At 59.9% G+C, this 55,516-nt stretch carries 56 protein-coding genes (2 of these 56 running past the window's edge); 33 read left to right on the forward strand and 23 right to left on the reverse strand.

Annotation, left to right across the window (positions count from 1 at the left end; all coding sequences use genetic code 11):
- Both kynU and kynA read left to right on the forward strand, forming a co-directional pair.
- Positions 1–901, forward strand: the 3' portion of a protein-coding gene (kynU, locus tag AC07RZ_RS13685; protein WP_494668303.1) for a kynureninase. Its footprint begins 356 nt before the window's first position; 901 of the gene's 1,257 nt are visible here — the last part of the coding sequence; its start codon lies beyond the left edge, outside the window; the stop codon is at positions 899–901.
- A 15-nt stretch (positions 902–916) separates the two neighbouring features.
- Complete coding sequence (gene kynA, locus AC07RZ_RS13690) at positions 917–1,759, forward strand: tryptophan 2,3-dioxygenase (protein ID WP_494668304.1); 843 nt, start codon at positions 917–919, stop codon at positions 1,757–1,759.
- A gap of 6 nt (positions 1,760–1,765) precedes the next feature.
- On the opposite strand, the gene AC07RZ_RS13695 is transcribed toward kynA, so the two are convergent.
- From AC07RZ_RS13695 to AC07RZ_RS13715, 5 genes are all read right to left on the reverse strand, one after another.
- Positions 1,766–2,332: a hypothetical protein gene (locus AC07RZ_RS13695; protein ID WP_342830476.1), complete on the reverse strand. Its 567-nt coding sequence runs from the start codon at positions 2,330–2,332 to the stop codon at positions 1,766–1,768.
- Positions 2,333–2,350: 18 nt separating this feature from the next.
- Entirely contained in the window at positions 2,351–2,596 is a 246-nt protein-coding gene (locus tag AC07RZ_RS13700; protein ID WP_494668305.1) for a hypothetical protein, read from the reverse strand.
- Positions 2,589–3,503 carry a DNA/RNA non-specific endonuclease gene (locus AC07RZ_RS13705; RefSeq protein ID WP_144739235.1) on the reverse strand — a complete coding sequence of 305 codons (915 nt, stop codon included), beginning with the start codon at positions 3,501–3,503 and terminating at the stop codon, positions 2,589–2,591. Before AC07RZ_RS13705 ends, AC07RZ_RS13700 begins: the two co-directional genes overlap by 8 nt.
- A gap of 84 nt (positions 3,504–3,587) precedes the next feature.
- Positions 3,588–4,112, reverse strand: coding sequence for a hypothetical protein (locus AC07RZ_RS13710; RefSeq protein ID WP_494668306.1), 525 nt, complete (start codon positions 4,110–4,112; stop codon positions 3,588–3,590).
- A gap of 75 nt (positions 4,113–4,187) precedes the next feature.
- Positions 4,188–5,138, reverse strand: a complete 951-nt coding sequence (locus tag AC07RZ_RS13715; RefSeq protein WP_494668369.1) for a GlxA family transcriptional regulator — start codon at positions 5,136–5,138, stop codon at positions 4,188–4,190.
- 211 nt (positions 5,139–5,349) lie between these two features.
- Between AC07RZ_RS13715 and AC07RZ_RS13720 the strand changes: the two genes are divergently transcribed.
- Together AC07RZ_RS13720 and lepB are read left to right on the forward strand one after the other, a co-directional pair.
- Positions 5,350–5,961 (forward strand): cysteine hydrolase family protein, encoded by a 612-nt coding sequence (locus tag AC07RZ_RS13720; protein WP_494668307.1) that lies wholly within the window; start codon positions 5,350–5,352, stop codon positions 5,959–5,961.
- A gap of 193 nt (positions 5,962–6,154) precedes the next feature.
- Positions 6,155–6,823, forward strand: a complete 669-nt coding sequence (gene lepB, locus AC07RZ_RS13725; RefSeq protein ID WP_494668308.1) for a signal peptidase I — start codon at positions 6,155–6,157, stop codon at positions 6,821–6,823.
- Here the strand turns inward: lepB and AC07RZ_RS13730 are convergent.
- Positions 6,820–7,743: a LysR family transcriptional regulator gene (locus AC07RZ_RS13730; protein ID WP_144739239.1), complete on the reverse strand. Its 924-nt coding sequence runs from the start codon at positions 7,741–7,743 to the stop codon at positions 6,820–6,822. The genes lepB and AC07RZ_RS13730 overlap by 4 nt on opposite strands.
- A gap of 157 nt (positions 7,744–7,900) precedes the next feature.
- Here AC07RZ_RS13730 and AC07RZ_RS13735 point away from each other — a divergent pair, with 157 nt between their 5' ends.
- The 8 genes from AC07RZ_RS13735 (at position 7,901) to AC07RZ_RS13770 (ending at position 15,496) form a co-directional block, all read left to right on the forward strand.
- Positions 7,901–9,199: a CitMHS family transporter gene (locus tag AC07RZ_RS13735; protein WP_494668309.1), complete on the forward strand. Its 1,299-nt coding sequence runs from the start codon at positions 7,901–7,903 to the stop codon at positions 9,197–9,199.
- A gap of 28 nt (positions 9,200–9,227) precedes the next feature.
- Entirely contained in the window at positions 9,228–10,556 is a 1,329-nt protein-coding gene (locus tag AC07RZ_RS13740) for an acyclic terpene utilization AtuA family protein (protein ID WP_494668310.1), read from the forward strand.
- A gap of 8 nt (positions 10,557–10,564) precedes the next feature.
- Entirely contained in the window at positions 10,565–10,885 is a 321-nt protein-coding gene (locus AC07RZ_RS13745) for an AtuA-related protein (RefSeq protein ID WP_494668311.1), read from the forward strand.
- Positions 10,886–10,914: 29 nt separating this feature from the next.
- Positions 10,915–12,333: a M20/M25/M40 family metallo-hydrolase gene (locus AC07RZ_RS13750; protein ID WP_494668312.1), complete on the forward strand. Its 1,419-nt coding sequence runs from the start codon at positions 10,915–10,917 to the stop codon at positions 12,331–12,333.
- A 150-nt stretch (positions 12,334–12,483) separates the two neighbouring features.
- Positions 12,484–13,377: a DMT family transporter gene (locus tag AC07RZ_RS13755; protein ID WP_494668313.1), complete on the forward strand. Its 894-nt coding sequence runs from the start codon at positions 12,484–12,486 to the stop codon at positions 13,375–13,377.
- Positions 13,378–13,557: 180 nt separating this feature from the next.
- Positions 13,558–14,166, forward strand: a complete 609-nt coding sequence (locus AC07RZ_RS13760; RefSeq protein WP_494668314.1) for a hypothetical protein — start codon at positions 13,558–13,560, stop codon at positions 14,164–14,166.
- Between the two features lie 161 nt (positions 14,167–14,327).
- Positions 14,328–14,789 (forward strand): YccF domain-containing protein, encoded by a 462-nt coding sequence (locus AC07RZ_RS13765; RefSeq protein ID WP_494668315.1) that lies wholly within the window; start codon positions 14,328–14,330, stop codon positions 14,787–14,789.
- Positions 14,790–14,800: 11 nt separating this feature from the next.
- A complete protein-coding gene (locus tag AC07RZ_RS13770) occupies positions 14,801–15,496 on the forward strand; it encodes an alpha/beta fold hydrolase (RefSeq protein WP_494668316.1) in 696 nt (231 codons plus the stop codon).
- A gap of 4 nt (positions 15,497–15,500) precedes the next feature.
- Here the strand turns inward: AC07RZ_RS13770 and pbpC are convergent, their stop codons facing one another.
- The 4 genes from pbpC to AC07RZ_RS13790 form a co-directional block, all read right to left on the reverse strand.
- Positions 15,501–17,753, reverse strand: coding sequence for a penicillin-binding protein 1C (pbpC, locus tag AC07RZ_RS13775; RefSeq protein WP_494668317.1), 2,253 nt, complete (start codon positions 17,751–17,753; stop codon positions 15,501–15,503).
- The gene (locus AC07RZ_RS13780) at positions 17,738–23,620 is read right to left on the reverse strand and encodes an alpha-2-macroglobulin family protein (RefSeq protein ID WP_494668318.1); all 5,883 of its coding nucleotides are present in this window, start codon (positions 23,618–23,620) and stop codon (positions 17,738–17,740) included. Before AC07RZ_RS13780 ends, pbpC begins: the two co-directional genes overlap by 16 nt.
- A 133-nt stretch (positions 23,621–23,753) precedes the next feature.
- Entirely contained in the window at positions 23,754–25,148 is a 1,395-nt protein-coding gene (locus AC07RZ_RS13785) for a sensor histidine kinase (RefSeq protein ID WP_494668319.1), read from the reverse strand.
- On the reverse strand, positions 25,145–25,828 hold the full coding sequence (locus tag AC07RZ_RS13790) for a response regulator (RefSeq protein ID WP_494668320.1): 684 nt from the start codon (positions 25,826–25,828) through the stop codon (positions 25,145–25,147). Before AC07RZ_RS13790 ends, AC07RZ_RS13785 begins: the two co-directional genes overlap by 4 nt.
- Before the next feature lie 183 nt (positions 25,829–26,011).
- On the opposite strand from AC07RZ_RS13790, the gene AC07RZ_RS13795 reads away from it, so the two are divergent.
- From AC07RZ_RS13795 to AC07RZ_RS13820, 6 genes are all read left to right on the forward strand, one after another.
- Positions 26,012–26,848 carry a MipA/OmpV family protein gene (locus AC07RZ_RS13795; RefSeq protein ID WP_494668321.1) on the forward strand — a complete coding sequence of 279 codons (837 nt, stop codon included), beginning with the start codon at positions 26,012–26,014 and terminating at the stop codon, positions 26,846–26,848.
- A gap of 1 nt (position 26,849) precedes the next feature.
- Positions 26,850–27,977, forward strand: coding sequence for an SDR family oxidoreductase (locus AC07RZ_RS13800; RefSeq protein ID WP_494668322.1), 1,128 nt, complete (start codon positions 26,850–26,852; stop codon positions 27,975–27,977).
- A 501-nt stretch (positions 27,978–28,478) separates the two neighbouring features.
- Entirely contained in the window at positions 28,479–28,931 is a 453-nt protein-coding gene (locus tag AC07RZ_RS13805) for a transposase (protein ID WP_494668323.1), read from the forward strand.
- Between the two features lie 127 nt (positions 28,932–29,058).
- Positions 29,059–29,937 carry a hypothetical protein gene (locus tag AC07RZ_RS13810; RefSeq protein WP_494668324.1) on the forward strand — a complete coding sequence of 293 codons (879 nt, stop codon included), beginning with the start codon at positions 29,059–29,061 and terminating at the stop codon, positions 29,935–29,937.
- A gap of 338 nt (positions 29,938–30,275) precedes the next feature.
- Positions 30,276–31,121, forward strand: a complete 846-nt coding sequence (locus AC07RZ_RS13815; protein WP_494668325.1) for a winged helix-turn-helix domain-containing protein — start codon at positions 30,276–30,278, stop codon at positions 31,119–31,121.
- A 137-nt stretch (positions 31,122–31,258) separates the two neighbouring features.
- Positions 31,259–31,630: a hypothetical protein gene (locus AC07RZ_RS13820; protein WP_144739254.1), complete on the forward strand. Its 372-nt coding sequence runs from the start codon at positions 31,259–31,261 to the stop codon at positions 31,628–31,630.
- 72 nt (positions 31,631–31,702) lie between these two features.
- Here the strand turns inward: AC07RZ_RS13820 and AC07RZ_RS13825 are convergent, their stop codons facing one another.
- From AC07RZ_RS13825 to AC07RZ_RS13845, 5 genes are all read right to left on the reverse strand, one after another.
- Entirely contained in the window at positions 31,703–34,084 is a 2,382-nt protein-coding gene (locus tag AC07RZ_RS13825) for an ATP-binding protein (protein WP_494668326.1), read from the reverse strand.
- A complete protein-coding gene (locus tag AC07RZ_RS13830; RefSeq protein WP_494668327.1) occupies positions 34,081–34,776 on the reverse strand; it encodes a response regulator in 696 nt (231 codons plus the stop codon). The genes AC07RZ_RS13825 and AC07RZ_RS13830 overlap by 4 nt, the downstream gene beginning before the upstream one ends.
- 50 nt (positions 34,777–34,826) lie before the next feature.
- Positions 34,827–35,534, reverse strand: coding sequence for a response regulator (locus AC07RZ_RS13835; RefSeq protein ID WP_494668328.1), 708 nt, complete (start codon positions 35,532–35,534; stop codon positions 34,827–34,829).
- A 180-nt stretch (positions 35,535–35,714) separates the two neighbouring features.
- Positions 35,715–36,116 (reverse strand): VOC family protein, encoded by a 402-nt coding sequence (locus AC07RZ_RS13840; RefSeq protein ID WP_494668329.1) that lies wholly within the window; start codon positions 36,114–36,116, stop codon positions 35,715–35,717.
- Between the two features lie 272 nt (positions 36,117–36,388).
- Positions 36,389–37,063 carry a TetR/AcrR family transcriptional regulator gene (locus AC07RZ_RS13845; protein ID WP_494668330.1) on the reverse strand — a complete coding sequence of 225 codons (675 nt, stop codon included), beginning with the start codon at positions 37,061–37,063 and terminating at the stop codon, positions 36,389–36,391.
- A 223-nt stretch (positions 37,064–37,286) separates the two neighbouring features.
- Between AC07RZ_RS13845 and AC07RZ_RS13850 the strand changes: the two genes are divergently transcribed.
- The 5 genes from AC07RZ_RS13850 (at position 37,287) to AC07RZ_RS13870 (ending at position 41,245) form a co-directional block, all read left to right on the forward strand.
- Positions 37,287–37,790, forward strand: a complete 504-nt coding sequence (locus AC07RZ_RS13850) for a hypothetical protein (protein ID WP_494668331.1) — start codon at positions 37,287–37,289, stop codon at positions 37,788–37,790.
- Between the two features lie 338 nt (positions 37,791–38,128).
- Positions 38,129–38,611 (forward strand): Rv1443c family protein, encoded by a 483-nt coding sequence (locus tag AC07RZ_RS13855; protein ID WP_494668332.1) that lies wholly within the window; start codon positions 38,129–38,131, stop codon positions 38,609–38,611.
- A gap of 111 nt (positions 38,612–38,722) precedes the next feature.
- On the forward strand, positions 38,723–39,664 hold the full coding sequence (locus AC07RZ_RS13860; protein ID WP_494668333.1) for a cupin-like domain-containing protein: 942 nt from the start codon (positions 38,723–38,725) through the stop codon (positions 39,662–39,664).
- Between the two features lie 141 nt (positions 39,665–39,805).
- Complete coding sequence (locus tag AC07RZ_RS13865) at positions 39,806–40,363, forward strand: carboxymuconolactone decarboxylase family protein (protein ID WP_144739263.1); 558 nt, start codon at positions 39,806–39,808, stop codon at positions 40,361–40,363.
- A 36-nt stretch (positions 40,364–40,399) separates the two neighbouring features.
- Positions 40,400–41,245, forward strand: a complete 846-nt coding sequence (locus AC07RZ_RS13870) for a helix-turn-helix domain-containing protein (RefSeq protein WP_494668334.1) — start codon at positions 40,400–40,402, stop codon at positions 41,243–41,245.
- A 52-nt stretch (positions 41,246–41,297) separates the two neighbouring features.
- On the opposite strand, the gene AC07RZ_RS13875 is transcribed toward AC07RZ_RS13870, so the two are convergent.
- Positions 41,298–41,999: a fused MFS/spermidine synthase gene (locus AC07RZ_RS13875; RefSeq protein WP_494668370.1), complete on the reverse strand. Its 702-nt coding sequence runs from the start codon at positions 41,997–41,999 to the stop codon at positions 41,298–41,300.
- Here AC07RZ_RS13875 and AC07RZ_RS13880 point away from each other — a divergent pair.
- The gene (locus AC07RZ_RS13880; RefSeq protein WP_494668373.1) at positions 41,985–42,146 is read left to right on the forward strand and encodes a hypothetical protein; all 162 of its coding nucleotides are present in this window, start codon (positions 41,985–41,987) and stop codon (positions 42,144–42,146) included. The genes AC07RZ_RS13875 and AC07RZ_RS13880 overlap by 15 nt on opposite strands.
- A gap of 45 nt (positions 42,147–42,191) precedes the next feature.
- Here AC07RZ_RS13880 and AC07RZ_RS13885 read toward each other — a convergent pair whose 3' ends face one another.
- Positions 42,192–43,004: a fused MFS/spermidine synthase gene (locus tag AC07RZ_RS13885; RefSeq protein ID WP_494668335.1), complete on the reverse strand. Its 813-nt coding sequence runs from the start codon at positions 43,002–43,004 to the stop codon at positions 42,192–42,194.
- A 36-nt stretch (positions 43,005–43,040) separates the two neighbouring features.
- A complete protein-coding gene (locus tag AC07RZ_RS13890) occupies positions 43,041–43,394 on the reverse strand; it encodes a YkgJ family cysteine cluster protein (protein ID WP_144739266.1) in 354 nt (117 codons plus the stop codon).
- Positions 43,395–43,591: 197 nt separating this feature from the next.
- On the opposite strand from AC07RZ_RS13890, the gene AC07RZ_RS13895 reads away from it, so the two are divergent.
- Entirely contained in the window at positions 43,592–45,340 is a 1,749-nt protein-coding gene (locus AC07RZ_RS13895; RefSeq protein WP_494668336.1) for a SulP family inorganic anion transporter, read from the forward strand.
- Positions 45,341–45,377: 37 nt separating this feature from the next.
- On the opposite strand, the gene AC07RZ_RS13900 is transcribed toward AC07RZ_RS13895, so the two are convergent.
- Positions 45,378–45,572 carry a ribbon-helix-helix protein, CopG family gene (locus tag AC07RZ_RS13900; protein WP_092401058.1) on the reverse strand — a complete coding sequence of 65 codons (195 nt, stop codon included), beginning with the start codon at positions 45,570–45,572 and terminating at the stop codon, positions 45,378–45,380.
- Positions 45,573–45,717: 145 nt separating this feature from the next.
- Between AC07RZ_RS13900 and AC07RZ_RS13905 the strand changes: the two genes are divergently transcribed.
- Positions 45,718–46,155, forward strand: coding sequence for a universal stress protein (locus AC07RZ_RS13905; RefSeq protein ID WP_092400966.1), 438 nt, complete (start codon positions 45,718–45,720; stop codon positions 46,153–46,155).
- 160 nt (positions 46,156–46,315) lie between these two features.
- On the forward strand, positions 46,316–47,134 hold the full coding sequence (locus AC07RZ_RS13910) for a class I SAM-dependent methyltransferase (protein WP_494668337.1): 819 nt from the start codon (positions 46,316–46,318) through the stop codon (positions 47,132–47,134).
- A 131-nt stretch (positions 47,135–47,265) separates the two neighbouring features.
- On the opposite strand, the gene AC07RZ_RS13915 is transcribed toward AC07RZ_RS13910, so the two are convergent.
- On the reverse strand, positions 47,266–47,721 hold the full coding sequence (locus AC07RZ_RS13915) for a hypothetical protein (RefSeq protein WP_494668338.1): 456 nt from the start codon (positions 47,719–47,721) through the stop codon (positions 47,266–47,268).
- Between the two features lie 404 nt (positions 47,722–48,125).
- Here AC07RZ_RS13915 and AC07RZ_RS13920 point away from each other — a divergent pair, with 404 nt between their 5' ends.
- On the forward strand, positions 48,126–49,154 hold the full coding sequence (locus tag AC07RZ_RS13920; protein ID WP_494668339.1) for a hypothetical protein: 1,029 nt from the start codon (positions 48,126–48,128) through the stop codon (positions 49,152–49,154).
- A 194-nt stretch (positions 49,155–49,348) separates the two neighbouring features.
- Here AC07RZ_RS13920 and AC07RZ_RS13925 read toward each other — a convergent pair whose 3' ends face one another.
- The gene (locus AC07RZ_RS13925; protein ID WP_494668340.1) at positions 49,349–49,549 is read right to left on the reverse strand and encodes a hypothetical protein; all 201 of its coding nucleotides are present in this window, start codon (positions 49,547–49,549) and stop codon (positions 49,349–49,351) included.
- Positions 49,550–49,927: 378 nt separating this feature from the next.
- On the opposite strand from AC07RZ_RS13925, the gene AC07RZ_RS13930 reads away from it, so the two are divergent.
- Positions 49,928–50,494: a phasin family protein gene (locus AC07RZ_RS13930; RefSeq protein ID WP_144739272.1), complete on the forward strand. Its 567-nt coding sequence runs from the start codon at positions 49,928–49,930 to the stop codon at positions 50,492–50,494.
- Positions 50,495–50,660: 166 nt separating this feature from the next.
- On the opposite strand, the gene AC07RZ_RS13935 is transcribed toward AC07RZ_RS13930, so the two are convergent.
- Both AC07RZ_RS13935 and AC07RZ_RS13940 read right to left on the reverse strand, forming a co-directional pair.
- Complete coding sequence (locus AC07RZ_RS13935) at positions 50,661–51,803, reverse strand: nickel/cobalt efflux transporter (RefSeq protein WP_494668341.1); 1,143 nt, start codon at positions 51,801–51,803, stop codon at positions 50,661–50,663.
- A gap of 10 nt (positions 51,804–51,813) precedes the next feature.
- A complete protein-coding gene (locus tag AC07RZ_RS13940; RefSeq protein WP_092400984.1) occupies positions 51,814–52,089 on the reverse strand; it encodes a metal-sensing transcriptional repressor in 276 nt (91 codons plus the stop codon).
- Positions 52,090–52,184: 95 nt separating this feature from the next.
- On the opposite strand from AC07RZ_RS13940, the gene AC07RZ_RS13945 reads away from it, so the two are divergent.
- The 4 genes from AC07RZ_RS13945 to AC07RZ_RS13960 form a co-directional block, all read left to right on the forward strand.
- A complete protein-coding gene (locus AC07RZ_RS13945) occupies positions 52,185–53,144 on the forward strand; it encodes a chromate resistance protein ChrB domain-containing protein (protein ID WP_494668371.1) in 960 nt (319 codons plus the stop codon).
- A 2-nt stretch (positions 53,145–53,146) separates the two neighbouring features.
- Positions 53,147–54,310 (forward strand): chromate transporter, encoded by a 1,164-nt coding sequence (locus AC07RZ_RS13950; protein ID WP_494668342.1) that lies wholly within the window; start codon positions 53,147–53,149, stop codon positions 54,308–54,310.
- Positions 54,311–54,477: 167 nt separating this feature from the next.
- Positions 54,478–54,930, forward strand: a complete 453-nt coding sequence (locus AC07RZ_RS13955; RefSeq protein WP_494668343.1) for a chromate resistance protein ChrB domain-containing protein — start codon at positions 54,478–54,480, stop codon at positions 54,928–54,930.
- Between the two features lie 406 nt (positions 54,931–55,336).
- Positions 55,337–55,516 carry the beginning of a GFA family protein gene (locus AC07RZ_RS13960; protein WP_494668344.1) on the forward strand. 225 nt of this gene lie beyond the right edge of the window, so 180 of the gene's 405 nt are visible here — the first part of the coding sequence; it begins with the start codon at positions 55,337–55,339; the stop codon falls past the right edge of the window.

The raw sequence follows: 55,516 nt of genomic DNA on the forward strand, positions 1-55,516 counted from the left end.
CGGCGCCAGCCGCAAGGTGATCGTCACCGAACGCGGCAATTTCCCCACCGATATCTACATGGCGCAAGGACTGACCGAATGGCTCGACCGCGGCTACCGCATCCACCTGGTCGACTCGCCGCAAGAACTCGCTACGGCTGTGAACGCGAAAACCGCGGTCCTGATGCTGACCCATGTCAACTACCGCAGCGGCCACCTGCATGACATGCAAGCCGTCACCAAGGCTGCACAAAAGCAAGGCGCGCTGGTGCTGTGGGACCTGGCGCATTCGGCCGGCGCCGTGCCGGTCGACCTGCATGCGGCGAACGCCGACTTTGCCGTCGGCTGCACCTATAAGTACCTCAACGGCGGCCCCGGTGCGCCGGCCTTCGCCTGGATCGCACCGCGCCACCACGCGCAGTTCAGGCAACCGCTGAGCGGCTGGTGGAGCCACCAGGCGCCGTTCACCATGCAGCCCGCATTTGCGCCCGGCGACGGCATACGGCGTGCATTGTGCGGCACCCAGCCGGTGGTGTCGCTGGCGCTGGTCGAGTGCGGCCTCGACATTTTCGCCCAGACCGACATGCAAGCCTTGCGCCGCAAATCGCTGGCGCTGACCGACCTGTTCATCGCGCTGGTCGAAAGCCGCTGCGCCGGCCTCGGCCTGACGCTGGTCACCCCGCGCCAGCATGAACAGCGCGGCAGCCACGTCAGTTTCGCCCACGCCCACGGCTATGCCGTCATGCGCGAACTGATCGCGCGCGGCGTCATCGGCGACTACCGCGAACCGCACGTGATGCGCTTCGGCTTCACGCCGCTGTATACGCAATTCACCGATGTCTGGGACGCAGTCAGCACCTTGCGCCGGATCCTGGCCGACAAGGATTACGAAATCGATGCGCAGCAGGAAGCGGTCACTTAATTCGGGAGTCACGCAATGGAATGCCCTTACAAGCCCGGCGAATCGTGGCATGGCGCCAAGATGGAATTCGGCGAAACCATGAGCTACGGCGATTACCTGGCGCTGGACCAGATCCTGTCGGCGCAGCAGCCGCGTTCGCCCAACCACAATGAAATGCTGTTCATCATCCAGCACCAGACCAGCGAACTGTGGATGAAATTGATGCTGCACGAGCTGCACGCAGTGCGCGCGCAGATGCGCAGCAACGACTTGTCGCCGGCGTTCAAGATGATGGCCAGGGTGGCGCGCATCATGGACCAGCTGGTGCACGCCTGGGACGTGCTGGCGACCATGACGCCGCCGGAATACACTGCGATCCGCCCTTACCTTGGCCAGTCGTCAGGTTTCCAGTCGTTCCAGTACCGCGAGATCGAATTCCTGCTGGGGAACAAGAACGCCGCGTTGTTGCAGGTGCACCAGCATTCGCCGGAATCGTATGCGCGGCTGCAGGACGCCTTGCGGCAGCCGTCGATCTATGACGAAGCGGTGATGCTGATGGCGCGCGCCGGCCTGCCGGTGGAACAGGCTCGCCTGAACCTGGACTGGAGCAATCCCACCGTCGCCGACAAGTCGGTGGAAGCGGCCTGGCTGACGGTGTACAAGGCCCCGGACACACACTGGGAGTTATACGAATTGGCCGAGAAGCTGGTCGACCTGGAAACCTCGTTCCGCTACTGGCGCTTCCGCCACCTGACTACCGTCGAACGCATCATCGGTTTCAAGAAAGGCACCGGCGGCACCGAAGGCGCCAGCTACCTGAAGATGATGCTGGACGTGGTGCTGTTCCCGGAACTGTTTTCGCTGCGGACTTCTCTCTGAAGCAGGTCAGTTCCCTCGATTGCGCCTGGCCACCCGCGCCCGCACGTCTTGCACATCGGCCGGATCGCAGCGCAGTTCCAGCAGCTGGTTGACCGCGATCTCGTCGGCCAGCGAGGTTGCCGTCACCCTGCCGCCGAAAAAATCGGCATCCAGGCTGAGCGCATTGCAGATGCGTTTGCGGCCCTGTTCGTCCTGCGGCAACTGCAGCACCACTGTCAGGAAATTTGCCGCCGGGCTGCCCTGCGCCTGATCCGGCACAGGCTGGCTGGCTATGGCCGCCGGCTCTGGCGCAACTTCCGCAGGAAACCGGATTTGCTGTTCCTCGGCGATGTCATCCAGCGTCACCAGCACGCTGCTATGCGGCCCCGGCCATTTCTTGACGCCGCCGACCACCGCCGGCGCGCCGCCGCTGACTTCGTATTCGGTTTCGGACACCTTCTCGTAATGAAAAGGCTCCCACGCCGGATCGCCGTGCTTGCGCATCGCCACCGCCTCCAGCACCTGGCTGGCCGGCGCGCCATTGCCCAGCATGCCGACCGCGCTTAGGCCTGCATCGGCCGTCGTATCTTCCATCTCGATTGCCTCGTTTATTCAAAAGGGATTGCTGACTTTCAGCACCGGAGCGGCGGCCAGGGTCTCGGGCAAGGGCCGCGACTCCAGCTGCTCCACCACCTGGTTGAGCAGCGACTGCAAGGCCTTGGCCTGCTCCAGCCCGCGCTGGTCCAGGGTCAGGTCGAGATCGCCGAACAGGCTGACCCGGTCCAGGCGATTCTCGACGTTCAGCTTGCCGATGGCGAGGGTTGCGCTTTCGTCGGCGAACGGGATAAATTTAGACATGCGACCATCCTTTATGGATCAGGTTTGTAATGAAATTCAGGAACACTTTCATGGCATCGTTGAATAGCCTGGTTAATAGATCCGCTTCAATTTTCTTGACCTGGGCTGCCGGATCCTCTCTTTTTTCAGGAGCATTCCTGGCGCCGTGCTGGCCGGCTCCAGCGCCCGGCAACGGCATCGCCACGTCCTTGATGCGCTTCGGCACGCCGGGCAGCAGGTCGATGCGCAACGTGTTTTCCAGCTGCGTCACCGACAAGGCCTGGTAGTGCGACGTATCTTCATTCTTGATGAAATAGGCCGCAGCCTGCTGCCTCTTCGGACTATAGACCACTTTGTAGATATAAGTCGGCACCAGCACATTGCCGATCTTTTGCAAGTCCTGGCCGAGGAAGGCCGGTCCGGTAATCACGTACAGCTCGCCGTCTTTTTCCGCCAGGCGCCGCACGGCGCTTTCGATCTCGGCCCAGACATGGCGGTTGTTTTGCGGATTCTGCGGAATCATGTTGGCCAGGCTGAAACTTTCATACTGCGAAGTGCGGTTCGCCATGTCGCCGTTGGGACTCATGTGGCCGCGGTCGAAACCGGAGCGCGCATAGTCTTTCAGCTCGGCGCGGCCGCTGATCAGCAGGCCGGGTTCGGGATGAAAGGAATTTTCGCGCGACAGCGTGCGGGCGGCGTCGATATTGCTGCGCGTCAGGTGCTCGGCCGACCACAGCGGGGTGCGCGTGATCCCTGAATGCATGACGGCGAAAGCCTGGTAGCACAATTCCTGGGTCTGGCGCGCCAGCTTGTCATTGAGGATTTCGGGCGCCCGGCCGGCGGCGTAATGGGAGGGACAATCTGTGGCAAAAGCCGATGAAGCAAGAAGTAAAAGGGGAAGCAGGAAACGATATGGCTTGTGCGGCATTGCTCACCAAAACTGTATAAATACACAGTATAAGGTTTAACTTAAACTGCACCAAGCACTATCCCTAATTTTTTTGCGATGCAATCAATGCGGCGTACGGAATCCGTTTGCCGCCCAGGCGCTGGCGCTGCTTTCGCTGAGCTTGAAAGTCGCCGCAACCCGCACCTGCGCCAGCTGTTCGCCGTCGGCATCGTGGGCAGTCAACAAGGCATAGGGAAAATCGTCGTCGGGAACGATGTCGAGCGTGACATTGAGCGTTGTTTCAGCAGCGTCCACCACGATGCTCTTGTGCAGCATGGCGTGCAGCTGCTGTTCGTGCCGGCGCACGAACTCCGATGCGGTCTTGACCAGCGTGATGAAAGCCGAGGCATCCAGCGGTTTCGGATTCTTCTTGTCGCGGCCCATGGTCCAGGGCCCGACCAGCGCCGGCTCCGGTTCGCCGTCCTTGATCATCGCTACCGCCCAGCCGTCGTCATCGTCGTTCTTGATGATGCGCGCGGTCCAGCCGTCGTCGCACCACAGGCGCGGCTCCTGGATCAGCCGGTCGCCGGCGGCGGTTTCATCGTGGGCGTCGTGGGCGTCGGGAGTTGCTGCGGAATTGTCTGTCATTGGGGATTGCTTCGCTGCTGATGGAAGGTAGATGAGGCTAGGAAGGCCAAATTGTATAGTACAAAGCGCGGCGCTTCACTGGCGCCGGAATTGTTTGCGGTAGGCGGCAGGAGAAACCGAGAACGCGGCAGTGAAATGCTGGCGCAGCGACACGGTGGAGCCGAAGCCGACCAGTTCGGCGATGCGGTCTATCGCCTTGTCGGAAGTTTCCAGCAGCCGTTGCGCCGACGCCAGGCGATGGTTGAGCAGCCATTGCGATACCGTGGTCCCGGTTTTCATCTTGAAACGGCGGGTGAAATTGCGCCGGCTCATGGCGGCCTTCGCGGCCAGCACATCCAGGCACAGCGGCTGTTCCAGATGTTCGATGGCCCAGTCCAGCGTGGCCGTGAGCTGGTCGCTGCCGCCGCTGGCCGGCAACGGCTGTTCGATGTACTGCGCCTGGCCGCCATTGCGATGCGGCGCCACCACCATGCGCCGGGCGATACGGTTGGCCACGTCGGCGCCATGGTCGCGGCGCAGCAGATGCAGGCAGCAATCGATCGCCGCCGCGGTGCCGGCCGACGTCAGGATGTCGCCATCGTCGACGTACAGTACTTTCTGGTCCAGCTTGACGCGCGGGTACTTGCGGGCAAAATCGTCGGCCCACACCCAGTGGGTGGATGCCGCCCGGCCATCCAGCAAACCGGCCTCGGCCAGTACGAACGCCCCCAGGCACAAACCGACCACCCTGGCGCCGCGTAAATGCGCCTGGCGCAAAGCCTGCAGCAAGGCTTCAGGCGGACGCTCATCGGGATCGCGCCAGGCCGGCATGATCACGGTGTCGGCTTCCTCCAGCGCGGACAGGCCATGCCGCACATCGATATCGAATCCGGACATGGTCGCCATCAGGCCCGCCTTCTCGCCGCAAATCAGCAAACGGTAGCGCGGCGCGCCCAGCCTGGCCAGGTCGTCGCCGAACACCATGCACGGCACGGACAGGTGGAAAGGGCTGATGCCCTCGAAGGCGATCACCGCCACGGTGTGCATTTTCTCGGGAGCAGCTTCGGGCGCAGTTGCAGGATTCCAGGCTGGTTTCGACATGGCCCGATCCTATCACATTATGTCTATCGGGACACTTTCGCCGATTACCCTGAAACCCGATACTTCGTCCTGTTCCGACGCTCGCTGCAAAGAGCCCGGGGAAAGGCAGGGATGAGCGATTGGCGCCCATCCTGCCCATTCACACAGGAGTCCCAAAATGAACCACCCAACCATCCGCACCATCGCCGGCGCAACCGCACCGGCCAAGATAGAAGCCGCCAGCACCGCGCTGCTGGTGATCGACTTTCAAAACGAATACTTCAGCGGCAAGATGCCGATTCCCGACGGCGCGCGCGCACTCGGCAACGCCCGGCGCCTTACGACTTTCGCCGACCAGGCCGGGATCCCGGTATTCCATGTCCAGCATGTCACGCCGGCCGGCACGCCGATTTTTGCCGAAGGCGGGACCACCGTGCAATTCCATGACGGACTGCAGCCTGCCGCGCACCACACCGTGCTGCAAAAATCGTCAGTCAGCGTGTTCCCGACCACCGACATCGACAGCCGCCTCAAGGCAGCCGGCATCAAGACCCTGATCATCAGCGGCCTGATGACCCACGCCTGCGTCGCCGGCGCGGCACGCGACGCAGTACCCCTCGGCTACCAGGTGCTGGTGGCCGAAGACGCCTGCGCCACCCGCGACCTCGACACCGCCGACGGCGCCGTCCTGCCCCACGCCGCACTCCACCGCGCATCGCTGGCAACCATCGCCGACACCTTCGGCGACATCATGACAACCACCCAGATCCTGCAACTGCCCCAAACCTGAACCACCACGCTTATTAATTAGGGTCAGAGTCAAATTGTTGACCGGTCAACAATTTGACTCTGACCCTAATTAACTGGCCGGCAAGGGTGGGAGTGGGGAAATATGGGCGGGGGAATAAGTGGCATACTGTGCGGATTGCGGGATTGGGTATATTTGCTGATGGGCATGGGTTGCCACTGAAAGGCGGAGTGAAATGAAAAACTGGATTCGTCTCAACAAGGGATTCCTGCTGTTCCTTTTCCTTTTCGGGATTTTCCGCACCGCGGTCGCCGACTGGAATCCGATCCCTTCCGGTTCCATGCGCCCCAACCTGCTGGAAGGCGACGTCGTGTTCGTCAACCGCCTCGCCTTCAACCTGAAAGTCCCGCTCACCAACATCGTCCTCAGCCACCTCGGCGAACCGAAGCGCGGCGATATCGTCACCTTCTTTTCACCGCTGGACGACACCCGGCTCATCAAGCGCGTGATCGCCCTGCCCGGCGACACGGTCGAGATGCGCGATGAAAAGATGATCATCAACGGCCAGCAAGCCAGCTACGCCATGCTGGGCAGCGCGCCCGAACCGCTGGAGCAAGGCGGCGCCCTGGTGGCCTTGCGCCTGAATGAAAAGATGGGGACGGAGCAGCATCGCATCCAGCTGCTGCCGCAGGTCAACGCCGAGCGCAATTTCGGCCCGATCACGGTGCCGCAGGACCACTACATGATGCTGGGCGATAACCGCGACAACAGTGGCGACTACCGCCATTTCGGTTTCGTGCCGCGCGAGTTGCTGATCGGGCGCGCCGAACGGGTGCTGGTGTCAGCCGACATCAAGGGCAACTGGATGCCGCGGACCGAACGCTTCGGCATGCAGCTGCGCTAACGCCGCCGGCCCGCCGCGCGGCTGCCGATGTTGTGCAGCCGCTTTTCAATCAGTTCCGACATGCCCTGCGCCGCAATCGAAAGAGAGCGCTCTTTCTTTTTCACGATCAGGATAGGCCGCACGATGTCCTGCGCATCGATCGGGATGCTGACCAGGTCCATGTGGCGGAACTGGAACAAGGTCAGCTCCGGCACGATGCTGACGCCCAGGCCGGATTCGATCAAGCCCGCCACCGTCGCCAGATGCTCCACTTCCAGCCCCGAATTCATCACCGGAATGCCGCGCAACAATAGCTCGACATGCTGGCGCACGCTGGTCGAACGCGCCAGGTGTATCAGCTCGCAGCCGCCCAGGTCAGACAGGCGGATGCGGCGCTTGCCGGCCAGCGCATGGTCCTGGCGGCACACCAGGTAAAACGGATCGCTGCACAAGGTCTTGGTATCGAATTCTGTCAGGCCCGAACCGGGCGCGGTCAAGGCAATATCCGCCTTGCCCTGGCGCAGCATGGCCAGGCACTGGTCCGACAAGGCGTCGAACAGCTGCACCGTAATTCCCGGATAGGCCCGCTTGTATTCGGCAATCACCGCCGGCAAGCCGTTCGCCGCCAGCGACGGCAGCGCGGCGATCGCCACCCGGCCCTTGCGCCTGGCGGCGTAGTCGCTCATGTCGGCAAATGCCGATTCGATATCGCTGACCAGCGAACGCGCCACTTCCGCAAACAGTTCGCCCTCGGCGGTCAGCGTGACGTTGCGCGTATCGCGCTCGAACAGCTTGGCGCCCACCGCCACTTCCAGTTTCTGGATCATGACGCTGAACGCCGATTGCGACATGAAGCAGCGCTCCGCCGCGTGGGTGAAATGCTTGCATTCCTGCAGCGCCAGGAAGGCGTGCAGCGAGCGGGTGGAGATATTGAGTTTCATCGATTAATCCGTTTTAACGATCAATCTATCGAAAAAATTCATTTTACAGCACAAACCCCTGCCACCAGAATGCATCAAAACAAGATCGCAAACAGATCGTAAAACAGATCGATAACAAACAATCCCGGAAAATATCCAGGGACAGGAGACAGACAACATGCTGGCATTGCTCGGCTTCATCACCATCGTCATCCTGCTGGCGGCGATCCTGACAAAAAGGATGTCGCCGCTGGTGGCCCTGATTGCGATCCCCATCATCGCCGCCCTGATCGGCGGCTTTGGCCTGGAAACCTCCAAATTCATCGTTTCCGGCATCACCGGCATTGCGCCGGTGGCCGGCATGTTCGTGTTCGCGATCCTGTTCTTCGGCATCGTCACCGACGCCGGCATGCTCGATCCGATCATCTCCGCCATCCTGCGCATCGTCGGCAGCCGTCCTACCCGCATCGTGCCCGGCACCGCGCTGCTGGCGCTGCTGATCCACCTCGACGGCTCCGGCGCGGTCACCTTCCTGGTGACGATCCCCGCCATGCTGCCGCTGTACACGCGGCTCGGCATCGACAAGCGCGTCCTGGCCTGCGTCGCGTCGCTGGCGGCCGGCGTCAATTTCCTGCCATGGACCGGCCCCATGATTCGCGCCTCGGCTGCCTTGCACATTCCGGTCAGCGAGATTTTCACGCCCTTGATCCCGGTGCAGGTGGTCGGCCTGGCGTTCGTTTTTTCGGTGGCCTACTACCTCGGCCTGAAAGAGGAACGGCGGCTCGGCCTGGCCAAGGGCGCGCCGTCCGGTTTCGTCCATACCCACGAATTGTCCGAGACGGAAAAAAGCATACGCCGTCCGCAGAATTTCTGGATCAATATCGTGCTGACCGTTTTTGTGCTGGGCGTGATGATCAGCGGCAAAATCGATCCGGTGGTGATGTTCATGATCGGCGTGGTGCTGGCGCTGATGGTCAATTACCGCAACGCCGACATGCAGCGCGCCCGCATCGACGCCCACGCCAAGGCAGCCCTGCTGATGGCCAGCATCCTGTTCGCCGCCGGCGTGTTCACCGGCATCATGAGCAAATCCGGGATGCTGAGCGCCATGGCCAAGATGGCGGTCGGCCTGGTGCCGCCGTCGATGGCCTCGCATATCCCGGTAGTGCTCGGGTTGCTGTCGATGCCGCTGTCCATGCTGTTCGATCCCGACTCTTTCTACTTCGGCGTGCTGCCGGTGATCGCCGAAGTCGGCCATATGCTGGGCGTGCAGCCGCTGCATGTGGCGCAAGCCGCGCTGCTGGGCCAGATGACCACCGGCTTTCCGGTCAGCCCGCTGACGCCTGCCACCTTCCTGGTGGCGGGCCTGGCTGGCATCGACCTCGCCGACCACCAGAAATACACGTTCAAATACCTGTTCGCGGCCTCGGTCATCATGACGATCACCTGTGTCGCGATCGGCGTCTTCCCTTTATGAGGGGCGCATACAGCTTGAGGAAACCAGCATGAGACATATCCGCATCGGCGCCGGCGCCGGCTACTCCGGGGACCGCATCGAACCCGCCATCGAACTGGCTGAAAAGGGCGAGATCGACTACCTGGTGTTCGAATGCCTGGCCGAGCGCACCATCGCCATCGCCCAGCAGACCCGGATGAAAGATCCCGCACTCGGCTACGATCCGCTGCTGGCGGAGCGGATGCGGGCGGTGCTGGCCATCTGCAGCGCCAAGAAAATCAAGATCATCACCAACATGGGCGCGGCCAATCCGCTGGCCGCCGCCGCCGCGGTCAGGCAGATCGCGCAAAGCATGCAGCTCAATCTGAAAGTGGCGGCGGTGACCGGCGACGATGTGCTGGACGCCATGAAAGCCGGCGACTACATCAGCGACCAGGATATCGCGGTCAACAGCCTGGGCGACAGGCTGCTGTCGGCCAACGCCTATATCGGCGCCGCGCCGCTGGTGGAAGCGCTGGCGCAGGGCGCCGACGTGATCGTCACCGGCCGCGTGGCCGACCCGGCGCTGTTCCTGGCGCCCTTGATCCACGAGTTCGGCTGGGCCATGGACGACTGGCACCGCCTCGGCCAGGGCACGCTGGCCGGGCACTTGCTGGAATGCGCCGGCCAGGTCAGCGGCGGCTATTTCGCCGATCCGGGCTACAAAGACGTCGCGGGGCTGGCGCGCCTGGGTTTCCCGATCGGCGAGGTGGCGGAAGACGGTTCGGTCGTGATCACCAAGGTTGCCGGTTCCGGCGGCCAGGTAACGCCGGCCACCTGCAAGGAACAGCTGCTGTACGAAATTCACGATCCCGCCAGTTACCTGACGCCGGACGTGGTGGCCGATTTTTCGGCGGCGACGGTGCAGGAAATCGGCCCCGACCGGGTGCTGGTGCAAGGCGCCAGCGGCAGCGCCAGGCCGGACACCCTGAAGGTATCGATAGGTTATATCGACAGCTACATCGGCGAAGGACAGATTTCCTACGCCGGGCCGGGTGCGCTGGCGCGCGGCAGGCTGGCGCAGGCGATTGTCGCCGAACGGCTGCAGCTCAGCGCCGTGGCGTTCGATGAAATCCGCTATGACCTGCTGGGCGTGGACGCAATCCACGGCGCCGCCTTGTCGGCGCAACCGGGCGAACCGTATGAAGTGCGGCTCCGCGTCAGCGCCCGCAGCGGCAGCATGGGCGAGGCCGTCCGCATCGGCAACGAAGTCGAAACGCTGTATACCTGCGGACCGGCGGCCGGCGGCGGCGTCACCAAGACGGCGAAGGAAGTGGTTGCGGTGCAGTCTTGCCTGATGCCGCGCCGGCACGTGACAACCGCCGTCCATTTCGAGTGAGGATCAAAATGAAACTACGCGAACTTGCCCATTCCCGCGCCGGCGACAAGGGCGACATCTCGAATCTCTCGGTAATCGCCTACCGCGAACAAGACTACGCGCTGCTGGAAAAATACCTGACGCCGGAACGCGTCAAGGCGCATTTCGCCGGCATCGTGCACGGCGAGGTGGTGCGCTATGCGCTGCCAAGCCTGGGTGCATTCAACTTTGTCATGCAGCGCGCCCTGGGCGGCGGCGTCACGCGCTCCCTGGCGTTGGACGCCCACGGCAAATGCCTGAGTTCGGCGATAATGACCCTGGAAATCCCTGACGATATCGATCCATCCTGATCCATCCACGCCGCCAAGAAAGGAAGTTCATGAGAATGCAGATTCGCCGCTTGCCGCGCCAAACCACGTACGCCACGATAGCGCTGTCCCTTGCCACGCTGGGAGCCGTGGCGTCGGCGCAAACGCTGGCGCCGGAAACCCAGCGCTACCACGACATCTACAAGGAGCTGGTCGAAATCAATACCAGCCACTCGGCGGGCGACACCACGAAAGCCGCGCATGCAATGGAAAAGCATCTGCTGGACGCCGGCTTCAAGGCTGGCGATATCCAGGTGATCGAGCCGTTCCCGCGCAAAGGCAACCTGGTGCTGCGGTTCAAGGGCAACGGCAGCAAGCAGCCGCTGCTGTTGCTGGCGCATATCGACGTGGTCGAGGCCAAGCGCGAAGACTGGAAGACCGATCCCTTCCAGCTGCAGGAAACCGGCGGCTATTTCACCGCCCGCGGCTCGATCGACGACAAGGCGATGGCGTCGGCTTTCGTATCGGTGCTGAGCCAGCTCAAGCAGGAGGGCTTCAAGCCCAGCCGCGACATCATCCTGGCGCTGACCACCGATGAAGAACGCGGCGATGTGGAAAGCAACGGCGCCAAATGGCTGATCGCCAACAAGCCCGAATTGCTCAAGGCCGCGTTCGGCATCAACGAAGGCGGTGGCGGCGAACTGCGCGACGGCAAGCCGAACCTGCACCGGATCCAGGTCGCCGAAAAAATCTACGCCACTTACGAACTGGAAGCACGCGATGCCGGCGGCCACAGTTCGACCCCGACTGCCAACAACCCGATCTATGCCATCGCCGCCGCGCTCAACAGATTGAGCGCTTACCGCTTCCCGGTGCACCTGGCCGAAGTCACCACAGGCTATTTCGCCCGCAGCGCGCCGTTCGCCAGCGGCCAGCTGGCCGCGGACATGCGCGCGGTAGGCGGCGGCAAGCCGGACGCCGCTGCAATCGAGCGCCTGTCGGCGGTCCCTGACTACAATGCGCAACTGCGCAGCACCTGCGTGGCCACCATGGTCAGCGCCGGCCATGCCGAAAACGCCCTTCCGCAATCGGCCAAGGCCACCGTCAACTGCCGCATCCTGCCGCAAGACGATCCGGACGATATCGACCGCCAGCTCAAGCAAGTGATCAATAACGACAAGATCACCGTGCGTTACACCAACAAACCGCTGCGCAGCCCGGCTTCGCCGCTCAACGGCGACCTGGTGAAAACGGTGGAAGCCCTGACCCAGGACATGTGGCCAGGCGTGCCGGTGGTGCCGGCCATGAGCACCGGCGCCACCGACAGCAGCTACATGCGCAATGCGGGAATTCCGATGTATGGCGTGTCCGGCCTGTTTGTCGAACCGTCGGACCGCCGCACGCACGGCCTGGACGAGCGCGTCGAAATCCAGCGCTTGTACGACGGCCGTGAGTTCCTCTATCGGCTGGTCAAGCGCCTGGCGCAATAAGGTCATAAATTGAACCGGCTCCGGCGCCAGCCGGGGCCGGATTGCCTTGCTGCCGAATTCGAACGCAAGAACCAGAGTGTCCAGGGCCTTGATATGCCCTATGTTGCAATTGTGCGGCGCCTGCCGCTAGCCAATTGACGGACACTCGCCATGAACTTTATCGAACTGCTCCTGCTCGCCGCGATCTGGGGCGCATCGTTTCTCTTCCTGCGGATTGCCGCGCCGGAATTCGGCCCCTTCGCGCTGATCGCGCTGCGGGTCGGCATTGCCGCGCTGGTGCTGGCGCCGGTGCTGCGCTCCGCCGCCGCCCGCAGCCAATGCCGCAGCAAGGCATGGCCTTTGTTTGTAGTCGGCGTCAGCAATTCCGCGGTTCCGTTCGCCCTGTTCGCCTATTCCACGCTGTCCGTCAACGCCGGCATCGACTCCATCCTGAACGCCACCACGCCGATCTGGGCCGCCCTGATCGCCGCGCTCTGGTTCGGGCAAGCCATGAACCGCAGCCAGGCCTGCGGCTTGCTGCTGGGCCTGGCCGGGGTTGCCGTGCTGGTGTGGGATACCGCAGGAGCAGGCGTTGCAGGCGTGCCGCTGGCGATCGCCGCCGCGCTGCTGGCTGCCGTGTGCTACGGTTTTGCAGTGAATTATTCCAAACGGCATCTGGCAGGAGTGCAGCCGCTGGTAGTCGCCTTCGGCAGCCAGCTGTTCGCCTCCGTCGTGCTGCTGCCGCCGGCGCTGCTGTCCTGGCCGCAGCATGCTATCGCGCCCGCGATCTGGGCTTGCGTCGCCGCCCTAGGCGTGGTCTGCACCGGCTTCGCCTACATCCTGTATTTCCGCCTGATCGAACGCGTGGGCGCCTCTTATGCCGCCTCCGTGACTTTCCTGATCCCGGTGTTCGGACTAATCTGGGGCGCCGTTTTTCTCAACGAAAAAATCACCCCAGCCATGCTGGCCGGCTGCGCCATCACCCTGCTCGGGACCGCCCTCGCCAGCGGCAAGCTGGGCACCTTGTTGCCAGGTAAACGCAAAGCAAGGACCACCACGGGTTAGCAGGCATCACTCCAAAAAATCGACGGACGCAAGTTACAACGCCTGACGATTTCCTTGTAGACAACCAATTGCGGTGTTACATTTTTCCCTTTCGTAATTAGGGTCAGAGTCAAATTATTTCGCGAAAATTAATTAGGGTCAGAGTCGAATATTTTCTACGTCCTGAACGGTGCAGAAAAAATGTCTAACGAAAGCTGCTGGCCAGCTGCGGTAAACCGGCGCCCAATGCGCATGGGCATACTGCTGTCCTTGTTATTGCATCTCGGCCTGATGCAATTGTTCCGACCTCATGCCGCTGCTGATGCGGCCCCAGATTCGCAGCCAGCGATGGCCTTGTTACTGCTGCCGGCTGCACCGCCAGCCCCGGCACGTGCAGCGTCCATCACCAAGCCGCCTGTCGTCCAGCGCGACCCGCATCCCGCCCAGCCTTCTGTCCGCGCCAATACGATGACCGCGCCGCTGCCCGCGGCACCCCGCGAGAACAGTATCGGCGATACCGCATCCATTTCTCAACCGGCGCAAAAACAGCCACGCGTCGACCTGGACGCCGCATTCAACACAGCCAGGAAGATAGCCACGGATCCCACCGAGAGACGCAACGGCACCGCCGTCTCGCAATTGCAAACGCACCCGCTAGAAGCCCGCCCCGATAGTCCGCTAGCCCAGGATATCCAACGCAGCGCGCGCGCCGACTGCCTCGACGTCGGCCGTCCCTTTGGTCTATTAGCGCCCCTGGTTCTCGCGGCGGATGCGGTGCTGTCAAAAAAAGATAGCGGATGCAAGTGGTAGCGCCTGCTGATTGGCTTGTAGACAGCCAATTACAGTGTTACATTTTTCCCTTTCACAATTAGGGTCAGAGTCGAATATTGATGGACGAGAATATTCGACTCTGACCCTAATTAAATTCAGCGGCAGACCTTTTTTGTGTTTTTCATCGGAGAGAAAACGATATGCGCGCGATCCTCAATTTCTTGTGGTTTGTCCTGGGTGGGGTGTTCATGGGATTAGGCTGGTGGCTGGCTGGCGCTGTCGCCTTCCTCACCATCGTCGGCATTCCGTGGGGCAAGGCTTGTTTCGTGATCGGGCAATTTACCTTCTTCCCTTTCGGCAGGGAGGCGGTGAGCCGGAAAGAACTGAACAACAAGGACGATATCGGCACCGGGAGCCTGGGCCTGGTCGGCAATATCCTGTGGTTCGTGTTTGCCGGCATTTGGCTGGCTATCGGCCACGTGCTCTCGGCCATCGCCTGCTTCATCACCATCATCGGCATTCCGTTCGGCGTCCAGCACCTGAAACTGGCTGGCATCGCGCTGGCGCCGATAGGCAAGACTATCGTCACCAAAGAAGTCGCGGCTGCGGCGCGCAGGCAGGGTGCGGACGAGGCTGTGGCTAAACTGAGGACAAACGCCTGACATCATTGCATATGCTGACAATCGTTTTGTTGCCGGGTATGGACGGAAGCGGCGACTTATTCCAGCCCTTGATCGGGGCGCTGGACGCTGAATTTAATGTCCGGATAGTTCGCTATCCTACAGAGGGCGCTCTCGACTATGAAGCGCTTGAAAAACACGCCAGGCTTTCATTGCCCCGCGATGGATATTTTGTGATTCTTGGGGAGTCATTCTCAGGACCTGTCGCTGTCTCTCTTGCGGCTTCGCGACCACCGGGTTTGGTCGGCCTGATCCTGTGCTGCACCTTTGTCCGCAATCCGCATCCAGCCTTCACTGGATTGCATTCTTGCGTCGGATCGTTACCGGTCAAGCTAGCGCCGCTTGCAGTCTTGAACTGGTTTCTTCTAGGCTGCTATTCGACCCAGCATTTGCGTTCGACGCTGGCGGCTGCACTTGCGCCGGTTTCCAGCCTGACGCTACGGACCCGGCTAAAGGCCGTCCTATCGGTCGATGTCACCACCGAATTCAAATCCATCGAAGTCCCGATCTTGTATCTGCAGGCGGAACACGATCGTGTCGTACCGCCCAGCGCCACCAAGCAGGTGATGCTGGCGCAGCCGGCTACCCGGCTGGTGAAGATAGCGGGTCCGCACTTCCTGCTGCAAGCGTTTCCAAGCCAGTCCGCACAAACGATAGCTGCATTCATGCGCAAAATGCCCTGCCGCTAAAACGTCAGTTATTTTTCCTGGCGCGGCCGGTCTTCTGCTGCGCATGGTTCTCGACCGCGCCGCGCACCTCGAAACGCACCTGGTCGACCACGGCCATTTTATGGTCCAGCAGCTCCAGCACATGCCGGCCCGGCCATGGCATCCAGTCGAAGGCCAGCTGCGGATCCGAGGCTGCCGATTGGCGGCTGGTTTTCTTGCCTGCCTTTGTTGCCGGCGGCGTCAGCAGCTTGCCGTCGAGCCGCCACGCGCCGCTAGGCAAGCCGTCGGCGGCGAAGCGTATGCGCTGCCGCTGCGGCGGGATGTCGGGATCGAGTGCGACCAGCATGCCTGGCGTCGGATAGCGTATGGCGATGCTGATGTCGTCCGAGCTGGCGGTGGTGATCAGGCTTTGTTCGGTCCCGGCCAGGAAATATTCCTGGCGCGGCGCTTCGATCTTGTCGGCGTAGCGGATGTCCTGTTCCACCACGCCGGCCGGCTTTTGCGGAACCTGCTGCCGCAGCTGGTCGCGCGTGTGCAGGTATTGCATCACTTCTTGCCAGACCGGCGCGGCGCCGGTGACGCCGGAGACGTCCCACATCGGCAAACCCGAGGCATTGCCGACCCAGACGCCGACCGTGTAGCGGTCCGAATAACCGATCGCCCAGTTGTCGCGCATATCCTTGGAAGTGCCGGTCTTGACCGCGCTCCAGACCCGTGTCGACAGCGCATTCTCAAGGCCGAAGGTACGGCTGCGGGCGCTGCGGTCGGACAGGATGTCGCCGATGATGAAGGCGGCGCCCGGGTCCATCACCTTCGTCATTTTTACCGCCGGATCGGCCAGCGTGGTGCGCACTCCGCTATAACGCCCCTGGTTGGCCAGCGCGCGATAGGCATTGCTCAGCGCCAGCAAGCTGACATCGGCGCTGCCCAGCGCCAGGCTGTAGCCGTAATAGTCGCCGGATTCGCGCAGCTGGAAACCGAGTCCTTGCAGGCGCTCGAAGAAAGTCGTGGGGGTGACCGTCACCAGCGTGCGCACTGCCGGGATATTCAGCGATGAAGCCAGCGCAGTGCGCACGCTGACCAGGCCCTTGAACTGCTTGTCGTAGTTTTGCGGGATGTACAAGCCGCTGGCGGTCGGCAGGTTGATCGCCGAATCGTTCAGGATCGAGGCCGCCGTCATCCATTTTTTTTCGATCGCCAGTTCATACAGGAACGGCTTCAAGGTCGAACCTGCCTGGCGCAGGGCCACCACGCCATCGACATTGGCCGCATTGGAAAACGAACCGCTGGAACCGACCCAGGCCAGCACGTCGCCGCTGGCATTGTCGAGCACGACGATGGCGCCGTCTTCGATATTGCGCTCCACCAGTGCCGCCAGCTGGCGCCGCAAGGCATCGTTGGCGAAGCGCTGCACACCGGCGTCCAGGGTTGAGCGCACCGCCTGCCCCGGCGTACGCAGCAGCTTGCGCGCCAGGTGCGGCGCCAGCTGCGGGGCGCTGGTGGTGACGATCACTTCGGAATTCGAGCCGGTGCGCACCAGCGCCAGCAGGGTGAAATCTTCCAGGCCGTTGCACTCTTGCGCCGCACGCTGTTCCTGCAAGATGCGGCAAGCCCGTTCCGCGACCCGGGCCGGCGTCGCATTCGGGCTGCGGATCAAGGCCACGGCAATCGCCGCTTCGCGCTGGCTCAGGCCGCTGGGATGCTTGCCGAACAAGACCCGCGACAAGGCGTGTATGCCGACCAGTTCGCCGCGGAAGCTGACCAGGTTGAGGTAGGCTTCCAGGATCTGGTCCTTGCGCCAGTTGCGCTCCAGCTGCTGCGCCACCACTACCTGCGACATTTTCTGCCTGATCGAGCGCGGCGAAGTGCGGCGCCGCAGGTCGTCGTCCAGCAAGCCGGCCAGCTGCATGGTGATGGTCGAGGCGCCGCGGGTCTTGGTGTTCCACAGGTTGCCCCAGGCTGCCGCAGCCACGGCATTCCAGTCAACCCCGCTATGCTGGTAGAAACGCCGGTCTTCCGACGCCACCAGCGCATTGCGCAGCGCCGGCGACACATCTTCCAGCGCTATCCACGACAGGCGGCGCTCGTTCGGATTCATGCGGACCTGCTGCAGCAGCTGGCCCTTGCGGTCGTACAGGCTGGCTTCTGACGAACGGAACTCCTGCTGCACATCGGCGAAACTTTGCAAGGCGTGCGCCGGGCCGGCCGCCAAGGCCAGCAACAACGCAGCCCCCAAGGTCCAGCGCTTGAGGCCAGTCGACTTCACTTCACCGTCCATTTCTGGTTGGGGCTTTCACCGAACATTTCCGGCGCATACATCGCTTCGACCCGGGTCGGCGGCAAGCTGAACTCACCCGGATTGTTGATGCGGAAGGTATACGTCATGGTGAATTTCCCTTTCGGCACATACTCGTAGTAACTGCGGAACGCTTCGAAACTGCGCTCTTCATACGCTGCCCAGGCGCTGCCGCTAGGCCGCTCGCCGGTGGTGGCGATGGCCGAATCGCGGCCCAGGCCGGAACCCAGCAAGGTAGCGCCGGCCGGGATCGGATCGGTCACCACCACCCAGGTCATGTCGGTCTGGGCGTCGACTTCGAGGTCGACCCGCACGATATCGCCGCGGGTGTATTTACCCTTTTCCTTCTGCTCCACCGGGACGATGTTCTTGCTGATCCGGTAGCCGCTGGAGAACGGCTTTTTCAGCACTACCGCCGCCAGGCTTTGCACCGTCACCCACGGCGCGCCGCTGCCGGCGTGGCTCAGCTTCAGCTCGGCCGGCGCCGTCGACGACGGCCAAGGCAACTGCAGCTTGCCGGTCTCGTTAGCAGCCGCTGCGGCAGGCCAGTTGTAGCTCTGGCTGCCGCTTACGCTGGCGCCCTGCTCCAGGTTGGCCTTGGTGGTGCCGGCGACCTTTTCCGATTCGAACTTGCGCGCGAATTTCTGCAGCGCCAGCGAGCCCCACAGGTTCGCCGTGGTAGTCGACCAGTGACCGCGCGACTGGCGCTGGATGGCGCCGTTGATCAGTTTCGGCATGTCCTCTTTCCAGGCCGGGTTCTCCAGCATGGTCAGCACCAGCCGGTTGGCGTTGACATCGGCGCTGGCCATCAGCCACCACCAGTAATCGCTGCTCTCGGTCGAGAAGCCCATGCGCGTGCTTTGGTAATTCAGGCGCGCACGGATCACCTGGTCGGCTTCCGCCTGGCGCTTGGCGCGGTCTGGAATGCCCGATACCCGTTGCAGGATATTGATCCAGTCGAGCACGGCCGAGGTCGGCCACAGGTTGGGCGAGATCTGGACCGAATCGAGCATCGCCGGCCGCACCCGGTCATAACGCGACAAGGCTTCCAGCGCCGCCAGCTTGCGCACGTCCAGGTCTTTCTGCGGCGACCAGAAATCGCGCGTGATCTTGCCTTCCACGAACGCTGCCAGTCCATCGAGCATCTTGTCGCGGCTTTGCTGCGGAATCGCAAAGCCGGATTCCTGGGTCACCGCCAGCAGGTACGCCGTCAGGGTATCGCTGCCGCGGCGGGCGTTGCCTTCGTTCGGCGGATAGTAATACGCCAGGCCGTCGCTATCCAGGTAGGTCGGCAAATCGTTCAATACCTTCTGCCACATGGCGTCGTCGCGCAAGCCGATTGCGCGCGATGTCTTTTGCTCCAGGCAGGAGAACGGGTAGTTGACGAAATAGCGGCGCAGGCCGTCGCTGCCGGAAGCCAGCGACGGCGCCAGCGAGATCGCCAGGCCGCCGCGCCCCGGCAAGCCGTCGGCAGGCGGCGCTACCGCCATGCTGAACGGCTTGTCGAGCTGGAACAGGGTGGCCTGCTGCACCGTCACCGGCACCGCAGGCACCACGCGCTGGACGAACTTGATGCTGTCCTTCACTTTCGGTCCGCCCTGTTCCTGGGCATTGATTTCCCATGCCAGCTGGCCGACGTCGGCCGGCACCGTCACCGCCCACACCAGCTCGCGCGTTTCACCGGCAGGAATGCTCTCGTCCTTGGCTGCCAGCGGCGTTGCCGCCGGCAGGCCCGCGGCCTGAGCCGTGGCATGGATTTGCATGGCGCGGGTGGTGGTGTTGCGCACCGTGACCAGCGCGCTGAAATTGTCGCCCTCCCGCACCAGCGGCGGCAAGCCGGATATCAGCTGCAAGTCCTGGGTCGAGCGGATGCTGACGGCGCCGGTGCCGAACAGGCTGTCGCCGCTTTGCGCTACCGCCACTATCTTGAAGCTGGTCAGCGCATCGTTCAGCGGCACGTCGACCTGCGCCCTGCCGCTGGCGTCCAGCACGATCGCCGGTTTCCACAGCAGCAAGGTATCGAACAGCTCGCGCGTCGGCGATTTGCCGCCGCCGCCGCCGGCAGGAATCGCCTTGCGGCCGTAATGGCGCTTGCCGACCACCTGCATTTGCGCGGTCGAGGTTTCCACGCCGTAGCTGCGCCGCTGCAGCATCGCTTCCAGCAGGTTCCAGCTGCGGTTCGGCTCCAGCTCCAGCAGCGCTTCGTCGACCGCCGCCAGGGCGATTTCAGCGCCGGCCGCCGGTTTGCCGTTGGGCAGGTTGACCTGGATGTTCACCTTGGCGGTGGTGCGGATCGCATAACTAGGCTGGTCCGCCTTGACCGTCACCGCCAGCTGGTTGGCGGCGGTGCCTACCGTGATTTCGGCGATGCCGTATTTATAGGCTGGCTTGGCCAGGTCGACGGTAGCGCTAGGGGCCTGGTATTCCTTGAATTCGCTCCACCAGTTCAGCGGCTCTTTCCAGCCCCAGGTAAAGAAGGAATACCACGGCACCTCGCGCATGCGGCCGCGCACCGCCAGCACCGAAACAAATACGTTGGGGCCGTAGCCGGCCTTGACCGGCAGGCTGAAGGTCGGGTCCTGGCCGTTCAGCTGCACCACCTGGGTTTCGATCACGCCTTCGCGTTCCACCGCGACCAGGGCGGTAGCGTAGCGGAACGGCATGCGGACCTGGAACTTGGCGCTTTCGCCGGGCTGGTAAGTCTTTTTCTCAGGCAGGATATCGATACGGTCCTGGTTTTCGCCATCGAACCACAGCTCGCCCTGCTTGGTCACCCAGACCGAACTGGTGGCCAGCGCGGCGTGGCCGTCGCCGTCCTTGCCTTTGGCTGTCAGTTCGATATTACCGGGCTCCTGCAATTCCACGGTACAGATCATCAGGCCGCGGGCGTCGGTCTTGCCTGAACACAGCGCTCCCAGGTCGCTGCCGCTGGTGGTGTTTTCGTAAGCATAGAATCCACCCACCATGCGCTTGCGATGCGAATTGGTCTGCTTGCTGGTTCCGCTGATCTCGACCGGCACGCCGGCTTGCGGCTGGCCGGCCGGATTGAGAGCGACCGCCGTCAGCGTCAGTTTCTTCTTGACCGAAACCCACTCCCCCGCTTTCAAGCCGACCACCACTGCCGCAGGCCAGACCGGCGTAACACTCGATACGGTCTGGATTTCACCGTTGGGATCGGCATACGTCATTTCCGTCAGCAATTCCTTCGGCACCGTAACCGCCGGCATGTCCTTCACCACGGTCTTGCCCGCGCCCGCCTTGTCCAGGGTCACCGGCAGCTTGTCGGCCACGATTTTCTGGCTGTCGGCGCTGCTGTCTTCGTCGTTGCGCCCGGCGGCGAAGGAATAACCGTCGTAGCCGGAAAAACTCACGGCCTTGCCGCGCAACAGGCTGGTGATGTGCACCGCCTGGCCGGAAGCGCCGCCGCCGTTCAGGTAATTGAGCTGCACGGCAAGCGGCACTTCTTTCGGCGCCACCAGGGTCTTGGGCGGCGTGATGCGTCCCTGCAGCAACGGCAGGCGGAATTCTTCGACGCGGAAGCTGCCGCTGCTGTAGCTGCGGCGGTTTTCGTCATAGCCTCCGCTATCGGAATCGGCGTCGGAGTCTGCGTCCGCATCGCCATCGCCGCCGATGACGCCGCTCTTCACCTTGCCGCCGTCCAGCACCACTTCGTAGCTGCCCAGCTTGGCTTCCTTCGGCACCTGGAACACGGTTTCGGCATTCTTCTGGCCGCGCCAGTTCAACGCAAACTGGTATTCCTGGCCGCTGCCCTGGTGCGTGATGCGCACCCGGGTCGGCAGCTTGTCGGTCGGCAGCAGGCCGAAACCCTGCATGGTCTCGGTGCGGATCACGTGTTTCATCGATACCGTCTCGCCGGCGCGGAACAAGGTCCGGTCAAATATCGTATGGGCGCGCACGGTAGCGGACTTGTCGTAATCCATCGGCAGGTTGAAGCGCCAGGATTCGATGCCGTCGTTCCATGACGTCAGCGCAAAAGCCATGTCGGCGCGGCCCTTGTCGTCGGTCTTGCGGGCGCTGACGAAAAATCCGTCGATATGTCCCGGCTGGTTGCCGTCGCCGTTGCGGCAACCGTCCAGCGGGAACTCCGGCACCATGGCAATCCCGGTCTTGCCGGTCCTGCCGCGCCACAGCTCGGTGCCGCGGCAATCGGAAATCCGGACGTCGGCGTCGGCCACCGGCTTGGCGCTGTCCAGCGTGGTGACCCACACCGCGCCGTTCTGGCGGCCGATCTTGACGTGCACCGACAGGTTGGTCACCAGCGCGCTGGTGCGCACATACATGGGCGCGGCTTTGCCTAGCAAGGAAGCGCCCAGCTTTTGCGATTCCAGCTCAACCACGTAGAAACCCGGATCCTTGAGCGGAATGCCGATGACTTCAAACGGCCGCACGCCGTCCTTGCTGTCCGGCGACGGCGGCAGGTCCAGGGTCTTGGCCCCGGCCTGCTTTGCCAGCAAGCCGATGCTGCGGGTTTCCACCTGCTTCTTGTTGATGGTGATCGTGGTTTCGTGGTACTTCCTGAGCTTGGTCAGCCAGGCGATGATGTTCTGGTCGTCGCTGACTTTCAGGTTGCTGACCGCGCCGGGATTGACCTTGCCGTCGGCGCTGCGGGCCAGCATGCCGGTCTCGACGCTGCGCAGGGTGACCGGCAAGGTAGCGTCAGCGTTAAGCTCGATGATGCCGAACGGCGCCGAGGGAAATTTCGCCAGCGGCGGATAGTCGGCCATCCGCACCTTCAGCGGAAACGCGGCGGCGTTCGACAGCGGCCGGCCGTTCTCGTCCTGGAAACCTGACGGCAAATCGACACTGAGTTCCGCTTTTTCGGCAAACGGCGGCTTGAAGGTCAGCTGCGACACCGTGTCGTCGGCATCGTTCTTTTCAAAAAATGGCTTCAGCTTGCCGTTGGAAGCGTTCAGCGTCACGCCTTCAGCCAGCTTGCGCGGCACCGGCGCGGTAAACAGGATGCGCAGCGGCAGGATAGGCGCGCAGGCGGCATTGGCGTTCTCGCGCTCGCAGCTGACGCTGGCGGTAAAGGTCGGCCGCACCTTGAACTTGAATACTTGCGGCTGGCTGCTGGCGATGCCTGAAGCGGTGCTCACGCCCTTGTCCCAGGTCAGGCTGACCGCACCGTCGTTAGGCAGGCGCTGCTGGCATTGCAAGGTGCTGACCCGGTCCGGATTGATCTTGTCGGCGAAATGCTCGAGCAGCTGCTTGCGCTCGGCGCCGGCGATGAACTTGACCGGGATCCGTTCATGCACGCCCTCCGCCTGGCAGTACACGTGCTTCAGGATGCTGTCGCTGGTGGCGGCGCCGTTCTGTATCAGGATGAAGGCTTGCTCTTCTTCGATCCTGTCGCCGCGCGGCATGATGTCGACCACGGCCGGGCCGCCGGTATTGAACTGGAATACGGTCTTGCCGCTGACCGCGGCGCCGGACAGCAGCTTGAACCCGGTCTTCACGGTAAAGCCGCAGCGCGTTCCCGGCGGCACGTCGCGCACGAAATCGTAGATCCAGTTGCGCTCGTCGGCCCAGCGCCCGCTGCCGGCCTCGGAACAGCTGATGTCGAACGGCGTGGGCGATTTCGGGTCGCCGAACTTGATGGCGGCTTCCGAGAAATTCACCCGCACCTGGCGCACCTGGGCGACCTCGCCCTGCGGTGAAAAGCTGTTGATGCCGGCCGCATGGGCGGTTTGCGCCGCCTGGCCGGCCATCAGCGCCGCCAGCAGCGCCAGCGTATTGCGCGCGCCGCAGAGTTTGCGGCCGAAAAAAAACAGCCCCGGAAAGCGCACGGCGCTGCTGCTGGTTTTCTTTCGTTGTGTCGCTGCTTGCATGACAATCCTCGGGCTAGGAAAAGATGAAATATGACTTCGCGAGGATACAGCATCTCTATGTCTATATGGCAATTTTATGGTTTAAACAACACTCCCGTGTTGTCTTTTTGCAGCCGCCGTCCTGGCGCCACGGTCATGCCGATGCCCACGGAAACCTGACTTCGACCAGCAAGCCCTGGTCGTCATCGGCGGCATTGAGCCGGACAAACGCGCCGTGCTGGTGCGCCACCGACTTGACGATAGTCAGGCCCAGCCCGCTGCCGCTCTGGGTCTGGTCCGGGTTGCGGAAAAACCGGTCGAACACGCGTTCGCGCAGCGCCGGCGCAATGCCCGGCCCCTGGTCCGCCACGCTCAGCACGACCTGGGTCAGGTTGCTGTGCAGGCTGACGAAGACGGTAGCGCCCGGCGGGCTGTATTTGATCGCATTGTCGACCAGGTTGTCGATCAGCGACACCAGGCTGTCGCGATGGCCGAGGATGTAGCACTGGCCTTCGGACGTCAGCTCCAGCTCGATCTGCCGCAGCTGGGCCAGGTTCGACAAGACGGCCAGCCGGTCCTGCAGCAGCACGCCGAGGTCGAGCCGCTCCAGCACGATGCTGGCGGCAGGATCGCTGCGCATCAGCATCAGCAGCTGGCCGACCAGCCTGGTGGCGCGGCTGTTGCTGCTCAAGATCCCCGCCAGCAGTTCCTGCTGGCGCTGGTTGCCGGCCTGGCTTTGCAAGGCTTCCACATTGACCCGCATGGCGGCCAGCGGCGTGCGCAGTTCATGCGCGGCGTCGGCGATGAAATTGCGTTCCCGCTCTACGCTGTCGCTCATGCGCTGCAGCAAGGCATTGATCCGGTCCACCATGGAACTCAGTTCCAGGTGCTTGGGCTTGTATTCCAGAGGCGCCAGGTTCTGCGGGCCGCGCGCGGCCACTTCGCGCGCCACCCGGCTCCAGGGACGCAGGGCCATGCGGATCGACAGCCAGGCCGGCAGCAGCAGGAACGGCAGGCTGATCAGCAGCGGCAAGGAATAATAGCCGCGTGAATTCATGTCGATCAGCATTTCCATGCCGTCCGCCGGCACGATCATGGTGACGCTGGTATCCGAATGCGGCGATTGCACGGTGCGGGCGCGCCAGCGCACGCCGTCGACGTACAGGGTTTCCGGCTGGCCGAGGCGCCGGTTGCGGATGCCGCCGGGGGTGTCCTCGGACTGGTAAATCAGTTTCCCGGCTTGCCGCACCTGGATGCTGGGCGACAGCTTTGGCGTGTTGCCGCCGATGCCGTAACCTTCGCGCACCGCCTGGTCTATCAGGCGCAGCACATTGTGCTGGCGCTCGGGATTGTCGGCCAGGTTTTCGACCACGCCGAATATCGCCTCATACGTGCGGTCGAGGCTGATCGGGCCGGGCGCCCGGCTGGTCTCGAACATGGCGTAGCCGATAAACAGGCTCCACAGCAGCGTCAGCAGCAGCATCTGCGCCAGCAGCAGGCGCCGCACCAGGGTTGGCCGCACCAGCCCGCTCCACCAGCGGCGCATCATTTGCGGGCGCTGCGGGCCGGCGCCTGCAGGTCTATCACGAAACCGACGCCGCGCACGGTGCGGATATAGCCGTCGCCGATCTTGCGCCGCAGGTTCGCCATGTGCACATCCAGGGTGTTGCTGGCGTTGCCCTGGCCGCCGGGCAGCGCCAGGTCTTCCAGGATGCGGCGCGTCACCACCCGGTCGGCGCGTATCAGCAAGGTGCTGAGCAAGGCGTATTCGCTGGCGGTGAGCTCCACCGGCCGCTCCTGCACGGTGACGCGGCGAGTCGGCGCATGCAGCGACAGGCCGCGCAGTTCCAGGGTTTCGCCATCGAAGCCGTAGCTGCGCCGGGCCAGGGCGCGCACGCGCGACAGCAGTTCAGCCAGCACAAAAGGCTTGACCAGGTAATCGTCGGCGCCGCTGTCGAGGCCGAGCAGGCGGTCGCTGACCGCATCGCGGGCGCTCAGGATGATCACCGGCAGGCCCTTCTTTTCACGGCGCAGGCGGGCCAGCAGGCTCAGGCCGTCGCCGTCGGGTAAACCGAGGTCGAGCAGCACCAGGTCGCAGGCGTCGGATTCCAGGTGGCGCAGCGCATCCTCCAGCTGGCGCACCCACACCACATCCATGCCATGGTCGGACAAGGCAATGCGCACGCCGTTGCCCAGGTCCAGGTCGTCTTCGATCAGCAGTATTTTCATAGGCCCGTATTTAAACACTCCAACGTGAAGAAAAGCTGAAGGGCCCGCTTGTTACGGGTCCTGGCGTCTTCAGCAAACGTTAACGAATGGCTCATGTTTCCTTCATATCGCTCGCGGATACTGCTTGCTTGACCGCTCCGGCGTGGCATTCCCCCACGGCACAATCCGATTAGAAAGCCGATAATGAAAAAACGTCTTAACAGAAAAAACCTCGCATCCCTCGGCATGCAGCTGATGCTGCTGGGCGCCGGCAGTTCGACTGCCGCCAATGCCCTGGCCGACACCGCCAAAAGCCGTTCCAAGAACGACGAAAACACCCTGGCCATAGGCGCCGGCGCGGCTTTTGGCCCCCGCTACTCCGGTTCCGACCAGAACATGGCCGGGCCGGTCCTGGCGCTGGACTACGCCACCCCCGGCGGCTTCTTCGCCAGCACCATGCGCGGCATCGGCTACGGCAGCACGGCCGGCGCTTTCAACTATAGCGCAGCGCTGGGCTACCGCGGCAGCCGCCAGGAAAAAGATGAAAGCAGCTTCGGTTTAAGCAGCGGCAGCACGCGCCTGCGCGGCATGGGTGAAATCAAAGGTTCGGCCATCGCCATCCTGAGCGCCGGCTATACGCCGCTGGAATGGCTGAACCTGAGCGTCACGGCCGACCTGGCGCTGTCGCAGAAAGATAACGGCAATGCCTTCCATTTCGGCGTATCCAGTCCGTTTTACGCGGCAGACAAGGACAAGCTGACGCTGGCCGCAACCGCCAGCGTCGGCGACAGCAAATACATGCAGACCTACTACGGCGTCAGCGCGCTGCAATCCGCCAATTCCGGCTACGCCGCTTTCAAGCCCAAGAGCGGGCTGTACGAAGTGAGCGCCAGCCTGGGCTGGGACCACCAGTTCGACAAGAACTGGACGCTGCATGCCTTGGCCGGCGCGACGCGGCTGCAGGGCGACGCCGCCAAGAGCCCGATCGCCAGGCGCAGGCTGGCGCCGAATGCCGCCGTATACGTCACCTACAGTTATTAACATGGCCAGCGACGACCTGATCCTGATCACCGGCGCCACCGGTTTCCTGGGCAGCGCCACCGCGGTGGAAGCGATCCAGGCCGGGCTGGCGCATCGCCTCCTGCTGATGGTGCGGGCGCCGAATCCGAGGCAAGCCCTGGAACGCCTGTGGATCCAGCTCAAGCAGATCGGCGCCAGCGACGCCGACCTGGCGCAGCTGAGTTCGCAGCAGGTGTTGTGCGCCGAGTTGCCGGAGCTGGCCGGCGTCGCCGCCGATCCGCGCCTGGAGCAGGTGTCGGCCGTGATCCACTGCGCGGCGCTGGCGACTTTCACCGACCATCCGGCGCTGGAAAAAACCAATGTCGACGGCACGCTGGCGCTGGCGGCGCTGATGGAAGGCCGGCCGCGGCTGCGGCGTTTCCTCTATATAGGCACCGCCATGGCTTGCGGCAGCCATTCCGCGGCTGACAACAGCATTCCCGAAATGCTCAGCCTGCCGCTGGCGCAGGAAGACCACCTGGTGCCGTACACCCGCTCCAAGGCCATCGGCGAACGGCGGCTGCGCGAACATTTTCCCGACCTGCCGCTGGTGGTGCTGCGCCCTTCCATCGTGGTCGGCCATACCCGGCTCGGCTGCACGCCGTCGCAAAGCATTTTCTGGGTGTTCATGGTGTGGCAGAAACTCGGCGTGCTGACCACCTCGCTGGATGACAAGATCGACGTCGTGCCGGTGGACTGGTGCGCCCGCGCCATCTTGCACCTCGCGCTCAAGGAAACGCTGGCGCAGCCGGTATTCCACCTCTCGGCCGGAGTCCAGTCCAGCCGCTCCTTCCGCCAGCTCGACCTGGCGCTGGCGGCCGGCGGACGCAAGGGAGTGTACGGCCGCGGCTATGAGCGGATCGAGGTCGGCCAGATAGACCAGCTGATCCCGCGCATCAAGGTCCGCATTCCCGACTGCAATCCGCGGCTGCTGGCCAGGGCTTTGAAACTGTATGGGGAATTCGCCAGGCTCAACTATGTTTTCAGCAACCGCAACCTGCTGGCCGAAGGCGTGGCCAGCGCGCCGCCATTGACGGAATATATCGGCTTGTGCGCGACCAGCACACGGAATATCTCTATCGCCAACCAGATGAAGTGGGATTTTAAATAATCCGCAGGCGTCGGCGAGATTATCGGATTTCAATCTGACCGAGAAAGCGCTGAGCATAAATGCCGAATCGTCGTTTCACGCATCAGGTTGCAATCGCCCGGCTTGGTTTTTAATAGCCCTCGGTTTCCTGAAAACTTGCGGCAACCGTCAAAGCTGTGAAATGGCATGATTCAATGAAATGATTTCAACGCCTCTTTCAACCAATATCCGAAAATCGCCATGCGCGGCCTGTGCATGGATTCCATAGCCAGGCCTCTGTCCAGGCCACATTTCCCGAGACGCGTGTTTTAGATCGCAACAGGGGCTTCTATGAAACTCCATGAATTGTCATGAAAATTAATGACTTCAATTCCAACAAGACTTTCCCTGCAATTGTTTTAGTTAGAATTTTCGCAGCCAAACGCTGCTCGAATATCTTGGCTGCACCGCAATTCCACGTCCAAATGCAATAGGAACCTGATCAATATTAATTTTCAACTTAGAGCGAGGTCGATAAATCTTATGCAAAATCCAATCATGAAACTCGAGGATGACCAGTGGCTGCAGTTAGAGCCATTTTTGCGGGGCATGGGAATGGGAGTGGCTCGTGCTCGAAACAATCGCAAGTTCATCGATGCCATTTTGTGGTTTATTTCCAATAAATACAATGCCTGGGTGGATATGCCGCCAGAGTATGGAACCCGCTCAAATATTTATATGCGTTTCAGGCGCTGGAATGAATCCGATTTCTGGCGGCAATTGGCAGATAGCGTCGACGGCGACGACATCCTGATGGCAATGCTCAACAGAATTGCGGAATATGCCGACCATGAAAAACGGCGCGTCACTTTAAAAAGGGAAAAGCGGGTTATTTGCGCCAGGACCAAAGCGAACCTTTATAAGCGAGTTGAACATAATATTCCGCCAGAAACCTTGCGGTCCACATCACATTGGGTGGGATTGGTTGCCGAGTGACGGCAGGTGTTTTTTCATTATGTCCCCCTTCCTGGCAGTCGCTGAATTTTTATCTCGATCCATATGCCCGATTTTTTAGTTTTTAATAGTCTGATAAATAGACAAATTCTTTTTTGCAAATAGGGAAATGCAAGTGATCTTCACAAAAAATGCAGAAACCTTATCACCCACAATATTTTTTTCTTTAAAACAGCATTTCAACGCCCTGGTCGTTTCCGGCCTGATTGGTTCATTGATTGCTGCCGGCGTTGCACTGATGCTGCCGAAGCAATGGCCGGCAACCTTGCTGTTCAAGATCGGGCAGGTCGAGTCCGCGGCCAATTTGCTGGCAAAGCCCAACGATGTCGTCCAGCGCATCAATTTTCCGAATTTCCCGGTCAAGGTAGTGCAATCGCAAAGGCTCCGGATTTCCGAATTCCCCAACGAGCGTAGAAATATCGTAAAAAAAACATTATCTGCCGACATGACAAAAGATGGAGACCTGGTAAAAATGACAGTCAATGGCCACACGCCAAGCGAAGCCAAAGAAAATCTGAGCAGGGCATTCGAGGTACTGCAAACGGAACACGAAGAATTATTGAGGCCATCGCTAACGAAATTGAAAGACGATATTGCCGCCGCAAAGAATGCGCTGGAAAAAAAGGAAGGCGAGCGGGCGATCCTTCTTGAACTGCGGCAAAGAATGGATGCTTCGGAAGCAAGCGAAAAAAACATTTCCGAAGATATCATCCTCGCCTCCATGCTGCGCTCCAATACGGTAGAACTGCAAATTTACCGCGAAAAAATCAACGCCCTGGATGAAAAACTCAATCCGCACAGAACGTTCAACACAAAAGCGGTGACCGCCATCCACGTGCCAACGCATCCCGCTTTCCCGAAAATCGGCGCCGCAGCATTATTGGGACTTTTCTTAGGACTTTTGGCAGCGGGCATGTGGATACTCATGCGTGACAAGGAGCCATGGAGCGCGATATGCGGCGATGAAAGTCAGGCGCCAGCTGATTGACCCGGTTTGATGGCTGCTTTCCTTGAATTTGAACGCAGCTTGATCCATCTCCCTTGAGTCACGCGCCAGCTCCTCCATGATTGGAACAAAGGCGTCGGCCGCCATCGATGGTTTTTTGTAGCAGATTAGTGCCAGGACGATTGACCAACGGCTCGCGGGATGCCGTATGCAGTCCAGGGGCTCCGAATCTCTTCTGTTTATTTTCGCCTGGAACTCCGCCTATAATGCGCTCGAACGATAAGTGGTCCAGCGGCGATCCGATCCACGTCCGTGGCGAAGCGGGTGTTCGGATCGCAGTACAGCCAGGTACATTCAACACATAACGTTTGAAAGAACGCATGGCAAAATATCTGATTTGCGGTCTTGCCTATTTCGACGACGAATATTTCGAACTTACGTCGGCCAACGAGCCGGAGCACGTCATTCAACTCGGCGCTGCAGCGAGCCGCTGCCTGCTTATCCTGCTGGAAGCAAAAGGACATGTCGTCACTAAAAAGGATTTGCTGGAGGGCGGCTGGGGACAATACGGGAACGTCGTCTCCACCAACAACGTCAACCAGGCTATTGCACACATCCGGAAATGTTTCGCCGCGTTCGGCATCAAGGCCGACAGTGTCGTCACGATTCCGCGCATCGGCTACAAAACCTCCGACACCTTCTTCATGCGCAGCGCAAAGGACGACCAGCCTCCCGCCGTTGCCACACCTGCCAATCCCACATTGCCGGCCGATATTGCGCCGAATGTCCTGGACAGCCCTCCACCGTCCATGGCGCCCGATATGGCCATGCCGACGGCTGCGCGCCGGCAGCCTGGCGCAACCTATGCGGCGTTCGCTGCGCTGGCCATATCAAGCGCGATAGCGGCATTCATGTTCGCACCGAATTTGCAGCGCCCCCTGTTTCAAAGAGCTCCCCACGCCAGCTATGTTCCAGTCAAGACCGGGGAGGAAATCAGGCATTTCATAGAAGAAGGTTTTGCCGACAAAACCGAATTTATCGCCCAGAAGATCAGCATGCTGGAAAAAAATCCACCTCGCTTGCTGCCCTCGACACCTGACTGGAATGTGTACATCAACGGCGCCCACGCCAATAACGTATTCAGCTATTTCCTGTGCCGCAACGCCATTGAGAACAGCGATGCCGATTGCGTATCCTATGTGATCCTCGACGAGGCCGATCTATGAAAAAGCAATGGCTATTCCCTGCCGCAATTTTCATCGCGGTTGCGCCGTGGATTGTCTTTTCCTTGCAAAGAACCCTCAACCGTATCGACTGGTCCTGTCAATCGTCCTATGAAATCAACAGGATTTTCCCAGGGAACATGATTCGCGCATTTGCGCGGGTATCGAGTCATTATCATGCCGATGGCGCCGGCGTCATGCGTTTCACAGGAACACTGCTGCAAGAGCAGGCAGGGAAACCCGACATCAAAACCACTTTGCACCGCGCCACCGAATTCGAGCACAGCACTCTCGGTTCTTTCCTCCGGATCACCACCAGCAAGGCAACCTCCTTCATGGATGACAATACCCCGGACGAACTGGCCGGCAAGTACGCTTACATGGGTTTCAATCCAGGATATGTGGAATATTTCCAGATCATGAGAATAGGCAGCGATGCGATAGCTTCCGGTTTCGCCGGATTGCCGCGCATTTATTGCTTGCCGCCGGCTGCAAAAAACGCCGTCAAATGATTTTGCGGAAGTGTACTGGCACGACTGGGACTTGACCTCGCAGGGCCGGCGACATGAACCACAGCGCGGCCGCTAAAGCTGCGCAACCTGCATGCGCAGTTCCGAACAGGCGCTGTCCAGCATGGCGCGATCGCCGGCGGAAGCGCTGCGCAATATCTCTTCCATCCGCCCGCTCGCCTCTGCAATCGCTGGCACGCCGGCAATCAGCGCAGCGCCTTTCATCCTGTGGATGTAGCGCGCCAGCATGTCGAAATCGGCGCTTTCCAGCGCACGCTCGATGTCAGCCAGGTCCAGCCGCGCGGTGTCGCGAAACAGTTGAACGGGATCGGATGCAGGTGAACTTGGCGGATGTTCGCGCGATGCCAGCTCGACATCGCACCAGGCCTCGACGATCGATTGCAATTCATTCAGGCGCAAAGGCTTTTTCAGGACGCCATCCATCCCGCTTTCCATGCAACGCTGCACATGGCCGGTGTCGACCGCGGCCGAGATGGCGATGATCGGCTGGTGGCGCCCGCTGCCCTGTTCCCGTTCGCGGATCGTGCGCGCTACCTGGTAGCCGTCCATTCCGGGCAGGTAGCAGTCCAGCAATACCAGCGGGAATTGCCTGGTTTCCAGTAGCGCCAGCGCCGAGGGTCCGTCTGCGGCGAGTGCCGCATTGCAGTTCAGCTCTTCCAGCTGGCGCTGGATTACCTGGCGGTTGTTGGGATGGTCGTCGACCACAAGAATCGTCGGGCCGGCGGGCGCCGCAGCGCTCGCAACAGCCCGTTCTTCGATAGCTGCGGATGCAGGCTGCACAGGCTGGCGCGGCTGCGTCGCGGCCGGGATCGAGAACGTCACGGTGGTGCCGACTCCGGCTTCGCTGCGGAAATCCAGCGTTCCCTTCATCGCTTCGATCAGTTCGCGGCAAATCGCCAGGCCCAGCCCGGTCCCGCCATAACGCCGCGTGGTCGAGCTGTCGGCCTGGACGAACGGCTGGAACAGCCGCGCCTGCTGCTCGGCGGACAGGCCGATGCCGGTATCGGCGACGGTGACCTGCAGCGTCGCCTGCGACTGCGGCGCCGGCGCGTCATCTTGCAGCCGGATAGAAAGAGTGACGCTGCCGCGGTCGGTAAACTTGATGGCGTTCGACAGCAGATTGATCAGCACCTGCAAGACACGCCCCGGATCGATGACGACATCCCGCTCGCCAGGCGCCGACAGCTCCAGCTGCAGCGCCAGCTTCTTTTCCTCCGCCTTGATCCGCATCATGCCGACGGCTTGCCGGGCCAGCGCAGAGATATCGGTCGGCACTTCCTCCAGCAGCAGCCGATGGGCCTCCAGTTTCGACAGGTCCAGCACATCGTCCAGCAGGCTCAGCAGCGTTTCCGAGGCCGACCCCGCCATGTCAGCCAGTTCGTGCTGGCGCCGGTCCAGCGGCGAACGCCGCAGCAATTCCACCGACGACAGGATGGCGTTCATCGGCGTGCGTATCTCGTGGCTCATCACGGCCAGGAATCTTGTCTTTGTCTGTTCGCTTTGGACCGCTGCGCGGCGTGCGTTCCTGGCCCGCTGCGCAAACAGCAAAATCAAGATGATCGCCACTGCCAGAAAAATCAATTCGGTACCATAGTATTTCAGCAGCGTTCTCCAGGAAGGAGCGCCGTAATCGGTTCCCTTCAGCCATTTCTCCACCATGTTGTCGGTCTGCCTGGCAGTCAGCGACTCCAGCGACTTTTCGACAATCGACGCCAGTTCAGGCAGTTCCTTGCGCACTCCCATCGATACCGTCGCCGGCATTTCGCCGATGGCGCCGGAAATATGCAGGGTATCGAGATACTTGCGGTGCAGCAGCGGCAGCATTGCCGTGTCCACCCCGACCGCAGCAGCCGCACGGCCATCCGCCACTGCCTGCATGGCTGCCTCCGGGCTCTCCAGCGGCAGCAGGCGGATCTCAGGGAAACGCTCACGCAACAGGCGTTCGTAAGCGCCGCCGCCCTTGATCGCCACCACCTTGCCATTCAATTTGCGTGCATCGAAGATGATCGGCTCGGCTTCCGTCGCCAGGATGATGGTAGATCCGACGAAATAAGGTTCGCTGAACAGCACGATGTCTTTCAGGCTGGGGGGCGCAAACTGCCTTGAAATCGCGGGCAGCAGATCGACCCGCCCTTCAATCAAGGCTTGCCGGGCGTCGGCCCAGCTTTGGCCGGGCACCAGTGAAAACCGGAGGCCGGTCAGGTCCGAGATCGCGGCTACATATTCCGCTGTCAGCCCCTTGTGCACGCCATCCTCCACGTATTCGAGCGGGCGCCAGTCGGGGTCGACGGCGATGCGCACCACCGGATGCGCCGTAATCCAGGCGCGCTCCGCAGGAGTGAACAGGTCCAGGTTCGGCGCCGCGAATGTGACATGGGCCGCCGCCATGAGCAGCAATGCGAGCGATAACAGACACTGCGGAATCCGTCGATTCATGACAATCCTACCTGGCGGTGCATTTTGAACAGCTCGTTATCGTTGCGGATTCCCAATTTGCGAAACGCCGCATGTTTCTGGGTGCTGATGGTCTTGATGCTGCGGCCGTATTTTTCAGCAATCTGGGTAACCGACAATCCGTTCAGGCAGCATTGCAATACTTCCCGCTCGCGCGGGGACAATCCGATAAACGCGTCTTGCTCGACAGCGGAAACGGCAACCGCCGCGGTGTCGTCCTGCACGGCGGCATCCGACAGCAGATAGGCAAATTCGACTTTCAGGGCCGGATTCAGGTAGGTATGCCCGCGCGCGACGGTGCGGATGGCGCCGACAATGTCGGACAGCGGCTGGTTCTTGCCGACGAAACCGCGCGCGCCGGCACGCAGGGCCAGCGCTATGGTAGCCGGACTGTAATGCGCCGACACCACCAGGATTTTGCTGTCCGGGAAGCGCGTGGACAGCACGCGTATCAGGTTCAGGCCATCGAGATCGCCCGGCGCCAGCACAAAATCGACCAGCAGCAGATCCGCCGGCGCGGTCCGCAGCGCCGCCATCAGCTCGCGGCTGCTGGCAAACGCGCCGACGACATGGAAATCCGGCGCTTCGCCCAATAGCTCGAGCAAGGCATGACGCACGACCGTATGATCGTCCAGCAATGCAATGCGCAACGGCGTCGGTCCTGTCCGGTTCATCTTCAAGATCTCTCAATACATTCAATGCGGCGGCATCGCCAGGCTACCCGTCAACGCGGATCAAGGAACCATCTCAGATCCTTGCCCTGGTCGCGCAACGCGAATAACTCGCTGTCAGCGTGCAAACCCAGTTTTTTCATTGCAGACTGCTTCTGGCTGCTGATGGTCTTGCGGCTCCTGGAGAATTTCTCGGCGATCTCGATGACCGACATGCCATCCAGGCAGCAGCGTATGACTTCGCGTTCGCGCGGCGACAGCGGCTGGCCTTTCTGGGGCGCTTCGGACGCCGGGCCGGCGGCGCTGTCCGCAAATGCAGGCGGCTCGGGCTGCACGGCCGAAACTGCCCTGGCCTCTCGGGTATACATGCCGCCTTCCGCCACGATACGGATAGCCGCCACCAGCGCGGGAAGCGGCTCCGCCTTGGCGACAAATCCCTTGGCCCCGGCCCGCATCACCAGTTCCACCGTGGCCGGGTCGTCGTGCGAAGAAGCGACCAGTATCTTACTCGATGGATATTTGATCTTCAGCAGCTGGAGCAGGTTGATGCCGTCGATTTCGGTCGGCCCCAGCGAAAAATCGACCACCAGCACTTCCGCCGGCGCCGTGCGCAAACCGGCGATCATCTCGCGGCCAGTGGCGTAGATGCCCACCACATGAAAGTCCGGCTGCCTGGAAAATTTCTTGCCAAGACCGTGGCGGACGATCGGGTGGTCATCCAGCAAGGCGACGCGAATCGGATTCTCGGCAGATCTGAGCATGACGCTTTCTACTTAGCTTCGTTAATAGCCATGACTGCTGGCACAACCCATGGAGAATGCTAATACATTAGCATTCCTCAGCCTGTCGCGGGGATGGCTATATTAAACAATATCTCCCTGGATTAAAACTACACAATCGCCTAGCGAAAAACGATGTAAAATATTGACAATCAGACACTATCAGAACAACTTTTGCCATTGCTCCTGCTGCTGCATGTCGGCACGCGTATTGACCTCGATCAGGACGCCGCCAGGCGAACGGCAAAAGAAGCGTGATCCGCGCGAGTTGTTGAAAACCTCCGTCTCTATGTGAACGCCGCCTGCCAGGAATTCCTCGTAGAGGGAATGGACGTCATCGAGGCTGTCGAGCTCCAGGCCAAAGTGGAAGTTTTTGGGCCAGACAGGCACTTCTTCCGTAGCGTGGTCCAGGACGATGTCAAAACCATTCCGTTTGAGCAGGCAGCTGTCCCCGGCGGCGACGATCTCGCAGCCGAGGTATTTCTCGAAAAATGCAGCCGTCTCGGCCACGTTGGTGGTAGGAAAACTCAGGTGATTCAGTTTTGCTTCTTTATGAATGTTCATGATCGGTCTCGTGGAAATGTTGAAATGGGCCATGGAAGGAGGCGTTGCCAATCAGGTCCTGTGCGGCTGCGCTGATCGGGTGGCTCTCCACGGTGTCCATTCTGCGAGCAAATACTCGATTTTGAAACTCACATTGGACCGGGCCCTTGCCTGCAGCGCTCGGCGGAGGGTTTCCGCATGAAGCGCGGCAACGGGTTGACGATTACTCGCATTTCCGCGGGCGTCCCGCCGTCCCGGAGCCGGTCTTGACGGCGGCTGGATGGCTAAGCCGCCTATCTCTTGGCGCGCGGTTTTGCGGGTTGGCGACCGGGCATCCCCAGGTATCCGAATATGGCACGGCAGACACGGCGCTCCAGGTCGGCGCGGTCGACTTCGCCGCGGTATCCCGCGGCATCCACCAAGGCGCGCACGATGACGAGGATGTCGTCGGCCGCTATCTCGCCGTTCGGCTGCGGCGGAATATCCTCATAGGCCAGGATCTGCCGGATCAATCCGCTCATGGCGGTAATGAATGGCGCCAGTTCCCTGGCAATGGCAGGGCGGCTTTCCTCGAAGTCGAGCAGCCGCGCAAGCGTCGGCCGGCGCAGCTGCTGGTGGACGGAGGCGGTAACCAGGCGCCTCAACGCGCCCTCGCCGCTTGCTTCGCTGAGCGCGCCTTCAGCCTCTGCGAAGAACACGGCGCGCTCACGCTGGCTCAGGGCGACAATCAGCGCGTCCTTGCCGGGAAAATATTGATACAGGGAGCCGATGCTGAAGCCGGCGCGCTGCGCGACGAGATTGGTATTGAGCCCTTCAAGCCCCTTGGTCTCCAGGATGCGGGCCACCGCCTCCAGAATCGCAGCCACGGTTTGTTCTGCGCGCGACTGTTGCGGAATCTTGCGCGGCTTGAGTGATTGGCGTTTTTTTATCGTCACTATGCCACCTGGTGAAAATGAGTAACGGCTCATATCTTACCGGCTATGGAATAAGTCGTTTGTCTCGCGTCTATTCCCGTCTCCGGGAGATACCGGCCGGATCGGCATTCCAGTGCTGACCTTGCGGCCATGGCGCAACATTAGCCGGCATCGGTCAGAACGGACAATCGAAAATATTCCCACGAATCAGCACTCACGCCAACATTCATGTTAATTTTGCATTTCCTGCGTTCGGCGAATTTGCCATCGAAACCAAATGCGTACTTCATTCCTGATTCTTCTTTTTCTGGCTTTGCCGGCATTTGCGGGCGGATCCGCTCTCCCTGACGGCTGGCGCAAGCCGACAGCGGAAGAACTCCAAGATGGCTGGAGAAACGACTGCCCCGGCCGCTGTGCGCAGATTACAGCCGACTTTGACGGGAAGGGCCTCGCGGAAGGCGCTTTCCTGGCAATCCATGAAAAGCGGAAAGTCATGGGATTGCTGGCATTTGTCCATGCCGCGCCGGGCAATGCGCAGTGGTTCGTACTCGACGAAATCAAGGACCCTGCATCTATTGCAGTCATGGGAGTGCAATTGTATTCGCCTGGAACTTACAAAATGATGTGCGCCGAATCTGAAAAACAATGTGGTCCTGATGGAAAAAGACCGTTCGATTTCCGGTTGCCGGCCATTTCCTATTTCAAGTCTGAAAGCGCGAGCTCGGTTTTTTACTGGAATGAGCGGGACAGGAAATTTGAAAGAATTTGGGAGAGCGACTGATCAGCCGTGCCAAGGAATTCAAGGCGCCACTTTGCAAACACAAGATTGACGCTCCACATTTCAACGCAGTAAAGCACACCCTGTAGGGCGTAATAGCGCAACGTATTACGCCGTATGTGGAACGTGTCAATGCGGGAAACGATGCCCAATAATTTTGACCAAGAACAATAAGAGAATGCCACGTTATCTGAAGGAAACCATGCGGCGTAATACGCTGCGCTATTACGCCCTACGCCTTACCGTGTTTGAGCGTCGTAGCAGTTATGATCATTTTCCGGTTTAATTTGTTAATCAAAAGGGACGCGATGATGCTCCTGTTATTTCAACGTTAGGTTTCCATGCATCTTCAACGCACAGTTCTTCTTTCGTGTTCGCCGCAACAGTGCTTTGCGGAGGTTCAGACTCCACGCCTCATGCAATACATCGCCAGCCCGCTGGTTCGGTTTACACCCCTTGAACCGAAGTCTCTGCCTGAACGATGGGAACAGAAGGAATACCTGGTTTCCGTCCGGCTCTTTGGCTTTCTGCCAATCGGGCGGCAGTGGGTCAATATCTCGGGGCGAGACCGTTCAAACGAGATCGGCCGCTTCTACGTGGAACTCAGAGACAACGGCCGTGGAACCCTCATGTCCAAGTGGGATCATCTGATTACCATCCAGGACTCAGCGCAAGGTTGCAGCTACACCGATCGCGTCGAAGTCAAAGCCGGTCTTCTCACGCCGCTTGTCTGGTTGTTCGCCTGGTTCTTCTATCGCCACCGACAGCGAGGTTGGCAACGCCTTGTCGCCAACAGATTTTCGTATGGCCAGCCCAAAGTTTAATCGGGCGGGCGCACGACGACGAGGCATGCTCTTACAAGCGTTAACGCGGTAAAGCGCATCCTGTAGGGCGTAATAGCGCACATAATTTGTACAGCGACAGAAAACTGAAATATGAAAAAACCGGTAACCGGCAATCGAGAACGGCAGGAGACACGCCGATCGTCACGATTGCTGCCGCCCCGGCCGTCATCGACGGCCATGTCGCCCGAAGACGCCCTTGTCAAAAAACAGGCGCGGGAGCGGAAGGATGCGCTGGTGCGCGGCGTCGCTTCGATACAGGAAATGCGTGAGGCGATCAAACGTGCGAGTCGCGACCTGCCCGCCATTTCCGCAGTACCGCGCATGGGCATGCTCGACGCTGCCGCATTCCGCATGCATGCGGCAAAAGGCCTGCCATTCGTCGTCACCGGACTCGTCGGCAAATGGCCGCTGTCCGCCCTTACGCCGCAAACGCTGCGCGACCGCTTTGGCGAGCTGCACGTGCGCGCGCGAGTGGGCGACTATATCAATACCGCCTTCGCGCCCGACCGCGCGATGCAGGACATGACTCTACTGGCGTATCTTGAACTCGTCGCAAATGATACGCAGGACCTGCCGCCGTACCTGGGCAATCTCGAATTGCGCGAATTGAATGCGTTGTGCCACTGGCCCGCCTATTTTAATAAAATGGGCCCGCCGCGCTTCTGGCTTGGCCCGTCGGGAACGGTGACGCCGCTGCATTGCGACTATGACGATAATATTTTTGCGCAGATCTGGGGCAGCAAGCGCATTTTCCTGTCGCCGCCTCACCACGACGAATTCCTTTACCCGCGCGAGGCGAACGCCATCTTGTTCGGCTCGCCGTTCAACCCCGAGGCGCCGGATTTCGAGAAATTTCCGCTTGCGCGCCAGGCAGCAATGATCGAATGCATCATGCAGCCTGGCGAGCTCCTGTATGTGCCGGCGGGGTGGTATCACCAGGTCCGCGCGCTGACCTTTTCGCTGTCGGCCAACCGATGGGCCAGAGCGCTGCCGTTGGCGTTGAACGGGAATGCTTCGCTGAAGGCCGGCTGAATCGATCGCATCCATGCTGTTCCGACCGGGCCCTGGGCTGCGCGGCGATTACATCCGATGTAATTGCCGCACCTCGCAGCTGCCCCTACTCTCTGGCTATCGCGCCGCCATTCCGGCGGCGCTCACCGTCAAGGAGATACCATGTCCAGCTATCCGGTACACACGATCGAATCCGCGCCCGCGCAATCGAAGCCGGTGCTCCAGCAATTGCAACAGGCGTTCGGCCTGATCCCGAACATCGCAGCCACGATGGCCGCTTCACCGGTGCTGATCAACGGCTTCATCGGTCTGTTCGAGCGGGTGCATGCGAGCAGCCTGACGGAGCCGCAGATCCAGGCGCTGCTGCTGACCAACGCGGTCACGAACGCCAGTGAGTGGCCGGTCGCGTTTCATACCGCGCTCGCGTTGAAGCAGGGCGTACATCCCGCGGACGTTGACGCAATCCGGCGCGGCGGCCTGCCGGGCGACGCCAGGCTGGCCGCACTGTCAACGCTGGCGCGCACGCTGATCGAAAAGCGCGGCCGCCTTGCCGAATCGGACCAGGGACGCTTCCTCGAAGCCGGGTTCAGCTCCGAGCAGATACTCGAGGTCATTGCGGTAGTTGCCGCATCGACTATCACGAACTACACTGGCAGCGTTACCCGGCCGGCGCTCGAAACACCGTTCGAAGGATTCGCCTGGCATGCGCCCGCATCCTGAACCGGTTGCATTTGTCCGCCTTGATTAGGAAACCCGATGACCGTCACCAGTTCCGATCCGAAAGTGCCGCCGAACGAATTTGGCGATTTGTTGCGCTATTGGCGGGACGTGCGCGGCGTGAGCCAACTCGACCTGTCGCTCGAGGCCGGTGTCTCGCAGCGCCAGATCAGCTTCATTGAAAGCGGGCGCAGCGTACCGGGCCGGCACACAGTCCTGACTATCGCGCAGACGCTCGACGTGCCGCTGCGCGAACGCAATGCGCTGCTGCTCGCCGCCGGCTACGCCCCCGTGTATTCGGAGGCGCCTTGGAACGCACAGGAGATGCACGGCGTGATCCGCGCGCTCGAGCGGGTCATGCGCCAGCATGAACCGTTTCCCGCGATCGTGATGGACCGTAACTGGAACGTGCTGATGACCAACGATGCAGCGCCGCGCTTTTTCAACTGTTTCATCGACATGGACTCGCGCGAAGGTCCGCGCAACATGCTGCACCTGATCTTCGATCCACAAGGCATGCGTCCGTTTGTGGCCGATTGGGACGATGTCTCGCGCAGCCTGCTGCAGCGGGTGCATCGCGAATCGGTCGGCCATGTGCTTGACGGCGGCGCCAGAGGCCTGCTCGATGAACTGCTCGCGTATCCCGGTGTGCCGCGCGACTGGAACACGTATCACGCGCCGTCCGCGGCGCCGGCGATGCCGGTCATTCCGCTTGGTTTCATCAGCGAAGGCGTGGTGCTTCGCTATTTTTCGATGGTGACGAGCGTCGGAACGCCGCAAAATGTCGCCGCCCAAGAGCTGCGCCTGGAATGCATGTTTCCTGCCGACGACGCAACCGAAGCACGCCATCAGCAGCTGCTTGATGCACATTCAAAGGAACGTTGAGCGCCTTGTGCAGCCTGGTTGCGCTCCCCTTCCGGGGGCTGCAACCGTCTGCTCACGCTTCTTCCGACAAATGCTTGACGAGCTGGAAAGAAGGCACCAGTTCAGATAGCCGCAGATCAAAGCGTTGATCCAATTTCTGCGCGCGATTGAGCACTACAGGACGAAATACGCCGGCATCGTTGCCTTTGACGAAAAAGGCGATGTAGTTGTGGCTGTCCTCGGTCCTGCACCACCATATGCGCCAATCGGTTCCCAGCAACGCCTGGGCAATCGCTGGAACCGCGGGAGTCGGACGATCCCATAAATTCGATACCAGGACGCCTTGCGGAGCAAGGCTGCGCAGGCAGGCTTTATAGAAGCCGCTGGTACTTAATTCGGATGCGGGCCCATCGGCGGAAAACCCGTCCAGCATGACGACATCGACGCTGTTTTCCGGCCGGGCTTGCATATAGGCCGCAGCGTCCGCGTGAATGACCTGAAGGCGCTGGTCATCCGCCGGGATCATGAACTGGTCGCGCAACGCAATGACTTCAGCATGCAGTTCCAGCACGGTGATGCGGGCCGCGGGAAAATTCCGGTAGCAATACTTGACCAGCGATCCGCCACCCAGGCCAACCATCAAGATGTGTTTTGGCGCTGCCTGGAACAGCAGGAAACCCATCATGGCCCGCGTGTAGCTCAGCAGCAGCTTGTCGGGTGCGGAAATCGACATCGCGCTCTGTATGTACTGGTGATCGAAATGCAACGTGCGCATGTCGTCGTGATCGAAGACAAAGGGCTTTCCTCCACTTTGCTGGAGCAGCAGTTCGAAGCGATTAAGGTTTGTCATGTGATGTGGGTACGCAGCGTGCTGCCGACCGGATATCGATCAAGCGGATTTGTATTTCAAAGACCAGTGTAATAGCTGGCGCAAATAATGGCGCGGCATCTCTGGTTATCTCGATTTTTACCCTGCCCGCAGTTGTTCGGCGGAGAGATGCAGCGCTGCAATCAATTTATCGGTCCGGCGCTGCCGCAATATGTTTTGTGCGGTCATGCGCAGCAGCAGGGCATGCCGGAGCTCCAGGTCTTTCAATCCGTTCATGATCGCCTGGTCGGGCATCTCCAGCGATTTCCCTTTGCATGCAAACACAATCATGTTGCTCGATTCCAGGGCGTCGACAGCGATCACCGCACCGTCAAAGCTGCGTTGAATGCGGTCGAGGTAGTGCGTCATGTTGACCCTGCTTCCCAGCAAATTGACGACCATGATGCCTTCCGGCGCCAGGGCCTGATGACAGTCGTCGTAGAAGGCCTGGCTGCACAGCTGGGGCGGCTGTCCCGTGTGGTCGAATCCATCTACCAGCAGGATCTCGTAATCGTTGTCGGCATCCCGCACCAGGTCGCGTCCATCCTGGCAACGGATCTGCAGCCTGCGGCCATCCTCAGGAATGTGGAAATGATCCTTTAATGCAATGACTTCAGGGTTATTTTCGGCGACGACGATAGCCGCCTGCGGCAGGTTGCGATAACAGTATTTGGCCAGCGAGCCGCCGCCCAGCCCGATCATGGCGATCGTGCCGGGACTATGCTTGAACAGCAGGAAGCCCATCATTGTCACGGTGTAGCCAAGCAAGAGCGCATCAGGCGCCGCCAGGTACATTTCGCTTTGCACCGCGGTATTGTCGAATTGCAGGGAGACGGAATGCGCGTTTTTATAAATGAATGGTTTGCCGTCGCTGGAAAACGCTGAAAGTTCGCGGACATTATCTAAAAGCATGGTTGTGTCTTCAACGTCATCGGATAAAACCGGGAATCACACCAATACATGGCGTACCTGCTCGAAATAGCGGTAGACCCGCTCTTCGACCGCCGGGGCGACCATTGCCGCAGGCCGCTTGCCGTTCGGACAGGCCAGCCTGGGCGTCGTCCCGAACAGCCGGCAAACCAGCGGACGTTCCTCATATACCTGGCAGCCGCCGGCTCCCAGATGCGGGCAGCTCAATGCGGCAAGCGCGGCATCCTGTTCCTGCTTGCTCTTGCGCGGCAGCCGCGCCATTTCAACACTGGAAGCCAGCACCGGGCCGCAGCAATCGTGGCATCCCGGAACGCAGGCAAATGCGGGGATGCGCTCCCTGAGGAATTTGATTGTCTGGCTGTGTTTGTCCATTGATTACTCGCACCTGCAGGATTGCATATACTGCATAACATGATAATACAATTATCATACTATGATTACACTATGATTACATATGATCATAGCATACGCATATGGTGTAAATTAGGACCTGGCAGTCCATGCGGCGGCGGATTGCACGGCTTCATTCCGAGCAACGATGCGTTTTCCGGCATAACCCACGGTGATGTGTGATTAATATCCTGGAAGCCCGCAAGGCGGGACTCTTCGCACGAGACAAGCTGCTGCCCAACGTGGTTGCCGGCGCGATCGTCGGCGTGGTGGCGCTGCCGCTGTCGATGGCTTTCGCCATTGCTTCGGGAGCCCGGCCCGAGCAGGGCCTGTACACGGCAATCGTCGCCGGTTTCCTGGTTTCGATGTTTGGCGGGAGCCGCGCCCAGATCGCCGGGCCCACCGGTGCATTTATCGTCATCCTGGCTGGCATCACGGCCAAATACGGTATTTCCGGCTTGCAGATAGCCACCTTGATGGCCGGCGCAATGCTGCTGTTCATGGGCATCGCCAAAATGGGCAGCGTGATCAAATTTATTCCGGCGCCGGTCATCGTCGGCTTTACCACCGGCATCGCCGTCATCATCTGGGTCGGACAATGGAAGGATTTTTTCGGCTTGCCGGCAATTCCCGGCGGGCACTTCCATGAAAAGCTCTGGCATCTGGTTGAAGCCCTGCCGCAACTGCACCCTGCAACGACTGCCATTGCGCTGGTCAGCCTGGGCCTGGCGACCTGCTCTTCCAGGCTTGGCCGCTTCAAGCGCATCCCTGGACCGCTGCTGGCGCTGGTAGGGGCCACCGTGCTGCAGTCGATTTTCCAATTCGACGGCGTCGCCACCATCGGCAGCGCTTTCGGCGAGATTCCGCAGCATTTGCCGTCATTTTCGATCCCGGCCATTACCATGTCGCATGTAGTCGAACTGATAGGCCCGGCGTTTACGATCGCCATGCTGGGCGCGATCGAATCGCTGCTGTCAGCGGTAGTGGCCGACGGCATGGTCGGCAGCAAACACGATTCGAACCAGGAATTGATCGGCCAGGGGCTGGCCAACATGGTGACGCCGCTGTTCGGCGGCTTTGCCGCAACCGGGGCCATAGCGCGCACGGCAACCAGCATCCGCAACGGCGGCAGCAGCCCGCTGGCCGGCATCATCCACGCCGGCATGCTGGTCCTGGTGATCGTGCTCCTGGCGCCGCTGGCGACAAATGTTCCCTTGGCGGCGTTTGCGGCAATCCTGTTCGTGGTCGCCTACAACATGAGCGAATGGAAGCATTTCGCCAAAATGCTGCGCCGGGCGCCGCGCGCCGACGTCGTCATTTTGGTCGTGACCTTTTTATTGACAGTGCTGACGGACCTGGTGGTGGCAGTCAACATCGGCGTCATCCTGGCGATCATGCAGTTCATGCGCAGGATGGCGGCGGCGGTCGAGGTACAGCATTTTACCGAGCTTGAACTGAAAGCCGAACTGGCCCAGCATGGCTGGACGACACTGCCACCCGGCGTGCTGGTCTATGCGATCGAAGGACCGGTTTTCTTCGGCGCCGTCGAGAACTTTGAAAGAACGCTGGTCCATACCCATACCGAGCCGCAGATACTGATACTGCGCCTGCGCTGGGTCCCATTCGTCGACATGACGGGGCTGCTGACCTTGGAAGAAGTGGTGCTGAACATGCGCAAGCGCGGTGTCCGGATGATATTGTGCGAGGCCAACCACAAGGTGAAAACAAAGCTGGCGCGGGCCGGGCTGCTGGAATTGATCGGCGCCGACGATTATCGCGAGGACTTTGCATCGGCGTTAAGCCATAGCCAGGAGTTGACGGCACACGATGCTCACGCTCCGCACGCCAGGAAATCCCCAAAAATGAGCAGCTATGCGGAAAACCTGATCAAGACCAGTAAAGACTATTTTTGGGGCGGTAAAGACTGACCCGGCAAAAAAAGCGTCGCCGGCTGACAGCGGGAGCTTATTTTTTGCCTGGCTTCGGGGACCTGACAACGGCTTTTGTCGCGTAATCGACGTCATGCCGCTCCAGGTACTCGCGGATCATCTGGCGGATCACCTGGGATGGCGTCAAGTCTTGCGCAAGGCATAGTTCGTCGAACGCCTTCTTCTTGACCGGATCAATCAGGATTGTGAGGCGCGCAGTTTTCGATTCCATGGAATGGATAGGCATGAATGATAATTTGATTATCATTATACACAGCTCGCCCCGCACTTCCAGCAGATCCTGTTGCCTGTTCGCATGTTGCGAAAGGGGCAATCGCGTCATAAACTGAAAGTACCTATCCAACCGGGGAGAAGCTATGTACAAGCATCTTCTACTACCAACCGATGGTTCGCCATTATCTGAAGTCGCGATTCGAAATACCATGCAGTTCGCCAAAAGCATCAACGCCAAGGTAACCGGCTTTTACGTAAGCCCGCCATATCATGCACTATCTTTTCAGATGGAAATGATGGCAGAGACAGAAGACGATTTCGCTAAACATAGCCGGTCTCAAGCGGAAAAATTGCTTGCCGACATCGAAGACGCAGCCAATATAGCAGGCGTATCTTGCGACACTACCTATGCCATCGGCGACCATCCCTATGAAGAAATCATCAAAGCGGCCAATGCCAACGGCTGCGACTTGATCACCATGGCGTCGCACGGCCGAAAAGGAATGAGAGGCCTCCTTCTCGGCAGCGAAGCACAGAAGGTGTTAACTCATAGCAAAATACCGGTACTCATATACCGGTAGGAGCAATGGCATTGTTAGAGTCCGCCATCGTCATGGATCAGGCATGGACGGCGATGTTTGAAACTATCCGCCTGCAAGGAATCCTCAGGACCTGACAGGAGGAAGATCAACCGCAGGCTGTGTTCTTTGGGCAGTAACCGTGGCGCAAAGGGGAAACATCTTGACCAGTCCCGACATCGACAAAAACTTCACCGATGCAATACCGGGGCTCTATGAAGCGTATCTTGTTCCGCTGATCTTTGAGCCGTATGCAGTGGACTTGGCGAATCGTACAGCTTCGCGGCCTCTTGCCCGCGTGCTGGAGATTGCCGCCGGCACAGGCGTCGTGACGCGCCATTTGGCATCCGCGCTGCCGGAAAGCGTCTCCATTGTTGCCACGGACCTTAATCAGCCGATGCTGGACCGCGCTGCCGAAGTCGGGACCAAGCGTCCAGTGGAATGGCGCCAGGCAAACGCCATGCAACTGCCCTTCGAGGACTCAATGTTTGACGCCGTGGCGTGCCAGTTCGGAGTCATGTTCTTTCCCGACAAGCCGAAGGCATTTTCGGAAATGCGCCGTGTTCTCCGGCCAGGGGGCGTCCTCATTTTCAACGTCTGGGACCGCATCGAGGAGAACGAGTTCGCTCATGTCGTGTCGACGGCGCTCGCGGCCCTCTTTCCCGAAGATCCGCCACGCTTCATGACCCGCACGCCCCATGGCTACCATGACCTCGCAACCATTGCGCAAGACCTGAAAGCCGGCGGCTTCAGTGCATCGCCCCAGATGAGTACTATCGCGGCGCGCAGCCAGGCAGCGTCGCCGCGGATCCCTGCGATCGCATACTGCCAGGGGACACCGCTGCGCAGCGAAATCGAGGCACGCGGCAAATCGCGGCTCGACGAAGCAACCGACATCGCCGCGGGAGCCATCGCCCGACGGTTCGGGCCTGGTCCTGTGGACGGCAAGATCCAGGCGCACGTTATCACTGTCGAACGCTGAATTTCGCCGGCTGAGCGCCTGCTTTCCAGGGTTGGCTGCTGCTACGCTGGGTCGTTTCCGGACAGGGATTCGTACAATGCACGCCAGATCAAGCCCGGGCCGGCAAAGATCATGATCAGCCGGCCCGGATCTTACCCGGTTTCAACCTCACTGATCGAGCGTTGCTGGCTCGAGATGCGCTGTGCGTCACTTGAAGATCTAAGCGTCTGAGACCTGGCATTCACAATGGCATCCATCAGTTGTTCAATGATGTCGCCGATAGTTGTGTCCTGCTGCCTTGCCAATCTCCTTAGTTTTTTGTGATGCTTCTCGCTAATGCTGGCGGTGACCTGCACGTCGCCAACCAGCACAAACTCATCCTTGGCAAAGCATAGCCAATAGATAACGATGCAAGTGAGCGTGCCAAGAACAAATATCTGAAATTCCGACGACCGTCCCCACGTGCCGCGCCACAGCTCTGTTCCAGACCACAGGCTTATCAGCAGCACGCCAAACCAGATGACTGCAATCAGCCGCAGGATTTTGCTTTCTCTTCCAACCTCGTCATACAGGAAGCGCCTGCGGATTAGCTGACGAAATTCTTTCATTTCATCCTCCCCTTTAGCAGATCAAACGACCATGGCGCCGCAAAAGTGATTCGAACAGACCGCAAAAATCATCTAGCGTGCGCCCTTCCCCCAAGTCGTCAACCTAGTACATTTTCACATGAAAACAATGTCTTATTTCCTATGCCATGCCACGTACGACAGCGGCCAGGAAAGCCGCCTGGCTATCCCACTTCCCACTCCCCCGCAACTATCAATACTGCTAGTTGAAAACCCATCAACAAAGCTGTATTGCTGTTTCATCGCTAAACACCGTTGGACGCTGATAACCGTCGTCGGGCCAGAACCCTCAAAGAGTTCCGGAGAATGATTGGCAGATGCATCGCCCGGAAATTTTTCCATCTGCTTGCGAAATTTTCCCAATGTTTTCAAACTCGGAGGCTTTCATGGCAATTGATTTTGAGGTTATCGATACCAAGTTCCAGGACCCAGACCCTGAATACAGGAAAATCGAGGATTGCAAGAAACTGATCATCTCGTCCCAATGCATCGGCATAAACTCAGCTGACGCCAGCAGCTACTATCACATAAGCTACGCAGTTTCATTCCTGCTGGTGGCCGTCGACAATAACAACCATGTTCTTGTCGACTGCTCGACGCTGATTCCAACGCAAATCTTTACCTGCACCAGCTATCCCATATGCAAAGTCAGGGATTTCGCCATCCATGTGACAAGAGGTCCGTTGCCGGCAGGTTGGGATATCGCAAAGTATCCGTGTGCAGTTCTCCCGCCAGGTTGCGATTCCTGCTCCGTAGTGATCATTGCCACGCCAGCCGACAATTATGTGCGGAATTGCTGCGGACAATGGAATAACGTCAAGGCTAGCAACTGTATCCGCAAGTGCTACCCAAGACCTTGCGTATTTCCGCCCTCCGTCAAACCCCCGGTGCAGCCGGTTCCCTCCGGCCCTTCGACTGGCGTACAAACTGGTGGCGGGCCGGGTTTGAAAATCTGCCACTGCTACAATTTTGAATGCAGCGGAATCAGCGTAAAGAAACCGGAGCCGGGCTCTGACTATGCGAAATTGGCCGCATGCCAGATATTTACAATCAAAGGGCAATGTACGCTGCCCAGCGAAGCGGCAGCGAAGTGCGGCGCTGTGTTTTCCGTTACATATCATCTATGTAACGCAAAAGACACTGCCGAAGTCGTGGCCGATATACAAAAGGTCGTCCAGCCAAAAGTAGTTACGTGCGGTACCTACCCAACGACGCTGGTCTCGGATGTCGTGGTCGGCATCACGACACAGCCAATTCCAACCGGCTGGAATCAAGAGAAGAACCCCCTGTGCTACATACGCCCTGAAGCTGCATCTACCCTCTTGTGCGTCCGTGCCGTAGCAGGTTCGACCTCGAATGTTCCCAACTCCCCTGCCACGACCAGTGCGCCGGTCGACCCTCCGCAACTAAGATAGGTACAAGGCCCTGGCCCGGCATAGCTTGCCGGGCCAGGCGATCGTAGCTCAAGGCAATCGGCCGTCACATTCCTCATCCCCTTCAACATTTTTAATGCCTCTACGCTACGTATCGTTACCGGCAAACAAAAAAAGCCCGCAGTTGCGCGGGCTTTCTGGCATTTGCTGCCTTTATAAAGCAAAGTGGGCCGGAATTACTTGACGACGTCGATCAGATCTTTTGCGAACGCCATGCCCTGGTCACGGGCAGTGTCCCAGGTATTGGACGGGGCGATCTCCGGCGGCGACTGCAACACTCCGTCAATCAAAACGGCCCAACGATACTTGCCGCCCCTGACGATCGTGCTCGCGACCCTGATCGTGTGCCCTTTATGCTCTATCTCGAATTGCGGCATATGTCCCTCACAGATGGTATCCGTAAGGCAACACTACCATGTGCAACGACCACTGCATACTGGTAAAAATACAACCTCCCCCTGATTGGATCAATCGTCGCATCCACAACGCATTGAACTTCGCCCATGAGCGCGGGATTGCGAGAGTCGCATGAAACTACAGCCCCTAAACACCTTGCCATTCCATCAAGAATATCGTTGGCACTGTCAAAACTACCAGCTAGACATCTGGCGACAAAAATCTACAATCCAATTTGTGCGCCGCACAATATGCCATGTAAATCAATGGCGCCCCGCAACCGACGGCTAGTCTTTAGCCGCCTTTCGTCGTCTTACCGATGTCGTCTGTTTTTGCGACACCGAACCCTTGGAGAAACCATGTCTACCATTGCAGAACAATTCTCAGCTGCCGCCAAAGCTAATTTTGAAGCCAACTTGGCTCTGTACACTGATCTCACGACCAAAGCATTTGCCGGCGTGGAAAAACTGATCGAGCTCAACCTGAGCGCTGGCAAAGCTTCACTGCAAGAGTCGACCGCTACTACCCAGAAACTTTTTGCCGCCAAAGACCCGCAAGAATTTTTCTCGCTGAGCGCAGCGCTGGCTCAACCGAACGCGGAAAAAGCCGTCGCTTACGGCCGGCATTTCGCCAGCATCGCATCCAGCACGCAAGCCGAGCTGACCAAGGTTGCCGAAGCCCAGGTTGCGGAAACCAAGCGTAAAGTCGTCGAGTTCGTCGACCTCGCCACGAAAAACGTGCCGCCAGGTGCAGAAAGCGCAGTTGCTTTCGTCAAATCGGCGATCGGCAGCGCCAACGCCGGTTACGAACAGTTGGCCAAGAACACCAAGCAAGCCGTTGAAGCGCTGGAAACCAACGTCAACAGCGCTGTCGATCAACTGTCGCAAGCCGCTACCAAGGGCGCCGCTCATTCGAGCAAGAAGTGATTTTTAGCGACACGAAATAGTACATTGCATGCAACTTATCGTGTAGTCGCGCTGGCAACAAAAAGCCCGGTCGTTCAACGATCCGGGCTTTTTTACATTTGATTGCGGGACAGGATTTGTCCGCCATATATCCATTTGCATCAAGTAAACGCTTTGCTCGTGGACCCTATGTGGCATGGGCGTTCAAGCCGCTCCATCCCAGATAGCCCGTATATAAGCCAACCAGTATGATCAACGCGCTGGAAAAATACGGTGCTTTTCTTGCAAATGCTCCGAAACCGTTCCAGCGTTTTGAGACTTGGCGCACGCTCAGCGCCGCGATAGTCCCTGACGCCACCATTGTCAGTGCGAGACCGATACTGAAGCAAAGCACCAGCACGACACCTAGGCTGTATTGTTTCAGCTGCAAGCACAACAGTAAGACGGTGATTGACGCGGGACAAGGGATCAATCCCCCAGTCAAGCCAAACATGACGATTTGACCGGTAGTAATGTTTTTATCCGCAAATTTGCGTTTAATGTCGTTTGCATGCGCCAGCTCGTGCGCGTCCTGATATCCGACAGCGCCAACATCCAGGCCGCCGTGGCCATGATGTGCACCTTCCTCAAAACTTACATCGTAGTCGTGCGTATGAGCATGGTGTGTCATCGACAGCCTAGCCACGAATTCATGCGGCTCGGGAATCTCGTCTATCGATTCCAGGTAATCACCCTTCCTGGCAAATGCGAATGCCTGGACCGCGCCATCCGGGCGAATGGTTTGTACTTTGATCTGGCGTGCATCGGCCGGCGCAATAGCGGTGCCCTTGTCAAAAAAATGCAAGCGGAAGCGTGGCGGACAACCTGTTTCAAATATTTCGAGATCCACTGCCTGGCTGTGATCCGTATCAATGCGTCGGATTTCGAGGCCATGGCCATGATCGTGCGCATGATGGCTGTGGCTCGTTTCGTCTTTTTCTCGCTTCAGGTCGCGGTAAGTCCGAAGGAGCATCCAGACCGCTATTCCGATAATCAGGACGGCGGAGCCCAATTGGAAATAAGGTTCCGTCGCTTCGGCATTCAGGTTTCCCCCCAGCTTCATGCCAACGAGAGCAACAAGCCACACAACGGCGGTATGCGAAATTGTCGCCGACAGCCCCAATAAGACAGCCTGGGACACAGTGCCGCGAATGGCGACGATAAAAGCCGCCATCATTGTTTTTGAATGTCCTGGCTCAAGCCCATGTAAAGCGCCCAGCAGGATGGCGCTTGGTACAAACAGCCACGCGTTGCTAGCTCCTTGCCGGAGCAGTTCAGAAAATTCAGTCATGCGGGATTCCTTAAAGGTACTTTGAGATTTCTTTGAACTCATCCAACGTCGCCTTTGGCGACGTTTCAATCCCGTCTTCGAGACAATGTTCAAGGTGGTCGTAAATAAGCGTCTTTTTGGCTTGGACCAGGGCTTTCTCTGCGGCCTGGAGTTGCATGGCGACGTCAGTGCAAGATCGCCCCTCCTCGATCATGCTGATGATGGAGTTAACCTGACCAGCCACCATGCGAAGCCGCTTGATGACGTTGGGATGGGATTCGTGCTTGTGTGGATGTGTTGTATTCATACGCCCATCCTATACCATACCCCCCCTAGGTGTAAATGCGAATCACCGCAATGTCTACAAAAGTAAACTTGTAGATATCAATACCATTGTGTAGGATTATCTACATGACCACTTACCTCTCTCTCATTACCAGCCTTCCAACAGAGAACGCAACAGCCCGGATGCGTGCCTGGCGCGCACTTAAGGCAAGCGGCGCGGCCGTCTTGCGCGACGGCGTTTATTTGATGCCGGAGCGCGAGGCCTGCCGCAACACCTTTGAGGCAGTCGCTGCCGATGTGCTGTCTGGCGGCGGCACCGCCTTTGTCTTGCGCGTTGAAGAACCCGATGGCGCTGATTTTGCTGGACTATTCGACCGTAGCGAGGATTACGCGGCGTTGCTGACGGACGCGGCCAAGGTGCGGGAAACGCTCACCGCCGGCACCGTGCTGGAAACACTCAAGCAGATTCGCAAGCTGCGCAAATCCTTTGCCAGTCTTGCCGATATCGACTTCTTCCCCGGCGAAGCCCAACGGCAAACCGACACTACCCTGCAAGAGCTGGAGCTGGCCGCTGCCCGCGTATTGGCGCCGGACGAACCCCATCCAGTGCATGGAACCATCACTGCCCTGCCATTGCAGCAATACCAGGGACGCACCTGGGCAACACGGCGCCGCCCCTGGGTGGATCGGCTGGCCTGTGCCTGGCTGATCCGTCGCTTCATTGATCCGCAAGCCCGGCTGCTGTGGCTGGCCTCTCCCGGCGACTGCCCCACCGATGCCTTGGGCTTTGACTTCGACGGCGCGACCTTCAGCCATGTAGGAAGCCGTGTCAGCTTCGAGGTGCTGTTGGCGAGTTTCGGCCTTGAGCAAGCAGCGCTCAAGCGTCTTGGCGCGCTAGTGCACTACCTCGATGTCGGTGGCGTGCAGCCGCCGGAATCCGTGGGAATCGAAAGCGTCCTGGCCGGCCTGCGCGAAGCCATTGCCGATGACGACCAGCTTCTGGCGACAGCCAGCAACGTGTTCGATGGGCTGCTGACTGCATTTCAGCAAGAAGCCGCGCCGCAACAGGGATCGTGATCATGGACCAGGCGAATAAACCGACTTACACCTTGTGGCAGCTGATCCTGTATTTTTTGCGCCTGGGTGCGTTTGGCTTTGGCGGGCCGGTTGCACTGGTTGGCTATATGCACCGCGACCTGGTCGAGCGCCGCGGCTGGATCAGTGAATCAGACTACAAGGAAGGGCTGGCGCTGGCGCAGATCGCGCCCGGTCCGCTGGCCGCGCAGCTGGGAATTTATCTGGGATTCGTACACTTCCGGCTGCTCGGCGCGACAGTGGCGGGACTTGCTTTCGTGTTGCCATCGTTCCTGATGGTGGTCGCCCTGGGATGGGCCTACGTGGCGTTCGGCGGGCTGACCTGGATGCAGTCCGTTTTCTACGGCGTGGGCGCTTCCGTGATCGGCATCATGGCAATCAGTGCGCATAAGCTCGCCAGCAAGAACCTGGGACGCGACAAGCTGCTGTGGGGCATTTTCTTGTTGCTGGCGGCCGTGACCATCATCACGCAGTCCGAAATTGCGTTGCTGTTCATCGGCGCCGGCGTGCTGGTTTGGGTGATCCGCTGCAGGCCCAGGTTTGGCACATCGAGCATGGCCGTACTGCTGCCGACGCAGTTGCCGAATATCGCTCTCGCATCCGCGACCAATACCAGCACCCTGATTCAGATCGTGCTTTTTTTCACCAAGGCCGGCGCCTTCGTGTTCGGCTCCGGCCTGGCCATCGTGCCCTTTCTCTATAGCGGCGTTGTGACGGAACACCACTGGCTTACCGAAAAGCAGTTTGTCGATGCCGTGGCCGTCGCGATGATTACACCAGGACCGGTGGTGATCACGACCGGATTCATTGGCTACCTGATCAGCGGCCTGCCGGGCGCCATTCTGGCAGCCATAGGGACATTTGTTCCCTGCTACCTGGCCACCGTCATCGCCGCACCATACTTCAAAAAATACGGCAAGCTGCCCGCGCTGATCGCCTTCGTCGATGGCATCACGGCGGCAGCCATCGGCGCCATCGCCGGGTCGGTGGTGGTGATCGCGCAGAGGTCGATCATCGACATCCCGACCGCGCTGCTGGCGCTGGCAACTGCTGCGCTGTTATGGAAATTCAAGAAACTGCCTGAACCGGTCATCGTGATTGGCGCGGCGCTGGTCGGGATCGTGGTGTACCCCTTGTTGCATCAATGAACCCGGCGCCACCGGGAGATATCCCGATTAGCCGTCTGGACTATGTTGCAGCGGCAGGCAAGTACATCGACGCCTTTTTCAAAAACATCCAGTGGGACGTGGCGGCGAGCCGGATTGCCGCAGTGTCAAAAGCGTAGGCGCGACATTTGAAATGGAGGAGACGCATCATGAAATGGATTACCCGCGAACGCCCGAAGATCGACCGCATCGCTTGTCCGTGGCTGGTGGCTCGCTATATCGATCAGCAAGCGGAATTTCTTTATGTTGCGCCGGACGATGTGTTGCGCATTGCCCGCGAGACCAGCGCGATTCCTTACGACATACCGGGCGTTGAACTGACCCATGACGGCGAGTTGTGCAGCTTCGATGCCTTCCTCAAGAAATACCGTCTTGACGATCCCGCCTTAAACCAGCTCGCGCTTATCGTGCGCGGCGCCGACACCTCGCGGCTTGATCTGACGCCGCAATCTGCCGGCCTATACGCCTTGTCGCTGGGATTGTCGCAAAATTTCAGCGATGACCAGGAGATGCTCAAGCACGGCATGGTGATGTATGACGCTCTCTATGCCTGGTGCAAGAATTGCCAAGGAGAGTCACACAACTGGCCGCCTAAAATGTGATGACTGGATTGAACCGTTGCGACTGGAGCAGGCATTGTTTACCCATGCGGATAACAAGATCACCAAGCCGGTCTATCGATGCAAGCCTGGAATCGTAAAACCGCTCAGTTGAATAGCGCAACCGAAAAGGCCTCCCGGACGGGAGGCCTCATAAACACTTGGAGACGGGGATTCGAACCCCGGATAGGCTATGAACCTCTGGCGTCAATTACAAGTTATCCTTTTGCGTCAATAACTTACGTTCGATATACAGCACTATGAAAATCAATCCCGAGATCGCTTAACTCATTGATTCTATAAAATAACGATTTTTCGGACAGTACAAATTTTAGTCGGGATAGATAATTCGCTTATCCAGCTATCCAAGCATCCAACTATTTGACCAAAACTACCTATCGAGACGTCCATGCCAACGCGAACAGCCTCATGCACTTGCGGTCAGCTACGCATTGAAGTCCAGGGCGCGCCGACCGGAATCGGAATCTGCCACTGCCTTGCTTGTCAGCAAAGAACTGGCAGTGTCTTCGCTGCCCTGGCCGGCTTTGCCGCTCCCTACAAGGTCATTGGTTCAGCTACCGAATTTATC

This window comes from Collimonas sp. GW821-FHT07E08 (genome assembly GCF_059418905.1).

What these genes read in the sequence shown, in the direction of transcription:
- AC07RZ_RS13835 (WP_494668328.1), bottom strand. Translation starts at nt 35,534, where the DNA reads ATGCTCAGATCTGCCGAGAATCCGATTCGCGTCGCCTTGCTGGATGAC.
- AC07RZ_RS13870 (WP_494668334.1), top strand. Translation starts at nt 40,400, where the DNA reads ATGACCGTCACCAGTTCCGATCCGAAAGTGCCGCCGAACGAATTTGGC.
- lepB (WP_494668308.1), top strand. Translation starts at nt 6,155, where the DNA reads ATGAAAAACTGGATTCGTCTCAACAAGGGATTCCTGCTGTTCCTTTTC.
- AC07RZ_RS13860 (WP_494668333.1), top strand. Translation starts at nt 38,723, where the DNA reads ATGAAAAAACCGGTAACCGGCAATCGAGAACGGCAGGAGACACGCCGA.
- AC07RZ_RS13710 (WP_494668306.1), bottom strand. Translation starts at nt 4,112, where the DNA reads ATGACAGACAATTCCGCAGCAACTCCCGACGCCCACGACGCCCACGAT.
- AC07RZ_RS13900 (WP_092401058.1), bottom strand. Translation starts at nt 45,572, where the DNA reads ATGGAATCGAAAACTGCGCGCCTCACAATCCTGATTGATCCGGTCAAG.
- AC07RZ_RS13815 (WP_494668325.1), top strand. Translation starts at nt 30,276, where the DNA reads ATGGCAAAATATCTGATTTGCGGTCTTGCCTATTTCGACGACGAATAT.
- AC07RZ_RS13865 (WP_144739263.1), top strand. Translation starts at nt 39,806, where the DNA reads ATGTCCAGCTATCCGGTACACACGATCGAATCCGCGCCCGCGCAATCG.
- AC07RZ_RS13800 (WP_494668322.1), top strand. Translation starts at nt 26,850, where the DNA reads ATGGCCAGCGACGACCTGATCCTGATCACCGGCGCCACCGGTTTCCTG.
- pbpC (WP_494668317.1), bottom strand. Translation starts at nt 17,753, where the DNA reads ATGGACGGTGAAGTGAAGTCGACTGGCCTCAAGCGCTGGACCTTGGGG.
- AC07RZ_RS13940 (WP_092400984.1), bottom strand. Translation starts at nt 52,089, where the DNA reads ATGAATACAACACATCCACACAAGCACGAATCCCATCCCAACGTCATC.
- AC07RZ_RS13740 (WP_494668310.1), top strand. Translation starts at nt 9,228, where the DNA reads ATGAGACATATCCGCATCGGCGCCGGCGCCGGCTACTCCGGGGACCGC.
- AC07RZ_RS13880 (WP_494668373.1), top strand. Translation starts at nt 41,985, where the DNA reads ATGCAACGTGCGCATGTCGTCGTGATCGAAGACAAAGGGCTTTCCTCC.
- AC07RZ_RS13750 (WP_494668312.1), top strand. Translation starts at nt 10,915, where the DNA reads ATGAGAATGCAGATTCGCCGCTTGCCGCGCCAAACCACGTACGCCACG.
- AC07RZ_RS13820 (WP_144739254.1), top strand. Translation starts at nt 31,259, where the DNA reads ATGATTCGCGCATTTGCGCGGGTATCGAGTCATTATCATGCCGATGGC.
- AC07RZ_RS13935 (WP_494668341.1), bottom strand. Translation starts at nt 51,803, where the DNA reads ATGACTGAATTTTCTGAACTGCTCCGGCAAGGAGCTAGCAACGCGTGG.
- AC07RZ_RS13850 (WP_494668331.1), top strand. Translation starts at nt 37,287, where the DNA reads ATGCGTACTTCATTCCTGATTCTTCTTTTTCTGGCTTTGCCGGCATTT.
- AC07RZ_RS13885 (WP_494668335.1), bottom strand. Translation starts at nt 43,004, where the DNA reads ATGCTTTTAGATAATGTCCGCGAACTTTCAGCGTTTTCCAGCGACGGC.
- kynA (WP_494668304.1), top strand. Translation starts at nt 917, where the DNA reads ATGGAATGCCCTTACAAGCCCGGCGAATCGTGGCATGGCGCCAAGATG.
- AC07RZ_RS13790 (WP_494668320.1), bottom strand. Translation starts at nt 25,828, where the DNA reads ATGAAAATACTGCTGATCGAAGACGACCTGGACCTGGGCAACGGCGTG.
- AC07RZ_RS13805 (WP_494668323.1), top strand. Translation starts at nt 28,479, where the DNA reads ATGCAAAATCCAATCATGAAACTCGAGGATGACCAGTGGCTGCAGTTA.
- AC07RZ_RS13795 (WP_494668321.1), top strand. Translation starts at nt 26,012, where the DNA reads ATGAAAAAACGTCTTAACAGAAAAAACCTCGCATCCCTCGGCATGCAG.
- AC07RZ_RS13825 (WP_494668326.1), bottom strand. Translation starts at nt 34,084, where the DNA reads ATGAATCGACGGATTCCGCAGTGTCTGTTATCGCTCGCATTGCTGCTC.
- AC07RZ_RS13905 (WP_092400966.1), top strand. Translation starts at nt 45,718, where the DNA reads ATGTACAAGCATCTTCTACTACCAACCGATGGTTCGCCATTATCTGAA.
- AC07RZ_RS13745 (WP_494668311.1), top strand. Translation starts at nt 10,565, where the DNA reads ATGAAACTACGCGAACTTGCCCATTCCCGCGCCGGCGACAAGGGCGAC.
- AC07RZ_RS13785 (WP_494668319.1), bottom strand. Translation starts at nt 25,148, where the DNA reads ATGATGCGCCGCTGGTGGAGCGGGCTGGTGCGGCCAACCCTGGTGCGG.
- AC07RZ_RS13765 (WP_494668315.1), top strand. Translation starts at nt 14,328, where the DNA reads ATGCGCGCGATCCTCAATTTCTTGTGGTTTGTCCTGGGTGGGGTGTTC.
- AC07RZ_RS13700 (WP_494668305.1), bottom strand. Translation starts at nt 2,596, where the DNA reads ATGTCTAAATTTATCCCGTTCGCCGACGAAAGCGCAACCCTCGCCATC.
- AC07RZ_RS13705 (WP_144739235.1), bottom strand. Translation starts at nt 3,503, where the DNA reads ATGCCGCACAAGCCATATCGTTTCCTGCTTCCCCTTTTACTTCTTGCT.
- AC07RZ_RS13920 (WP_494668339.1), top strand. Translation starts at nt 48,126, where the DNA reads ATGGCAATTGATTTTGAGGTTATCGATACCAAGTTCCAGGACCCAGAC.
- AC07RZ_RS13810 (WP_494668324.1), top strand. Translation starts at nt 29,059, where the DNA reads ATGCAAGTGATCTTCACAAAAAATGCAGAAACCTTATCACCCACAATA.
- AC07RZ_RS13755 (WP_494668313.1), top strand. Translation starts at nt 12,484, where the DNA reads ATGAACTTTATCGAACTGCTCCTGCTCGCCGCGATCTGGGGCGCATCG.
- AC07RZ_RS13695 (WP_342830476.1), bottom strand. Translation starts at nt 2,332, where the DNA reads ATGGAAGATACGACGGCCGATGCAGGCCTAAGCGCGGTCGGCATGCTG.
- AC07RZ_RS13855 (WP_494668332.1), top strand. Translation starts at nt 38,129, where the DNA reads ATGCATCTTCAACGCACAGTTCTTCTTTCGTGTTCGCCGCAACAGTGC.
- AC07RZ_RS13715 (WP_494668369.1), bottom strand. Translation starts at nt 5,138, where the DNA reads ATGCACACCGTGGCGGTGATCGCCTTCGAGGGCATCAGCCCTTTCCAC.
- AC07RZ_RS13950 (WP_494668342.1), top strand. Translation starts at nt 53,147, where the DNA reads ATGGACCAGGCGAATAAACCGACTTACACCTTGTGGCAGCTGATCCTG.
- AC07RZ_RS13760 (WP_494668314.1), top strand. Translation starts at nt 13,558, where the DNA reads ATGTCTAACGAAAGCTGCTGGCCAGCTGCGGTAAACCGGCGCCCAATG.
- AC07RZ_RS13930 (WP_144739272.1), top strand. Translation starts at nt 49,928, where the DNA reads ATGTCTACCATTGCAGAACAATTCTCAGCTGCCGCCAAAGCTAATTTT.
- AC07RZ_RS13770 (WP_494668316.1), top strand. Translation starts at nt 14,801, where the DNA reads ATGCTGACAATCGTTTTGTTGCCGGGTATGGACGGAAGCGGCGACTTA.
- AC07RZ_RS13925 (WP_494668340.1), bottom strand. Translation starts at nt 49,549, where the DNA reads ATGCCGCAATTCGAGATAGAGCATAAAGGGCACACGATCAGGGTCGCG.
- AC07RZ_RS13875 (WP_494668370.1), bottom strand. Translation starts at nt 41,999, where the DNA reads ATGCGCACGTTGCATTTCGATCACCAGTACATACAGAGCGCGATGTCG.
- AC07RZ_RS13845 (WP_494668330.1), bottom strand. Translation starts at nt 37,063, where the DNA reads ATGAGCCGTTACTCATTTTCACCAGGTGGCATAGTGACGATAAAAAAA.
- AC07RZ_RS13955 (WP_494668343.1), top strand. Translation starts at nt 54,478, where the DNA reads ATGAAATGGATTACCCGCGAACGCCCGAAGATCGACCGCATCGCTTGT.
- AC07RZ_RS13915 (WP_494668338.1), bottom strand. Translation starts at nt 47,721, where the DNA reads ATGAAAGAATTTCGTCAGCTAATCCGCAGGCGCTTCCTGTATGACGAG.
- AC07RZ_RS13720 (WP_494668307.1), top strand. Translation starts at nt 5,350, where the DNA reads ATGAACCACCCAACCATCCGCACCATCGCCGGCGCAACCGCACCGGCC.
- AC07RZ_RS13780 (WP_494668318.1), bottom strand. Translation starts at nt 23,620, where the DNA reads ATGCAAGCAGCGACACAACGAAAGAAAACCAGCAGCAGCGCCGTGCGC.
- AC07RZ_RS13735 (WP_494668309.1), top strand. Translation starts at nt 7,901, where the DNA reads ATGCTGGCATTGCTCGGCTTCATCACCATCGTCATCCTGCTGGCGGCG.
- AC07RZ_RS13840 (WP_494668329.1), bottom strand. Translation starts at nt 36,116, where the DNA reads ATGAACATTCATAAAGAAGCAAAACTGAATCACCTGAGTTTTCCTACC.
- AC07RZ_RS13730 (WP_144739239.1), bottom strand. Translation starts at nt 7,743, where the DNA reads ATGAAACTCAATATCTCCACCCGCTCGCTGCACGCCTTCCTGGCGCTG.
- AC07RZ_RS13830 (WP_494668327.1), bottom strand. Translation starts at nt 34,776, where the DNA reads ATGAACCGGACAGGACCGACGCCGTTGCGCATTGCATTGCTGGACGAT.
- AC07RZ_RS13890 (WP_144739266.1), bottom strand. Translation starts at nt 43,394, where the DNA reads ATGGACAAACACAGCCAGACAATCAAATTCCTCAGGGAGCGCATCCCC.